We start from the raw sequence: 42,722 nt of genomic DNA on the forward strand, positions 1-42,722 counted from the left end.
GATGGAAGCAGAAGGCGTGACTTTCCGCACCGGTGTTCTGGTCGGCAAGGATTTCCCGTCGAACGTGAACAACTGGGCCAAGAAAACCATTTCTCCAGACGAGCTGAAGGCGGAATTTGACGCTGTAGTGATTGCCGGCGGCGCTGAGCAGCCGCGCGATTTGCCGGTGCCAGGGCGCGAACTGAAGGGCGTGCATTTCGCCATGGATTTCCTGCCGCAGCAAAACAAGGTCAACGCCGGCGACAAGGTCAAGGATCAGATCCTGGCTGGCGGCAAGCACGTGGTGGTGATCGGCGGCGGCGATACCGGTTCCGATTGCGTCGGCACTTCCAATCGCCAGGGCGCGGTATCGATCCAGCAGTTCGAGCTGATGCCGCAACCGCCGGAACTGGAAAACAAGCCGCTGGTATGGCCGTACTGGCCAACCAAGTTGCGCACCTCGTCTTCGCATGAAGAAGGTTGCGACCGTGACTGGGCAGTGGCAACCAAGCGCCTGGAAGGCAAGAACGGCAAAGTCGAGAAGTTGATTGCAGCCCGCGTCGAGTGGAAAGACGGCAAGATGCAGGAAGTGCCGAATTCGGAATTCGAAATGAAGGCTGACCTGGTGTTCCTGGCCATGGGCTTCGTCTCGCCGGTGGCGCAGGTGCTGGAGGCGTTTGGCGTCGACAAGGATGCGCGCGGCAATGCCAAGGCCACTACCGACGGTGACGGCTGCTACCAGACTTCGGTCGATAAAGTGTTTGCAGCTGGCGACATGCGTCGCGGCCAGTCGCTGGTGGTATGGGCGATCCGCGAAGGCCGTCAATGCGCGCGCGCAGTCGATGAATTCCTGATGGGGGCGTCGGTTTTGCCGCGCTAGTAAATCAGCTGCGATAAACTGCAATATCAACCGCGTTTCACCAGCGGTTTTGCAACATCCGGAGAAAGAGCATGTCAGTGGCAACGCGGGCGTGCTCTTTTTTCTGCGCCGGCCGTTTTGCACATGCATTCAGGCAATAGCCAAATTGTTGTAATAGCGGCACATATCAGTTTGTCTACTATTGGCGGGCTCTGAACGATTGTCGCATTTGCACTACAATACCCCCTTTGATTTATTCGGTGAGCAGTGTGGCAAATATCGTCGAGATTCGTGATCTGCAATTTGGCTATGGTGAGAGGTCGATTTTATCGGGTCTCAACATGGACTTTGCACGTGGCAAGGTGATCGCCGTCATGGGCGGCTCCGGCTCCGGCAAGACCACTATATTGCGGCTGATCGGCGGCCAGTTGCGGCCGCAGGCAGGTAGTGTCAAGGTCGACGGCGAAACGGTGCATGCACTGTCAACTTCAGCTTTGTATGCGCTGAGGCGCAAGATGGGCATGCTGTTTCAGAGCGGCGCTTTGTTTACCGACCTGACCGCATTTGAAAACGTCGCCTTCCCGTTGCGCGAACATACCGATTTGTCGCCAGATTTGTTAAACACGCTGGTGCTGCTGAAATTGAACGCGGTTGGCCTGCGCAATGCGGCGCAATTGAAGCCATCCGAGATTTCCGGCGGCATGGCAAGGCGGGTAGCGCTGGCGCGCGCGATAGCCCTGGATCCGTCGCTGATCATGTATGACGAACCGTTCGCCGGCCTGGATCCGATTTCCATGGGTGTGACGGCCAACCTGATCCGCAAGCTCAACGATGCGCTTGGTTCGACCAGTATCCTGGTGTCGCATGACGTCCATGAATCGTTTGGCATTGCCGACTATGTGTATTTCCTGTCGCAAGGGCAAATCGTGGCGCAAGGCACACCGGCTGAGATGTTGGCATCGACTCATCCGTACGTGAAACAATTCGTCAACGCTGAACCGGACGGTCCGGTGCCATTCCACTATCCTGGCAAATCGTTGTCCGAGGATCTGGGATTGAAGGGGCGCGTTTAATGCTTGATATGCTGGATGCTGCAACTAAATTTGTAACCAATTCTCTTGCCGCAACGGGGCGTACCTTGCGCGAGTCGATTACCGGCCTGGGTGCGGCCGCGCGGATGTTTTTTGCGATCTTGCGCGCCTCTACCAGCCTCTGGCGGCGCCCCCGGCTGATTACCGACCAGATCCATTTCATCGGTAATTACTCGCTGATCATTATTGGCGTATCGGGATTGTTTGTCGGCTTCGTGTTGGGTCTGCAGGGGTATTACACGCTCAATAAATATGGTTCCGAACAGGCGCTGGGTTTGCTGGTGGCGCTGTCGCTGGTACGTGAGCTGGGACCGGTAGTAACGGCGCTGCTGTTCGCCGGCCGCGCCGGTACTTCCCTGACTGCGGAAATCGGCTTGATGAAAGCGGGTGAGCAATTATCGGCAATGGAAATGATGGCGGTCGACCCTATGCAAAGGGTGGTGGCGCCGCGTTTCTGGGCCGGTGTGGTGGCAATGCCGATGCTGGCGGCCTTGTTCAGCGCGCTGGGCATATTCGGCGGCTACCTGGTCGGGGTCAGGCTGATCGGCGTCGATGAAGGCGCGTTCTGGTCGCAAATGCAGGGCGGGGTGGATGTTTGGCAAGATATCGCTAATGGCGTCTTGAAAAGTATTGTATTTGGCGTCGCAGCGACTTTTGTCGCAGTATGGCAAGGATATGAAGCAATGCCGACACCGGAAGGTGTTTCCAGGGCAACTACGCGCACCGTGGTGATTTCCTCGCTGGCGGTATTGGCGCTGGACTTCCTGCTGACAGCTTTGATGTTTAATTGATTAGCTGCGTTGATTGACTGCGTTGATTAGCTGCGTTGATCAGTCGCGTTGATTATTTGCGCTCAAAGTAGTCTGTAGCAGCGCGCGATCGCGGTGCGCTTTCGCGGAGCGCTTTACTTCTCGTTACTATTTTCTTGGGGATTATTCGCCTCAAGTGGTATTTTTAAGGTGATGAATCATGCAACAAAAAACCGTAGACGTATGGGTAGGCATATTTGTGTTGGTCGGGATACTGGCTTTGGGTTTTCTGGCGCTGAAAGCCGGTAACCTGAGCAGCTCTACGTTCAACAAGACTTATCCGGTATTGACTAAATTCGACAATATCGGCGGTTTGAAAGTGCGCGCTTCGGTCAGAAGCGCCGGAGTAGTGGTCGGGCGGGTGGCTGCGATTAATTTCGACGACAAGAATTTCCAGGCGGTGGTGACCTTGAATCTGGACCAGCGTTACCAGTTTCCAGAAGACAGTTCGGCTAAGATCCTGACCGCAGGCTTGCTGGGCGAGCAATATATCGGTATCGAACCAGGCGGCGCCACCAAGAACCTGGCTGCCGGCGACCGTATTAAATTAACACAATCTGCAATTGTGCTGGAGAACCTGATCAGCCAGTTCTTGTACAGCAAAGCTGCAGATGTAAAGGATACAGAACAATGAGAATCATGAACCGTCTGGGCTCGCTGGCCCTGGTTGCAACGCTGGCCGGCTGTGCCACCGCAAGCAATCCGCAAGACCCGCTGGAGGGCTTTAACCGTGCCATGTTCAGCTTTAACGATACACTTGACAAGGTTGCTCTGAAACCAGTGGCTACCGCTTACCGTTCCTGGCTGCCGAGCTTTGTCCAGACCGGGGTCAACAATTTCTTCGGTAACCTGGGTGATGTCTGGAGTTCGGTTAACGGCTTCTTGCAAGGAAATGTTGCAGACGGTACATCGGACGTGATGCGGGTTGCGGTTAACTCGACGCTCGGCCTGGGCGGTTTGCTGGATATCAGTTCGGAAGCGGGTTTGCAGAAGCACAACAAGGATTTCGGTCAGACCCTGGGCAAGTGGGGCGTCGGCTCCGGCCCTTATCTGGTGCTGCCGCTGTTCGGGCCATCGAATATTCGTGATGCTGCAGCGTTGCCGGTGGATATGTATGGCGACATATGGTCATACAAATATCCGGTGCGCTGGCGCAATACCGGTTCCGTGGTACGTTTGATCGACAAACGCGCAAATCTGCTGGATGCCGGCGATCTGCTGGAAGAGGCGGCCCTGGACAAGTATGAGTTCATGCGCGATGCGTATACACAGCGCCGTCAAAGCCAGATCCGCGGCAACGCTGACGACAACGACACCGGGAACAAGGCAGATAAGCCAGCCAAGACCAAGTCGACCGATGAATAACGCTTGACGATTGAGGAGTGGATTGTGGGCGCCGGTTGGAACCGACGCTTGAAATTGCCGTCTTAGGACCGATATATAACGCGTCTGAGCGTCCTCTCATCTTCTAACAACTACTTACTAAGATTGTTAAAACATATATGAAAATTTTTAAAAAATACCTGGCGCTGTCGTTGACTGTCGGCAGCCTGTTATTCACCGCAGCGGCACAGGCGCAAGAAGCACCTGACGCGCTGGTCAAGCGTATCAGCCAAGACGTGCTGGATACTGCCAAGAACGACAAAAACATCCAGAGCGGCAATCAGCAACGCATCCTGACGCTGGTCGAGGAAAAGATCATCCCGTATGTCGACTTTGAGCGCATGACTTCGCTGGCAGCCGGCCGTTATTGGCGTGATGCAACTGATGACCAGAAGAAACAACTGATCACCCAGTTCCGCAGCTTGCTGATCTATACCTATTCCGGTGCCCTGTCGCAGGTACGCGACCAGAAGATCGATTTCAAGCCGATGCGCGGCGATCCGGCCGATAGCGACGTCGAAGTGCGTTCCCAGGTGATCCAGCCGCGCGGCGAGCCGATCCAGCTGAATTACCGCATGGAAAAAGCTGGTACAAGCTGGAAAATTTATGATGTCAACGTGTTGGGGGCTTGGCTCGTTGAATCATACAAGGGTACGTTTGCCTCTGAAATCGGCAGAACCGGTATCGATGGCTTGATCAAGGTGCTGGCGGACAAGAACAAGCAGCGCGCTGCTCGCGGCCTCAAATAATCTGTTGATTGAATATCATGTTCAGACCTTCTCACTCGCTTACCGTCGGTAACGCCAAAGTCACTCTGGAAGAGGGCTTGCGCGCGATCGCCGGGGGCGAGACCGAGATTGACCTGAGTGAAGTGGTGGCGGTCGATTCGGCCGCCGTTGCTACTTTGCTGGCATGGCAATGTGCCGCCCTGAATCAAGGGCTGGCCCTGCATTTTTCCAGTTTGCCCGCCAATCTGGAAAGCCTGATCGACCTGTATGGCGTGACCGAATTGTTGTCACCTGCGACGGTGATTGTTGCCGCCAGTACACTGCATCATTGAGCTTTACCTCTCCCCTCCTTCTTGGTATGCCGGGTTTGTCGTTGTCGCCCGGCCCTCGCAGCAAAAATCCAATATAATCAAGGGTTACGCCACTTATCTGGATCCAGGATGGCTTCAGAGACGGAATCGGCAGCAGAATCGTCAACGAATCGTCAACATTGTTGCGGCGTCCCCAATTGAACAATATTTAGCAAGGCACCATGGCGGCCATTCAAATCACCAACGTCAAGAAACGTTACCAGTCTTTGCAGGCGCTGGGCGGCGTTTCCCTGACCATCGAAGAAGGCGAGTTCTTCGGTTTGCTAGGCCCTAACGGCGCCGGTAAAACCACCCTGATTTCGATCATTGCCGGCCTCAATCGGCCGGATTCCGGCAACGTCACGATCCACGGCCACGATGTCGTCAGCGACTATCGCGCTGCGCGCCGCAATCTTGGCGTAGTGCCGCAAGAGCTGGTGTTTGATCCGTTTTTCACGGTGCGCGAAACCTTGCGCATGCAGTCTGGCTATTACGGCCTGAAGAATAACGACAAATGGATCGACGAGGTGATGGAAAACCTCGACCTGACCAACAAGGCCGATACCAATATGCGCGCGCTGTCGGGCGGCATGAAGCGGCGCGTACTGGTAGCGCAAGCGCTGGTGCACAAGCCGCCGGTGATCGTGCTGGATGAGCCGACCGCCGGGGTCGACGTCGAACTGCGCCAGACTTTATGGCGCTTTATTTCACGTCTGAACCGCGAAGGCCACACCGTGGTCCTGACCACGCATTATCTGGAAGAAGCGCAGGAACAGTGCAACCGCATCGCCATGCTCAAGCTGGGGCAGGTGGTGGCGCTCGATACCACCTCCGCGCTGATCAAACGGATTGCCGGTTCGCAGTTGCTGATCCAGTTGTCCGGTGGCAGCCTGCCGCCGGCTTTGCAACACCTGGTGCTGCATGCAGACGGCGGCAAGTTCGCTTTGCGCGTCAATGAATATGGCGATGTCGAACCGATCCTCGCCTCCCTGCGCCAGTCCGGCGCCGTGATTGAAGACATGCAGCTGCAACAGGCTGACCTGGAGGATGTATTCCTGCAGATCATGGATAGCAAGGTCAGCGCCAACGGTTTCAACGTCTACGCAGACGAATACAACGCAGGCGGTGTCAAATGATGGTTGGTTTCCAAACGCTGTTTTACAAGGAAGTGCTGCGCTTCTGGAAAGTCGCGACGCAAACCGTCGGCGCGCCGATCCTGACCGCCTTGCTGTACCTGCTGATTTTCGGCCACACGCTGAAAGATCACGTCGAAGTTTATCCGGGCGTGCAGTACACGGCGTTCCTGATTCCCGGCCTGGTCATGATGAGTGTGTTGCAAAATGCCTTCGCCAATACCTCGTCATCGTTGACACAGTCGAAAATGACCGGCAATCTGGTGTTTGTCCTGTTGCCGCCGTTGTCGCACTGGGAATGGTATGGCGGCTATGTGCTGGCCTCGGTGGTGCGTGGCGTTGCGGTCGGTTTCGGCGTATTCGTGATCACGGCCTGGTTTGGCAATCTGTCCTTTGTGGCGCCATGGTGGATTGTGATTTTTGCCTTCCTTGGCGCAGCGCTGCTTGGCACCATGGGGTTGATCGCCGGCATCTGGGCGGACAAGTTCGATCAGCTGGCGGTGTTCCAGAATTTCCTGATCATGCCGCTGACCTTTCTCGCCGGCGTGTTTTATTCGATTAAGTCATTGCCGCCATTTTGGCAAGCCGTGTCGCATTTGAATCCGTTTTTTTATATGATCGATGGTTTCCGCTATGGCTTCTTCGGCCAGTCGGATATCAATCCGCTGATCAGCCTGGCGGTCATCTGCATCTCGCTGGCGCTGTTGTCGACTTTGGCGGTGCAGATGCTGAAACGCGGCTACAAGCTGCGCCATTGACCAAGATTAGCCAAGCCATTACGTTTCCGTTCGTTTCCATTTGTTCAGTTAGCCGGTAAAAAATATCATGTTCCCTACACCCGATCTCGTTAAAAGTTATATCGCCGCCGGCCTTGAATGTTCACATCTGGAAGTCGAGGGCGACGGTCAGCATTTCAAGGCGGTGATCGTGTCGGCGGCGTTTGCCGGCAAGCGCCCGATACAGCGTCATCAGATCGTCTACGCTGCGCTGGGCGATCGTATGCGCGAAGAGATTCATGCACTGTCGATGAAGACGCTGACACCAGAAGAATTTCAAGACAATAACTAGAAGTAGGGTGGGCAAGTTTTTTTGCCCACGCTGCAAGATGCAACTAATAAATTTCAGCGAGAAGTAATAATGGATAAATTATTGATACAAGGCGGTAACCGCCTTTCCGGCGATATCACCATTTCCGGCGCAAAAAATGCGGCGCTGCCTATCCTGTGCGCCGGTTTGCTGAGCTCGGACCAGCTGCATCTGAGCAACGTGCCCAACCTGCACGATGTGTCGACCATATTGAAACTGCTGCGCCAGATGGGATTGAAGGCGACCCAGGACGGCCATTTCGTGACGTTGCAAGGCGACGCCATCACCAATCTGGAAGCGCCGTACGAAATGGTGAAAACCATGCGCGCATCGATCCTGGTGCTGGGCCCGTTGCTGGCCCGCTTTGGCGAAGCGCGCGTGTCGTTGCCGGGCGGTTGCGGCATCGGTTCGCGCCCGGTCGACCAGCACATCAAAGGCTTGCAAGCGATGGGCGCGGAGATTTCGATCGAAGCCGGCTACATCCATGCCAAGGCCAAGAAACTGAAGGGTACGCGCGTCGTTACCGACATGATCACCGTCACCGGCACCGAAAACCTGCTGATGGCAGCGACCCTGGCCGACGGCGAGACCGTGCTGGAAAACGCTGCACGCGAACCCGAAGTCACCGATCTGGCTAACCTGCTGGTGGCGATGGGCGCGAAGATCGACGGCATCGGTACCGATCGCCTGACGATTCAAGGCGTGGACAAGTTGCACGGCGCCGAACATGCCGTGATTGCGGATCGTATCGAGACCGGCACCTTCCTGTGCGCGGTAGCGGCAACCGGCGGCGACGTCATGTTGAAGAACACCCGCAGCCACATCCTCGATGCCGTGCTCGATAAATTGCGTGAAGCGGGCGTGATCCTGACTTCCGGTGAAGACTGGATTCGGGTGCAGATGGCGGCGCGGCCTAAGGCAGTCAGTTTCCGCACTACCGAATACCCGGGCTTCCCGACCGACATGCAAGCGCAGTTCATGGCCATGAACAGCATTGCCGAAGGCACCAGCCATGTCACTGAAACGATCTTTGAAAATCGCTTCATGCACGTGCAGGAAATGAATCGCCTTGGCGCTGCCATCGATGTGCAGGGCAATACCGCCATTATCAAAGGCGTCGACAAGCTGGTCGGCGCACCGGTCATGGCGACCGACTTGCGCGCCTCGGCTTCGCTGGTGATCGCCGGTCTGGTGGCGCAGGGCGAAACCCTGATCGAGCGTGTTTATCATCTGGATCGCGGTTACGACCAGATGGAACGCAAGTTGTCGGCGGTCGGCGCGAATATCGAAAGAATCAAATGAGCCAGAAGTTAACCCTGGCCTTGTCCAAAGGCCGCATCTTTGAAGAAACCTTGCCGTTGCTGAAGGCAGCCGGCATCGAGGTCACCGAAGATCCGGAAACTTCGCGCAAGCTGATCTTGCCGACTAACGATCCGCAAGTGAACGTGATCATCGTGCGTGCTTCCGACGTGCCGACCTACGTGCAATACGGCGCCGCCGATTTCGGCGTGGCCGGCAAGGATGTGCTGCTGGAACATGGCGGCGAGGGCTTGTATCAACCGATCGACCTGGAAATCGCAAAATGCCGCATGTCGGTGGCGGTCTCGGCCGGCTTCGACTACGCCAGCGCGATTCGCCAGGGCGCACGGTTGCGGGTTGCCACCAAATACCTGCTGACCGCGCGCGAACACTTCGCGGCCAAAGGCATGCACGTCGACCTGATCAAATTGTACGGTTCGATGGAACTGGCGCCACTGGTCGGGCTGGCCGATGCGATTGTCGACCTGGTTAGCACCGGCGGCACTTTGCGCGCCAATAACCTGGTCGAAGTTGAACACATCATGGATATCTCATCGCGGCTGGTGGTCAACCAGGCGGCCCTGAAACTGAAGCGCGAACGGCTGCAACCAATCCTGGATGCATTCGAAAAAGCCTCGACGAACTAGACCCGGCTGTAAAGCCCGGCTGCGGCCTGGCGCTGCAACCGGCAAACCAGAAACAACGGACGCAACGGAAGCAACATGAGCATAGCAATCAGAAAACTCGATGCGGCGCAGCCGGATTTCCAGGCGCAGCTGACAGCCGTGCTGGCCTTTGAAGCTGGCGAAGATGAAGCCATCGATCAGGCCGCGGCGCGGATCCTGGCCGATGTCAAAGCGCGCGGCGACGCCGCCGTGCTGGAATACACCAATCGTTTCGATCGCCTCAGCGCCAACAGCGTGACGGCGCTGGAAATCGGCCGGCAGGAATTGCAGGATGCACTCGCGCAGCTGTCGCCAGAGCGCCGCAGCGCCTTGCAAACAGCGGCCGACCGTGTGCGTGCTTACCATGAGCGCCAGAAAACCGAATGCGGTTCGGATGGCTTCAGCTACACCGAAGCCGACGGCACCGTGCTGGGACAGAAAGTCACGCCGCTGGACCGCGTCGGCATCTACGTCCCAGGCGGCAAAGCTGCTTATCCTTCATCGGTGCTGATGAATGCGATTCCAGCCAAGGTCGCGGGCGTGCAGGAAATCATCATGGTGGTGCCGACTCCGGACGGCATCAAGAATCCGCTGGTGCTGGCGGCTGCAGCCATCGCCGGCGTCGATCGCGTATTCACCATCGGCGGAGCGCAAGCCGTGGCTGCGTTGGCCTACGGTACCGCCAGCATTCCGCAAGTCGACAAGATCGTCGGCCCCGGCAACGCCTATGTGGCAGCCGCCAAGCGCCGCGTGTTCGGCACCGTCGGCATCGACATGATCGCGGGGCCGTCGGAAATCCTGGTGATCTGCGACGGCACTACCGATCCCGACTGGATCGCCATGGATCTGTTCTCGCAAGCCGAACATGACGAATTGGCGCAATCGATATTGCTGTGTCCTGACGCCGACTATATCGCCGCGGTGGAAGCCAGTATCAACCGGCAATTGCCGTTGATGCCACGGCACGAAGTGATCCGCACCTCGCTGACCGATCGTGGCGCGCTGATCAAAGTGCGCGACATCGAACAAGCCTGCGAAATCGCCAACCACATCGCTGCCGAGCATCTGGAAATCTCGACCGAGAATCCGCAGCGCTGGGCTGACCGGATCCGCCATGCCGGCGCCATGTTCCTTGGCCGTTTTTCATCGGAAGCGCTGGGCGACTACTGTGCCGGACCGAATCACGTGTTGCCGACTTCGCGCACGGCGCGTTTCTCGTCGCCGCTCGGCGTCTATGATTTCCAGAAGCGTTCCAGCATGATTAACATCAGCGAGGCTGGTGCTCAGACACTAGGCAAAGTTGCGGCGGAACTGGCGTACGGCGAAGGGTTGCAGGCGCATGCGCGTTCCGCCGAGTATCGTTTGCAAAATCGTTTGAAAGACGGTTCGCAATGACAGCGGTCGGGGCGAGTCGGCTATGAGCAACGACTGGATCGACCGCATCTATGGCGAAGACGCGCTGCAAGGTTTGCAGCGTATCCCGGATGGTTCGGTCGATCTGTTGCTGGCCGATCCGCCCTACGGCCTGGGCAAGGATTACGGCAACGATTCCGACAAGCTCGATACGGCCGCCTATTTGCTCTGGACCGAAGAGTGGATCGATGCGGCGTTGCCAAAACTGAAACCGAACGGCAGCCTTTACATTTTCCTGACCTGGCGTTTTTCGCCAGAGATTTTCGTCATGCTGAAGCAGCGCATGATCATGAATAACGAAATCATCTGGGATCGGCGGGTACCATCGATGGGTGGCGGCACCCGGCGTTTTTCCTCGGTGCACGACACCATCGGATTCTTTGCCCGCGCCAAAGACTATTATTTCGACCTTGACGCTATCCGGATCCCCTACGACGCAGAAACCAAGAAAGCCCGTTCACGTTCGATTTTTGTCGGCGCCAAATGGCTGGAGCTGGGTTACAACCCGAAGGACGTATGGAGCGTTTCGCGCCTGCATCGCGAACATCGCGAGCGCGCCGACCATCCGACCCAGAAGCCGCTGGAAATCGTCGAACGGATGATCAAGGCTTCCTGTCCGCCGGGCGGGATTGTGCTGGATCCCTTCATGGGCAGCGGCACCACTGCGGTGGCGGCACGCCGTTGTGGCCGCCGGTTTGTCGGTTTTGAGTTGAATCCGGAGTATTGTGCGTTGATTGAACGGCGCCTGGCCCAGCTGGATAGTCAAAAAACCGACGAACGGCCGCTGGCTGAGCGTTTGGCTTGAATAGCAACACCGATAGAGATTATCAAAGCCGGGATTAGCGGGAAAACATGAAAATGTCGGTAAAATGGCGGTGCGGCTCAAAAGGCCGCACTGATCAAGCTTCACTAGTGACTAGCGGAGAAGCGACAACAATCTAGATCTTAAATCAGATCGTCGAATAATTTAGTACACTTACCTCCACGGCGCCTGTGCGCCATCACATAGCAAATTGGTCTCAAGCTCAACATGTCTACGCCTCGAACTGCATCGATCACGCGCAATACCAACGAGACGCAAATCCGCGTCTCCATCAATCTGGACGGCACCGGCCAGCAAAAGCTGAATACCGGCGTACCGTTCCTGGATCATATGCTGGATCAGATTGCACGGCATGGCTTGATCGACCTGGATATCGAAGCCAATGGCGATCTGCATATCGACGCCCATCACACGGTGGAAGATGTCGGCATTACTTTGGGGCAAGCATTTGCCAAGGCGATGGGCGACAAGAAGGGCATCCGCCGCTATGGCCACGCGTATGTGCCGCTGGATGAAGCGCTGTCGCGCGTGGTGATCGATTTTTCCGGCCGGCCCGGACTTGAATTCCACGTACCGTGGAAGCGCGCCATGATAGGCGGCTTCGACGTCGATCTTACCCATGAATTTTTCCAGGGTTTTGTCAATCATGCGCTGGTATCTTTGCATATCGACAACCTGCGTGGCGAAAATGCCCATCATCAATGCGAAACCGTTTTCAAGGCGTTTGGCCGCGCGTTGCGCATGGCTGCAGAGCTGGATCCGCGTTCCGCCGGCACCATTCCTTCTACTAAAGGCAGCCTTTAAATTTAATGCGGCTGGCGCAGAGCACAAAGGCTTGGGCAGAAACTTAACTACTCGGCTTAACTACTCAGCTTAACTACTCGGATGCTACCCGCTATTCTTTGCCGGACTTGAATCTTTATCATGAACAAAATCGTTGTAGTTGACTATGGCATGGGCAACCTGCGCTCAGTGGCGCAAGCCCTGCGTCAGGTGGCGCCAGAAGCTGAAGTCCTGATTTCCGGTACGATTACCGATATCCGGGCGGCCGACCGTCTGGTCTTGCCCGGCCAGGGGGCCATGCCGGATTGCATGCGCAGCTTGCGCGAATCCGGGCTGCAGGAGGTCTTGCTGGAGGCGGCACGCAGCAAGCCGCTGCTGGGCGTGTGTGTCGGTGAGCAAATGTTGTTCGACGTGAGCGAGGAAGGCAATACGCCGGGCCTCGGCTTATTGCCCGGCAAAGTAGTACGTTTCCGCCTGGACGGCCAGCTGCAAGACGACGGATCGCGTTTCAAGGTACCGCAAATGGGCTGGAATCGCGTTCGCCAGGCACAGCCTCATCCGTTGTGGAACGGCGTTGCCGACCAGGATTATTTTTATTTCGTGCATAGTTACTATGCGGTGCCGGCGGATGCTGCGCATACCTTCGGCGAGACCGAATACGGGGCGGCGTTTAGCTGCGCGGTCGGCCGTGATAATATTTTTGCGACACAGTTCCATCCGGAGAAAAGCGCCAGTGCAGGGTTGCAGTTGTACAAGAATTTTGTGCAATGGAAACCTTGAATTTTTCGAGCGAAACATTTTCCGGTAGCAATCCCGATATTGAATCAGATCCTTATTTAGATCCTTATTCGGCTTCTTATTTAGCTCTTTAACTGACCTTATCTCATACAATTGTAGCCATGCTGCTGATACCTGCCATCGACCTCAAAGACGGTCACTGCGTACGCCTGAAACAAGGCGATATGGACCAAGCCACAGTATTTTCCGACGATCCGGGCGAAATGGCCCGCCATTGGCTGACGCAGGGCGCACGTCGCCTGCATCTGGTCGACCTGAATGGCGCGTTTGCCGGCAAGCCTAAGAACGAACCAGCGGTCAAAGCCATCATCAAGGCGGTACGCGAATTCGCCGTGCTCAACGGCATCGAAGAAATCCCCGTGCAGCTGGGCGGTGGCATCCGTGACCTCGACACCATCGAACGCTATCTCGACGACGGCTTGAGCTACATCATCATCGGTACCGCAGCGGTCAAGAATCCGGGTTTCCTGCACGATGCCTGCAGCGCGTTTCCGGGCCAGATTATCGTCGGCCTCGATGCCAAGGATGGCAAGGTAGCCACCGATGGCTGGAGCAAGCTTTCCGGTCATGAAGTGATCGACCTGGCCAAGAAATTCGAAGATTACGGTTGTGCATCGATCGTGTATACCGACATCGGCCGCGACGGCATGATGGGCGGCGTCAACATCGAAGCCACCGTCAAGCTGGCGCAAAGCATGACGATCCCGGTGATCGCTTCCGGCGGCGTCCACAACGTCCACGATGTGGAAGCATTGTGCGCGGTGCAGGATGAAGGCATCGAAGCGGTGATTTGCGGCCGTTCGATTTATGAAGGCACGCTCGATTTGCGTTCGGCGCAAGAGCGGGCCGACGAGTTGAGCGATGACATGTTCATCGACGAAGACTTATCGGAGCAGCCCGACGCTGACCAGCCATGACGCTTGCCAAACGCATCATTCCTTGTCTTGACGTGACCAACGGCCGCGTGGTCAAGGGTGTCAATTTCCTTGAGTTGCGCGATGCCGGCGATCCGGTCGAAATCGCCCGCCGTTACGATGAGCAGGGTGCCGACGAACTTACCTTCCTCGACATCACCGCTTCTTCCGATAATCGTGATCTGATTTTGCCGATTATCGAAGCGGTTGCATCACAGGTATTTATTCCGCTGACCGTGGGCGGCGGCGTGCGCGCCGTGGAGGATGTGCGTCGTTTGCTGAATGCCGGCGCCGACAAGGTTGGCATCAATACTTCCGCAGTCACCAATCCGCAACTGGTGGCGGATGCCGCGGCCAAATACGGTTCGCAATGCATCGTGGTCGCCATCGACGCCAAGCAGGTCGCGCCGGGCAAATGGGAAGTGTTCACCCATGGCGGGCGCAAGGCCACCGGCCTTGACGCAATCGAGTGGGCGCAAAAGATGGAGCAACTGGGCGCGGGTGAAATTTTACTGACCAGCATGGACCGCGACGGCACCAAGGTCGGTTTCGATCTGGCCCTGACCAGCAGCGTCTCCAACGCCGTGACGATTCCGGTGATTGCCTCCGGTGGCGTCGGCGGCTTGCAAGACCTGGCCGACGGCATCAAGATCGGCCGCGCCGATGCCGTGCTGGCAGCAAGTATTTTCCATTATGGTCAACACACTGTGCAGGAAGCCAAGCAGTTCATGGCGGCACAGCAGATTCCGATGAGGCTAGCATGAGTAGCGTGAGTTGGTTAAACAAGGTGAGGTGGGATGAACACGGCCTGGTGCCGGTGATCGCCCAGGAACTCGGATCGAACGATGTGCTGATGTTTGCCTGGATGAATCGCGACGCTCTGGCAAAGACGGTGGCGCTGGGCGAGGCGGTTTACTGGAGCCGTTCGCGCAAGAAACTGTGGCACAAGGGTGAAGAATCCGGCCATGTGCAGAAAGTGCACGAAATCCGCCTCGATTGCGATGAGGATGTGGTGTTGCTGAAAGTGACCCAGGCCGGCGACATCGCCTGCCATACCGGTCGCCATTCCTGCTTCTTCCAGAAGCTTGAGAGCAGCAGCAATACCTGGGAAGCGGTCGAGCCGGTGTTGAAAGAGCCGGACGATATTTACAAGTAATGAAACAATGCTGCGTCGTCCCCGCGAAGGCGAGGATCCATTTTAGATGCAACATGGATTCTCCACCTTGGTGCCCGCCTTCGCGGGAATGACGAAATCACATTAATTGCACGTGGATATTTATACAATTTAAGCGGATCTGAAGCAATCATGAGTGAAACCCTACAGCGCCTGGCTGCGGTCATCGAATCGCGCAAACCGGCAAACGGCGGCGATCCTGAAACCTCGTACGTCGCGCGCCTGTTCGCCAAGGGCGACGATGCGATTCTGAAAAAAATCGGCGAGGAAGCTACCGAAACCGTGATGGCGGCCAAGGATGCGCGGGTAGACGGCGACGTTTCCCATGTGCTGTATGAATGCGCCGATTTGTGGTTCCACTCGATGATCATGCTGGCCCAGTTCAATCTGACGCCACAAGACGTGCTGCAGGAACTGGCGCGGCGCGAAGGCTTGTCCGGCATCGAAGAGAAAGCCAACCGCAAGCTGACGGCGCGCGAACAGCAAGAAACCGATCCGCGCAAGATCTGAGTCTTTCAAGAATCGTTTAAAACCCGGAGATAATTTGGAAAATTGTATTTTTTGCAAAATTGCAGCCAAGCAGATTCCCACGAAAGCGATCTATGAAGACGATGACCTGATCGCCTTCCATGACATTAATCCGGCCGCGCCAGTCCATTTCCTGATCGTGCCCAAGCAGCATATTCCAACTCTCGCCGATTGCACTGAGGCGCATGCTGCTTTGTTGGGTAAAATGGCGTTGTTGGCGCCGCGTCTGGCGCAAGAACAGGGCTGTGGTTATCAGCAGGACGGGCAGGGCGAGGCCAGCGGCGGCTACAAGACGATATTCAACGTCGGGCCAGACGGCGGCCAAGAGGTGTACCATTTGCATATGCACGTCATTGGCGGACCAAGGCCGTGGCGTGGCCAACGCTGAACCAGCTGAATCGGGGTTCAGCTGCAGCGGATGTGGCAAATGCGTTGTAGACGGTTGGCAGGGATTTAACGGTTAATTTGACTTAGCAGGATCGGGCGATTGTCCGACAAGGAGAAAAAAATGGGTTCGTTCAGCATTTGGCACTGGTTGATCGTGCTGGTTATCGTCATGTTGGTGTTTGGTACCAAAAAAATCGGCAATATGGGTTCCGACCTGGGCAAGGCAGTCAAAGGCTTCAAGGATGGCGTCAAGGGCGAGGAAGAAAAACAAGCTGCCGACAAAGCGGCGATTGACGTTGCAACCAAAGAAAAGGACAAGTCCGGCAACTGATCCATTGCGGCCGGCGCTAGTCTTAAGCGTTAAGCCGGCCTGAATGATGTTTGCCGCTCCTTCCCATGATCGATATTGGCCTTACTAAACTTGCTCTGATTGGCGTCGTTGCACTGGTTGTTATCGGGCCGGAAAAATTGCCGACCGTAGCGCGCATGGCGGGCTCTCTGTTCGGCCGCGCGCAACGCTACATCAATGAAGTCAAATCCGAAGTCAGTCGCGAGATGGAGCTGGATGAATTGCGCAAGATGCAGCAGGAAGTGCAGGAAGCGGCCAGCGATATCGAGCAAAGCATCTCCCGCAGCGTCTCGGATACCAGGCAGTCGCTGCATGACGCCTGGAACGATAGCAGTGTCAGTAGCAGTACTGCAGACAGTTTTAATGTCGGCCAGCTAGCCGTCAAGGCCAAGAGTTTTCGCAAGAAAAAACTGGCGCGTACCAGCGCCATTCCCGCCTGGTACAAACAACAAAGCGGCCAGAAGGCACGTGTCTTGTCCGGCGCCGCACGTGTTGCGAAATATCGCCCGGCCAGCCAAAACAAGGCTTCCGGTTCATTTTTTTCATGATTTCATGCGCAGCCCGCCGCATTCTGTACCCCGGGCTGCAGCTTGAGATCCGCAAATTCGCTTGTTTGCCACACACCGTGCTCCCATGACTGAAGAACAGAAAACCAGCGGTTTCGACAAAACCAGCGGTTTCGACAAAACCAGCGGTTTCGACAAAACCAGCGGTTTCGACAAAACCAGCGGTTTCGACAAAACCAGCGGTTTCGATAAAACCGGCGGCGTCGAAGAGACGTTCATTTCGCATCTGGTGGAATTGCGCAATCGCATCATGAAGGCGTCGATTGCGGTGATCGTGGTGTTCCTGTGCCTGATGCCTTGGGCCGCGCATATCTACGATTTACTGGCGGCGCCGATGCTGGCAGCTTTGCCGGCGGGCAGCAAGATGATTGCTACCGGCGTCATCACGCCGTTCCTTATCCCGGTCAAGGTAACCTTGCTGTTGGCCTTTGTGATTGCTCTGCCGTGGGTGCTGTACCAGCTGTGGGCGTTTATCGCGCCTGGCTTGTATACGCATGAAAAGAAGCTGATCGCGCCGCTGGTGATTTCATCGTCGGCATTGTTTATCACCGGTGTCGCGTTTTGTTATTACCTGGTATTCGGGGTGATCTTCCACTTCATCAACAATTTCGCGCCGAAATCGGTCTCGGTGGCGCCGGATATCGATAGCTATTTCGACTTTGTGATGACCATGTTTATCGCCTTCGGCATGACTTTTGAAGTGCCTATCGTGGTCATCGTACTGGTGCGCATGGGCCTGGTTTCAGTGGAAAAGCTGAAATCGATCCGTCCTTACATCATTGTCGGCGCCTTCGTGGTGGCGGCAATTGTGACGCCACCGGACATCATGAGCCAAATGCTGTTGGCCGTGCCTTTATGCCTGTTATTCGAGATTGGCTTGCTGGTGGCGCCGATGTTCGTCAAGGCGACGCAGGCACCGGCTGAATCGGAAGAGACTACCTGAATTCATGGAGCGGCCGCCTGGCCCGGCTTATTCGTTGACCTATTCGGCGATCGGGGTTTTGACCTGCCGCAGCCAGGTTACCAGCGGGTAGGCGTCTTTAAAACCCGCCACCAGTTCTCTCTCCAGCGCATCCGATAACATTTTCTTCAACGTCTGTTCTTTCCAGACGATGAAATTCTTCAGCTTGATATATTCGATGTGCGGCGAGTCCGCATCAAAACCTTTGGGCGGACGCGTCAGTTGCCCCTCGGTTTGCAAGTCGCCGTAAGTCTCCTTCAATCTCTTGTTCTTCAGCAGTTTGCCAAAGCCGCTGGCATCGGCGATGACTTGCAGGCGAATCGCCCGCAAGCGGTCTGCCGGTGGCATGTATTCGCCACCGGCGATGAGCAGGGTGCCGCCGGCGTCGATATGGAAGTAATAGGCAGGGCCGCCGCCCTGGCTCGGCTTTTTAAGGCCACTGGCGGTGATGGATGCCGAGAAATAGGTTTTGTACGGACTCTTGTCGTGCGAGAAGCGCATGTCGCGGTTAATCCGGAATAGCGCCTTCTTTGGATTGCAACCGGCAATCGCCGGATCGAATTTGCTGATCTCGGCGATCAGGCGCACTACCAGCTCCAGAAATTCCGCTCGCAAAATATCGTAGCGCGGCTTGTTCATGACGAACCAGGCCCGGTTGTTATTCTCCGACAGTTCGGCAAGGTATTGCGTCAGATCACGTACGTGCATTACGGATTTCCTTTGTGCGATTGTGCGATATTGAGCGCGGACAGCATCGCGCATTCATTTTGCTATTCTGCTACCCGTTTCATTGGCGGCCGCTTGCCGATAACGGCTTCCACCGTGGTTTCGTGAGCCTTGCGCAATACCGTCAATTTTGCTTTGCTGCCTGGCTGCAGCTGGGCAATCAGATTGGTCATGTCGTTGCTGTCGGTGATCGGCTTGCCGTCGATCGCTACCAGGATATCGCCCGGTTTCAAGCCCGCCTTGTCGCCCGGACCATTCTTGATCACGCCGGCGATAATGGCGCCGGTGCTTCTGTTCAAGCCGAAGCTTTCCGCCAGCTCCGGCGTGATGTCCTGAGGTTCGACGCCGATGAAGCCGCGCACCATATGGCCGGTATTGATGATCGATTCCATGACGGATTTTGCAGTAGTCATCGGCACAGCAAAGCCAATCCCGAGCGAGCCGCCGGTGCGTGAATAGATGGCGGTATTGATGCCGATCAGGTTGCCGTTGGTATCAATCAAGGCGCCGCCGGAATTGCCCGGATTGATCGCAGCGTCGGTCTGGATGAAATTTTCAAACTGATTGATGCCGAGATGGCTTCTGCCCAACGCCGAAATAATCCCCATGGTGACCGTCTGGCCGACGCCGAACGGATTGCCGATAGCCAGCACGACGTCGCCGACGCTGGCCTGGTCGGCCCGGCCCAGCGTGACCGCAGGCAGGTTGGGCAAATCGATCTTGATCACGGCCAGGTCGGTTTCCGGATCGGTGCCCACCACTTTGGCGGTAGCGGTGCGGCCGTCGGCCAGCGCCACTTCGATTTCATCGGCGGCTTCGACTACATGGTTATTGGTCAGGATATAACCCTGCGAACTGACAATGACGCCCGAGCCGAGACTGGACTGCTTCTCGTCAGCATCGTCGCCGCGATCGCCGAAGAACTTCCTGAGCAGCGGATCTTCCATCACTTCGGGGCTGACCGGCTTGGCGTCCTTGCTGGTGAAAACATTGACCACCGACGGCATCGCCCGCTGCGCGGCCTGGCGATAAGAGCCCGGCGCAGGCGTTCCCGGCGCAGCTTCTTGCAACGGCACCTTTGAGGTGGCGATGTGCAAGGGCGAGCTGGTCAGAGAGCCTTTTATCCATTCCGGCTTCAAGGTCGTTACAATGAACCAGATAGCTAAACCGACGGTGATGGTTTGCGCAAATAACAGCCAGAAGCGTCGCATAGTGAAGTCTTAAGTAGAGTAAAAATCGAAAGTAAAAATCGAAAGCAAAAATCGAAAATAAAAATCGGGAATCAAAAACCGGAAATCGGTATAAAGAATCGTGAGGCAAAAACCATGAATCAGAAATCGGTAAATCGCGACGAACTCGCAAAATATCTTGCCGAAGCATTAAATATTACACAGTTCCGTGATTATTGCCCAAATGGCTTGCAGGTGGAAGGACGGGCTGAAATCAAGCGATTGGTGAGCGGGGTTACCGCCAGCTATGCTTTGCTGGAAGCCGCCGTCGCCAATGACGCAGACGCGATCCTGGTGCATCACGGGTATTTCTGGCGCGGCGAGGATGCGCGTGTCATTGGTCCCAAGCACAAACGCCTGAAATTGCTGTTGACGCATGACATCAATTTGTTTGCCTTTCATTTGCCGCTCGATGCCCACCCGGATTTTGGCAACAATGTGCAATTGGCGCAGCAATTGGATCTGTTGCCGAATGGCCGCTTCGGCGACGATAACCTGGGCTGGCTGGGAAGCGTGAGCGATCCGCTGGTCCGGACCGTCGGCGATCTGGCAAACCTGATAGAGCGCCGGCTGCACCGCACACCGGTCCTGATCGGCGACCCGTCGCAGCAGTTGGGGCAGATTGCCTGGTGCACCGGCGCTGCACAGAATTTCCTGGGCGATGCAATTGCCGCCGGGGCCGGGGTATACATCAGCGGCGAGATTTCCGAGCCGACCGTGCATCTGGCGCGTGAAACCGGCGTGGCTTACCTGGCGGCCGGCCATCACGCGACCGAGCGCTACGGGGTGCAAGCCCTGGGGCGCCATCTGGCAGAGCGTTTCGGCTTGCAGCACCAATTCATCGATATCGACAATCCGGTGTAATCATGAGTAAAACAGTCGAAGCAGTGCGTATCGACAAATGGCTGTGGGCGGCGCGGTTTTTCAAGACCCGCACGCTGGCGAGCGACGCCGTCGATAACGGCAAGGTCAGGTTGAACGATGAGCGGACCAAGCCGGCCCACAACCTCAAAACCGGCGATATCCTGGCAATCGACAACGGCGCCAGCGTTTGGGAGGTGACAGTACTGCTTCTGAGCGATACCCGCAGCTCGGCGGCAATTGCGCAGACGCTTTATCGGGAAACCGAACAAAGCGTGGTGAAGCGCGCGACGTTGGCAGAAGACAGGAGATATTTCCGCGAACCGACCATGGAAATCAAAGGGCGGCCAACCAAGCGTGACCGCCGTCTGCTGGACAAGACGCAATCCTGAGAAATTACTATCTGGTAGTATTTTGACATCGCATCCCCGCAATTTTCGGGCTAGCTTGGAGCAGCCCGGAACGTTTGCAGCTACCAACTCTCGCAGTCGGGCTGCCTGAACAGGCGCCCGACGTATTTCGAGGGGGGGGCTCGGTAGAACTGCCCCTCTAAGTCGCTGTTTGACATTTCGATTCTGGTGCATAATAGTACGAGCGTTCGCATTCTTGTTGAAAACCGTGTTCAAGCAAGTTGACGCCGATTGTATTAAAGACCCATTAGCCAGACTCAACCAGACAGAGGTAGGACTATCGTGGCACATACTGACATGCCGCCGAAATTCATGCGTAAAGGCGAAATGACGCGCGCAGCGATTCTCGACGTCGCCATCACGCTGGCGAGCCGCGACGGCCTTGAAGGTCTGACGATCGGCTTGCTGGCTGAAAAAATGAACATGAGCAAGTCCGGCGTATTTGCCCATTTCGGCTCGCGCGAGGACCTGCAAATTGAAGTGGTGAAGCTTTACCATCGCCAGTTCGAACAGGAAGTATTCTATCCGAGTATCAAGGAAGCACGCGGCCTGCCACGCCTGGAAGCGATGTTTGCACGCTGGATCCGGCAGGTGACGATTGAAATTGCCTCTGGATGCATCTATATCAGCGGCGCGGTCGAGTACGACGATCGTCCCGGTGAAATCCGCGAACAACTGGTCACCATGGTGCGCACGTGGCAGGAAGCCTTGCACCGCTGCACATTGCAGGCAATCGAAGCCGGTCATCTGCGTGCCGATACCGACGCCGACCAGCTGGTCTATGAAATGTACGGCCTGATCCTGGGTTTGCATCACGACGCGCGTTTCCTGAAAAAGGCCGGCAGCGTGGAGCGCGCTCAAAAGGGCTTTGATCGTCTGATCGACAGCTATCGCGATCCGGCATCACTCCCGGCTTCAGCTGCAAAGAAATCCTCACAAACGAATCAAAAAATCGCTGCCAAAACGTCAGCTAGATCAATCCAGTAAATCCAATCATCAGGAGAGCACCATGGGTCAATACGTCGCGCCGCTGCGGGATATGCAATTCGTAATGCACGAGTTGCTGCATGTAGAAGATGAACTGAAACAATTGCCGAAGCATGCTGATATCGATGCCGATATCATCAATCAAGTGCTGGAAGAAGGCGGCAAGTTTACCTCTGAAGTCCTGTTCCCGTTGAACCATTCCGGCGATCGCGAAGGCTGTCATCACGACAAGGCCACGCATACCGTGACCACGCCTAAGGGCTTCAAGGAAGCCTACAAGCAATACGTTGAAGCCGGCTGGCCTGCATTGTCGTGCGATCCGGAATTCGGCGGCCAAGGCTTGCCACTGGTGATGAACAATTCATTCTATGAAATGATGAATTCGTCGAACCAGGCCTGGACCATGTACCCGGGTTTGTCGCACGGCGCTTACGAATGCCTGCACGCACACGGTACGCCAGAACAGCAAGCGCTGTACCTCCCCAAGCTGGTATCCGGCGAATGGACCGGCACCATGTGCCTGACTGAAGCCCATTGCGGTACCGATCTCGGCATGCTGCGCTCGAAGGCCGAGCCGCAAGACGACGGCTCCTACAAAATCACCGGCAGCAAGATCTTCATCTCGGCCGGCGAACATGACATGTCGGCCAACATCTTGCATCTGGTGCTGGCGCGTTTGCCAGGCGCGCCAGAAGGTTCGAAAGGCATTTCCCTGTTCCTGGTGCCGAAATTCTTGCCGAATGCAGATGGCTCGCTGGGTGCACGCAATCCGATCACCTGCGGCGCGATCGAAGAAAAAATGGGCATCCACGGCAATTCGACTTGCCAGATGAACCTGGACGGCGCCACCGGCTGGATCATCGGCGGCGCGCATAAAGGCTTGAACGCGATGTTCGTGTTCATGAACGCAGCCCGTCTCGGCGTCGGCATGCAGGGCCTGGGTTTGACAGAAGTCGCCTATCAAAACGCCTTGGTTTATGCCAAAGACCGCATCCAGATGCGCAGCCTGTCAGGCATCAAGGCGCCGGACAAGCCAGCTGATCCTATCATCGTTCATCCTGATGTACGCCGCATGCTGTTGACCGCAAAAGCGTATGCTGAAGGCGCGCGCGCATTCTGTTCGTACGTCGCGCTGCAGCTGGACAAGGAACTGAATCACCCGGACGAAGCAGTGCGCAAGGATGCGGCCGATGAAGTCGCCCTGTTGACGCCGGTGGTCAAGGCTTTCATTACCGACAACGCTTGGACGGCCACTTCCGAGTGCATGCAGGTGTATGGCGGCCACGGTTTCATCGCCGAATGGGGCATGGAGCAATATGTACGCGATGCCCGTATCAACATGATCTACGAAGGCACCAACACCATCCAGTCGCTGGATTTGCTGGGCCGTAAGGTGTTGATGGATAACGGCGCCAAGCTGAAGAAATTCGGCGCCAAGGTACAGGCTTTCATCGAAGAGAACGGCGCCGACGAAGCCATGTCGGAATTCATCACACCGCTGGCGGACCTGGGTGACAAGGTCAGCAAGCTGACCATGGAAATCGGCATGAAGGCTTTCCAGAATCCTGACGAAGCTGGCGCCGCGGCGGTTCCTTACCTGCGCGTAGTCGGCCATCTGGTCTACGCCTACTTCTTTGCGCAAATGGCAAAGATCGCACTCGCCAAGCAAGACTCAGGCGACAAGTTCTACGTTTCCAAGCTGGCGACTGCACGCTTCTATTTTGCCCGCCTGCTGCCGGAAACGGCAATGTTGATTCGTCAGGCACGTTCCGGTTCGGCCAGCTTGATGGCATTGGATGCTGACTTGTTTTAATTCGTACTGCGCGACGAATGCAAGATTTGTCGCGCAGAGTAGGGTGGGCAGGTTCTTTTGCCCACGTAGCACCAAGTCTGCTCCGTTTATTTCGGCAACGCGTGGGCACAGGTGCCCACCCTACGAGTACTTTACTCAACTAACCAGGAGACTACAGTGTCCAATTTCATCGTAAAAAAAGTCGCCGTTCTCGGCGCCGGCGTGATGGGTGCGCAAATCGCCGCCCACTGCCTGAACGCCAAAGTGCCGGTAGTATTGTTCGATTTGCCCGCCAAGGAAGGTCCGAAGAACGGCATCGTTCTGCGCGCTATCGAAAACCTGAAGAAACTCAGCCCGGCGCCGCTTGGCAACAAGGATGATGCAGCGCTGATCGAAGTCGCCAACTACGAAGACAACCTCGACGTACTCGCCGGCTGCGACCTGATCATCGAAGCGATTGCCGAACGCATGGACTGGAAGCATGACCTGTACAAGAAAGTCGCGCCGCATATTGCGCCGAACGCGATCTTCGCTTCCAACACTTCCGGCCTGTCGATCACCGCTCTGTCGGAAGGTTTCGACGCTGAATTGAAAGCGCGCTTCTGCGGCGTGCACTTCTTCAACCCGCCGCGCTACATGCACCTGGTTGAGCTGATCCCGACCGCGACTACCAAGCCAGAGATACTTGATCAGCTGGAGGGCTTCCTGGCGTCAACGCTGGGCAAAGGTGTGGTCCGAGCTAAAGATACGCCTAACTTCATCGCTAACCGCGTGGGTGTGTTCGGCATCTTGTCGACGGCTCACCAGGCTGAAAAATTCGGCCTGTCGGTTGACGTCGTCGACGACCTGACCGGCGCCAAGCTGGGCCGCGCCAAGTCGGGTACTTTCCGTACCGCCGACGTGGTTGGCCTGGACACCATGGGTCATGTGATCAAGACCATGCAGGACACCTTGAAGGATGATCCTTTCTACGGCGTGTACGCGACGCCGCCGCTGCTGGCCAAGCTGGTCGAGCAAGGCGCGCTGGGTCAAAAAACCGGCGCCGGCTTCTACAAGAAGGTTGGCAAGGACATCCTGCGCATCGATGCCGCCACGGGCGAATACGTTACCGGCGGCGGTAAGGCCGACGAGCTGGTGGCGCGCATCCTGAAAGACAAGGATCCGGTCAAGCGCATGAAGACACTGCGTGAATCGACCAATCCGCAAGCGCAATTCCTGTGGGCCATCTTCCGTGACGGTTTCCATTACATCGCAGTCCATATGGAATCGATCGCCGACAACGCGCGCGACATCGATTTCGCCATGCGCTGGGGCTTCGGCTGGAGCGTGGGCCCATTCGAAATCTGGCAATCTGCCGACTGGAAGCAGATCGCCGGCTGGGTCAAGGAAGATATCGATGCCGGCAAGGCGCTGTGCAATGCACCGCTGCCAGCCTGGGTATTCGATGGCCGTACCGGCGTGCATGCCGCCGACGGTTCTTACTCGCCAGCGAAGAAGGCGAATGTCGCCCGTTCCACTTTGCCGGTCTACGAGCGCCAGGTGTTCCGCGCACCGTTGCTGGGTGAAGGCGTGGCCGACGGCAAGACTGCCGGCACCACCGTATTCGAGGATGGCTCGGTACGCGCATGGCATCAAAACGATGATGTACTGGTCCTGTCGTTCAAGACCAAGATGCACGTCATCGGACCTGGCGTCATCGCCGGTTTGAACAAGGCGGTTGCCGAAGCAGAAAAGAATTACAAAGGCCTGGTGCTGTGGCACGCGGATGCTGCTGAAGGCGGCGCATTCTCTGCCGGCGCCGACTTGCAATCGATGTTGCCGTTGTTCATGTCGGGCGGCGCCAAGGCGATTGAACCGATGGTGGCTGAATTGCAGCAAGCATTCATGGGCCTCAAGTATGCGAGCGTGCCGGTGGTTGCAGCAGTGGCCGGCCTGGCGCTGGGCGGCGGTTGCGAATTGGCGCTGCACTCAGCTAAACGTGTCGCATCGATCGAATCGTATATCGGCCTGGTTGAAGTTGGTGTCGGCTTGATCCCTGCCGGCGGCGGTTTGAAGGAGGCAGCAGTACGTGCCGCCAACGACGCCAAGGGTAACGACATCCTGCAATTCCTGAAGACTTCTTTCATGAATGCGGCGACTGCGAATGTGTCGAAATCGGCCTTGCAAGCGCAGAGCATGGGCTATCTGAAAGCCACCGATGTGATCGTATTCAATGCGTACGAGCTGCTGCACGTGGCAAAGGTAGAGGCGCGCGCCATGTTCGACGCCGGTTATCGTCCACCGCTGAAGGCGCAGATCCCGGTCGTAGGCCGCGACGGCATCGCCACCATCCTGGCGCAGCTGGTCAACATGCGTGACGGCGGTTTCATCTCGGCACATGACTACAAACTGGGTCACATGATTGCCAACATCGTTTGCGGCGGTGAAGTCAACGAAGGCAGCATCGTGAATGAACAATGGTTGCTGGACCTGGAGCGCAAAGCGTTCGTCGAACTGCTGAACAACCCTAAAACGCAAGAGCGGATCATGGGGATGATGCAGACCGGTAAACCAGTACGCAACTAACGAGGAAGATCAAAATGACTAAGCAATTTCAAGAAGCGTATATCGTTTCCGCTACCCGTACGCCAATCGGCAAGGCGCCGCGCGGCATGTTCAAGAACACCCGTCCGGACGACCTGCTGGTGCGCGTCATGCAATCCGCCATGGCGCAGGTGCCAGGTCTCGATCCTAAACTGGTGCAGGACGCGATCATCGGCTGTTCTTTCCCTGAAGGCGCGCAAGGCCTGAACATGGCGCGTAACGCCGTGCTGCTGGCCGGCTTGCCGAATACCATCGGCGGCGTCACCGTTAACCGCTACTGCGCATCCGGTATCACCGCGATCGCCATGGCCGCCGACCGTATCCGTGTCGGCGAGGCAGACGTCATGATCGCCGGCGGCGCCGAATCGATGTCGATGGTACCGATGATGGGTTTCCATCCTTCGGTCAACATGAACGCGTTCAAGGATGAAAACGTCGGCATGGCCTACGGCATGGGGCTGACAGCAGAAAAAGTGGCCCAGCAATGGAAAGTTTCGCGTGAGGCGCAGGATGCGTTCTCGGTAGAGTCGCACCGTCGTGCCATCGCCGGCCAGCTGGCTGGTGAATTCAAGGACGAAACCACATCCGTCGACATCATCGAGCGCTTCCCCAATCTGGCCACCGGCGAGATCGACCTGAAGACCCGCAGCGTTGATCGTGATGAAGGCGCACGTGCCGAATCGTCGATGGAAACACTGGGCAAACTGAAGGCAGTATTCGCCGCCAAAGGTACCGTCACCGCGGGCAACAGCTCGCAAATGTCGGACGGCGCCGGCGCCTTGATTCTGGTCAGCGAAAAAATCCTCAAGGAATTCAACCTGACTCCGCTGGCACGCTTCGTGTCGTTCGCAGTACGCGGCGTACCGCCGGAAATCATGGGCATCGGCCCTAAGGAAGCGATTCCTGCAGCGCTGCGCGCGGCCGGCCTGACCCAGGACCAGCTGGACTGGATCGAGCTGAATGAAGCATTCGCAGCGCAGGCGCTGGCAGTGATTCAGGATCTTGGCCTGGATCCATCCAAAGTCAACCCGTTGGGAGGCGCGATTGCATTGGGTCACCCGCTCGGTGCGACCGGTGCGATCCGTGCTGCAACCGCGATTCACGGCATCCGTCGCCGCAACCAGAAATACGGCATGGTCACCATGTGCGTTGGTGCGGGCATGGGCGCTGCGGGTATTTTCGAGCGCATGTAATTGTTTGAATCAAGCAGATTGTCATAAGCAATCGTAAAATACGAAAAAGCCGTGCAGCCATCCCCCGCACGGCTTTTTTGTCTTCTTTAATTTAATCGACGCGCCGCCTATTGAGTGCGCTGAACCGGAGCACCAGATGGATATATTGACTAGTAAAGAGAATGGCATCCTGACGATTGAATTCAATCGTTTAGAGAAGAAGAATGCGATCACCGCCGCGATGTATCAGACCATGGTCGATGCCTTGAAAGATGCGGAGACCGATAGCACGATCAGGGCGATTTTGTTTACCGGCAAACCGCAGATTTTTAGCGCCGGCAACGACCTTGAAGATTTCATGAAAAACCGGCCGACAGGCTTCGATAGCCCGGTGTTTCAATTCCTGTGGCAAATCAGTCATGCCAGCAAGCCGCTGGTGGCTGCGGTGGCGGGTGCTGCGGTTGGTATCGGCACCACCATGTTGATGCATTGCGATCTGGTGTATGCCGCCGACAATGCCCGTTTCTCGATGCCGTTCACGCAACTGGGTTTGTGTCCGGAAGCCGCTTCCAGCTTGATCTTGCCGCAAATCGCCGGATACCAGCGCGCAGCTGAAAAACTGTTGCTGGGCGAGGCGTTTTCGGCAGAAGAAGCAAATGCCATGGGCCTGGTCAACAAGATATTGCCGGCGGAAGAATTGCTGGCGTTTGCACAAGCGCAGGCGGCCAAGCTGGTGGCTTTGCCGGCAGCGTCGATCCGCCTTACCAAAAGTCTGATGAAGGGCGACCAGACCGCTACTGTAGAAGCGCGGATGCAGCGCGAGATCGAACATTTCGGTGCGATGTTGACTGCCCCGGAAGCGGCAGAGGCATTCGCGGCTTTCTTCGCAAAACGAAAGCCGGATTTCAGTAAATTTGCATGACCGGTAAATCCTGATGCACTAAGGTCACGCCGGTTCCGCCAAACGACTACGCAATGCATCGAAGCTGGCGCTCCATTCAGTACGCCATTGCTGACGCGTCTGTTCGTCGATCCACGCGCCGTCCAGACCGTTCAGCATGAATTCCCGCAGCTGATCGAGGCCGAAACCGAAGTGCAGCATCATCATGTGCCATGCCTCCGTAGGTGTCACCTTGTGTAGCGTCGGGTCATCGGTGTTGGGATGAATCTTGAGTCCCTGCTGATACATGAACCGGATCGGATGTTCGCTGGCCCAGCGCTCGGGCGGCAGCGTGCGCAGATAGTAGGAATTGGTCGGCACCACCGTAAACAAGATACCTTTTTCGGCGCAGCGCTGCACGAATGCCGGGTTCTCCAGCACCGTGTAGCCGTGGTCGATACGGTCGACGCCCAACAGGTCGACTGCAGTCTCGACATTGGTCCAGGGCATGCCGAATTCACCGGCGTGCGCCGTTGTTTTCAGGCCCGCCTCACGCGCCATCCGATACGCTTTCCAGAACAGTTCCGGCGGATGTTCCGGCTCGCGGTAATCGATGCCGATGCCGACCACTTCCGGCACCCGATGCGCCAAGACCCACTCCACCATTTCTACCGCTTCCGCCGGATCGGCCTCGCGGTCGATACTCGGGATCAGCCGCGACGTTATGCCGAAATCGGCTTGCGCTGCATGGATCGCATGCACGATTGCCGCCTGCGCCTGCGCATATGGAATCCGCGAGGTCTTCACCGTGCCGGTCGGATTCCAGAAAAATTCGCTGTATTGTACGCCGTGGCTGCTGGCGTCTTCGAGGTATTCGTAAGTGATTCGATACAGGTCTTCCGCACTCGTCAGCAGATGTGCATCTAACGCACGCAACACCCGCAGTACGCCAACCGGCTTTTCGCCGCGGGTATAGAACGCATCGATTTCGGCACGCTCCACCGGCGCCTGCGTCTTGTTTGCCAGGTCTACGAACGTGTCGTAACGCACGGTGCCAAGCAAGTGACAATGAAGTTCCGCCTTTGGCATTAAACGGAGAAACTCGGTGAGTTCCAACCTGCTCTCGACGAAATCTGCTTGCCCCGGTAAAACCATGTTGCTGCCTCCTGTGATGCGCATGAACTATTCTGCTTGATTCTGGTTTGATTATTTCCACAGCCAGAATAGAACCGCTTCAATCATAAATCAAATTTTATTAATCTATAGTTCGATCATTTTATTTTATTCTAATCGCTGGCGACGATCGAGCTTACCCTGTTACGCGACCCGTAAAAGTGCCGCACGCAAAGCACTGAAGCATTGCGCGACAGTCGGGCTGCGCGGCGCGTGGTGCGTGCGCATCAGAGCGATCGAACGTGCCACTCGCGGCTTCACCAGCGAACGGGTGACTAGCGCCGGATCGTACAAGGTTTCCGTATATAGCCTGGGTAAGATCGCCAGCGCCAGGCCGGCGCGCACCAGTCCGTACAACGGTTCGGTGTGTTCTATCCGATAGGCCGGCTCCAGTGTCAATCCATGCGCGGCAATCGTCGCGCTGACCAGGTCGCTGACGCTCCCGCGCTGGAACACCGCGATCTCCCGTCCGGCTAGCAATTGCCATGGCACCGTGGCGTGGTGGCTGAGCGGATCGTCGGCGGGCAGCAGCAATACCATTTCGTCTTCCCATAGCGTATGGTGCTCGAAGGGTGTTTTTCCCTTTGGAGCGACGCCGATCCCGAGATCAACTTCGCCCCGCTCGATCGCATTCAACAGGTCGCTATTGGGCAGATCGATCAATTCGATACGCAATGGGGCATGCGCCTGCCGTATTGCTGCCAGCGTCGGCAGCAGTCGCGTTGCGGCAGATGGAATCAGGCCTACTCTTACTGTGTGGGCTTGCGTGGTGAAACTGCTGGCCATGTCGGTAAATGCACTGCGTGCAGTGTTGAGCAGGTGTTCGGCCAGCGGCAGTATCGCGGCACCGGCTTCGGTCAGTGTAACGCGATGGCTGGACCGGTCGAACAAAGCGCCGCCAAACTGTTTCTCCATCTGCCGGATCGCGGCACTCAGTGCAGGTTGTGTGACGGACAGCTGCAATGCGGTTTCGGTGAAGCTGCGGCTATACGCAAGCGTGACGAAATACAACATTTGCCGTAATGACAATGCTGGTAATGGCGCTATCCGGGAAGTGTTTCTCGGTGCGGGATGGTCGGATGGAATGGTAGTCATCGGCTGTCATGCATTAAATAAAATTATAGAACTATAGATTAATAAAATTGGATTTATAGAGAGCGCAGTTTTATTCTAGACAATGACAGCAAGTATTGCGAGGAATTGCGAGGAACATGTGTTGTCTGCGCCGACTGTCAGCGTTTGGCGCGGCCTCGGCGGCCAGACGCGGTCACCGGGCAGCTATCAGGTGATTGCACGCGAGCTGCAGATATCTATTCCGACCTACGCGATCAGAACGACTAACAATTATTTCGTGAAGACAAGCAATCATGGAGACAACTAACATGAAAACAACCGCACGGGCAGTGAAGCCGCCTGCGGCCCGCCGTCGCTGGTTCGATCGACAGTTTGCGCTCACCGAGCGCAGCACCACGGTCCGTACCGAAATCATCGCGGGAATCACCTCGTTTCTGGCTTGTGCCTATCTGCTGATCGTGATTCCCAGCCTGCTCTCGACCGGCGGCATGGATCGTGGCGCGACTACAACCGCAACCATTATCGTGTTCGTGCTGGCTACCGTGCTGATGGCTTTCTACGGTAACTTGCCCTTCATCGTCGGCCCCGGACTCGGCGGTTCGGCGATTGTCGGCGTCACGCTGGCCGCGAGCGAACACGTTGCATGGCAGATCGGGATCGGCATTGCCTTCTGGTCCGGCGTGCTGTTCATGGTGCTGACCGTGTTCAAGTTGCGCGAAGTCGTGACCCGCACGGTGCCGCTGCAAATCAAGCTCGGGCTGACCGCATCGATCGGCCTGTTCATCACGATGCTCGGTTTCCGCAATGCCGGCCTGGTGGTCGCCAATGCGAAGACCAATGCCTTCATGCTCGGCAATTTCACCGCGCCTGGCGCCTGCGTTGCATTGATCGGTTTTGCGGTTGCGGTGTTTCTGCAAGCGCGCAAGATTCCCGGAGCGATTCTTTGGGCGATCCTGATCGCCACCGGCGCCGGTATCCCGCTCGGCGTGACCAAGCTGCCGCAGACGCTATTCGCGATGCCGCACTCGATCGAGCCGATCTTTTTCAAGCTCAACCTGATCGATTCACTCAGCCTCTCGTTCCTGCCGTATCTGTTCGCATTCTTCGCTTCCGAATTCTTTTCGACGATGGGCACCACGCTGGCGGTCGGCGACAAAGCCGGGATGCTCGACGAGCACGGCAATATGGAGCAGATCAACAAACCGTTTGTGGTCGATTCGATTTCCGCCACTGTCGGCGCGTTGTTCGGGATTCCGGCGCTGACTGCTCTGGTCGAGTCGGCGGCCGGCGTCGAGGCTGGTGGCCGCACCGGTTTGACCGCGCTCGCTGCGGCGCTGATGTTCCTCCTGATGCTGTTGTTTACGCCGATCGCGCTGATGATCCCGAAGGAGGCTACCGCGCCCGCCTTGTTGTTGATCGGTTTGTCGATGTTCTCTGGTTTGCGCCGGGTCGACATGGATAATTTCACCGAAGGCTTGCCGGTGATGCTGATGGTACTTCTCACGCTAATCTCGAACAGCTTCGGGACCGGGATTGCCGGCGGCCTGCTGTGCTACGTGATCATCAAGTTGCTCGCGGGGCGCGCCAAGGATGTGCCGATAGGCCTCTATGTTCTGGCGTTGCCCCTGGCCTATTACTTCTGGACGGTGGTTTCGAAACATTGATTTTTCAATTATTGAAAACGATAAATACAGCGACAGGCACAGCGACCGCCACATATAAGATCGCGCGCCTGCAGCCATCGACGTAAGAGGAGATATCACAACGAAATTATTTTCGACGACTAGTCCGTTCGACCTTCGCGTCACATAACACCACGCGCTGAACGCACTGCGTGGGATCCCCCTTTCCATCTGAATCACTCTGGGTTGCATGACTCCGGGAGGGCTTTTTTTGTCCTCGTTTTCGGGTGAGTGCATTCAGTAACAGAAATGCTTGAAGCAAAAAAATAAGGCAACCAACGATTGCCACGGATGATTTATCGGTTAACTATAGGAGATGTAACAATGAAAAAAATAATGATCGCTGTATCCCTGCTCGCTGTCGGCGCGGGTGTCGCTCATGCGCAAAGCAACGTGACAATTTATGGTGTGGCCGATTCTTATCTGGATTTCGGCAATAACGGCAAACAAAACGTCAGCCGCCTTCAAAGCGGCGGCATCAACGGCTCTCGCCTTGGCTTCAAGGGTAGCGAAGACCTCGGCGGAGGATTGAGGGCGATCTATACGCTGGAAATGGGGATTAATCTCGATGACGGCACTTCGGGGCAGGGCGGCGTGGCATTTGGCCGCCAGTCCTGGGTTGGACTGGATGGAAGATGGGGAGCGCTGACCATCGGTCGCCAATACTCGCCATTGTTCGTGACGACGCTGAAATACGGTATGGGCGGTGGCTTGGGCTGGGGTAATGCGTCCAATTACTTCACCGATTTTTCGGTTGCTACGCGGCTGAATAACTCAATCAACTATGTCTCTCCCAATCTGTCTGGCTTCACGTTGAGAAGCATGTATGCGTTGGGTGAAAACCCGAATGCAGGGCAGCGTAAAGTCGGTAATATCGCCAGCATTTCCGGCCAGTATGACAACGGTCCGCTGTCGGCCAGCCTGGTGTATTTGACCCGCAACACGACCACCAGCAATACCGACAAATGGGCGACGCTTGGAGTCTCCTATGATTTTGGCGTGGTGAAAGCAGGTTTGCTATATCAGGCGCGGCGCGACGATGCTAATCTCGCGCGCAACAATTACTTTGAAATCAGCGCCACCAAACCGCTCGGCAACGGTTCGCTGCTGGTCAGCTATGGCGGATTCCAGAACAAGCTGATCCGCAATGCCGATGCCAAAGCGCTGAGCCTGCGTTATGACTACTATCTGTCGAAGCGCACCACCGTCTACACCGGTATCGCGAAAATTCGCAACGATGCCAAAGCCACCTTCGGTATAGATGGCGCCACCGGTTCGGCGCTGGTAGTCGCCAATGGCAACGATCCGCGTTCGATCATTTTCGGCATCAAGCACGCGTTCTGATCAACTGGAAATTTACGCGTAAAAAACCCGACAACAGGTCGGGTTTTTTATTATCTTGGGAATCACGCGAAAGCTACGACAAACTACATTTTCTTTTGCGTGTCTTGCGCCGCGTCTTTTACCTTTTCGCCACCGGTTTTTACGTCCTGGCCCATGCCGGCAATCGTATTGCAAGCTGATAGTGCGCCTAGCACGCCAAACATTGCCGCAATTACCATTATCTTCTTCAGCATCGTGTGCTCCTTTAGGTGAGGGTAAGGCAACAATCTTATCACTAGAATTCCGCCGGGCGAAAAAGTAAATTAATGCGCTTGCCATAACAATAAGAGGCCGCTCACCCCGTCCCACAGGATCTGCACGCCGATACAGAGCAAGATGAACGAAGTCATGCGCTGCATCACGGTGGTGCCGGTGTCGCCTAGCAGGCGTATCAATACGCCTGCAAAACGGTTGCAGAGATAGACGATCAGTGCCGCTATTGCGAGGCCGGCGACGGCGGCGACCAGAGACAGCGGCAGCGGCACGTTCGGCACGCGTACGCCGGCGCCCAGGGTGATGGCGACCGAGATCGAACCGGGGCCGACGGTGAGCGGGAACGCCAAAGGATAAAAAGCTTTCTTCGAGGCGAGCGCCTCAGTCCAGAGCGATTCAGGTACGGCTTCTGCCATCGGCATTTCATCGGAGTTCAGCATTTTCCAGGCGGTGGCCACCACCAGCAGGCCACCGGCGACTTTCACCACGGGCAGCGACAGCCCGAAAAAAGCCAGTACGTGGGTGCCGATGAACATGCCGCCCATCAGCAGCAGGAAGGAATTGATAGCTACTCCGCGCGCCAGTGCGTTGCGGGTGGCGTCGGATGCGGTGATGGTCAGCGCGTGGAAAATCGGCGCGCCGCCGGGCGGGTTCATGATCGGTAATAACGCCGCCAGCACGAACAGCACGGTCTTCAGGAAGCTCAGTAAGTGGAATTCCATGTGCGCATGTCGTCAGTAGTCATCGGTGGCCCGATTCTAGACTGACGGCATGGCGGCGGCAAGCAATGCCGCGCATAATGGGGAAGATGCAGGAAGGAACTTACCAGCCGAAGCGTTCGCAGGCGCGGCGGTAGACCAGGCCGGACAGAGCGATATCTTCGACGCCGACGCCAATCGCCTTGTAGATCACCAGATCGTCTGGCTGGCGTTGGTAAGTGCTGCTGCCGTCGACAATCTGTCCCAGTTCCCATACCCGGTCCCAGGCGAAAGTGCCCGGTTGGCACAGCAACAGATCGCCGGCTTCCTGCTGTGCTTGCGGTTTCCATTCAACTACCAGGGCGTTGGCGCGGGCAATCGCGCGATCGTCGAGTTCACGCAGGTTGCCTTTGCTGGCGCCGACCGCCGCAACGAAAGCGCCCGCTTTCAGCAAATCGCCGGAAAACAATGGTTCGGCCGAACGAGTTACCGTCACCACCACATCGCCGGCCTGTGCCGCCTCATCGATATTCACGGCGCGCGCCGGAATCCCGGTTTGCTGCGTGATCTGTTCCGCAAACTGTTGTTGGCCGCTGCGGCCCGCAATCAGGATCTCCCTGAATTTGCGCACCGCCAGCAAAGCCGGCACATGTGAATGCGCCTGAACTCCGGTGCCGATTACCGCCAGCGTGGCAACGTCCTGGTTGGTCAGGTGATCGGCGGCGACCGCCGTGGCTGCAGCGGTACGCAAGCCGGTCATGGTGTCGGATTCAATGGCCGCCAGCGGGCGTCCATCTTCGGTCGAAAACAGCACGGTGACAAAATGAAATTTGCCGTTGATCGTGGTGTAGATCTTGTAACCGGCGATGCCGGCGGCAGGCAGCAATGCGCCCATGCTGGACATCATGACAGGGCCGGCGCTGGTGCGGATTCTCGCCTGTTGCGCGCCCTGTCCGATGCCGGCGAAGGCCTGGCGCATGGCGGCTATGGCGTCGCCGGTATTGATCAGCTCGGCGACTTGCTGGTTGGTGATGAGTTTCATGGTTTCATTCCTTTCGGTTTTCGCGGGTATCCGTGGGTTTCCATTGTTAAGCGTTGAATGAAAAAGGGCTGGCATCGATGGACGTGGCCTGGCCGTTGATCAATTGCGTCAACAAGGTTGCGCTGCCATGGGCCAGGGTCCAGCCGAGACTGCCATGGCCGACATTCAGATACAGGTTCTTGACCGGCGCCGCGCCAATCAGCGGCACGCCGCTTGGCGTAGCGGGGCGGAAGCCGCTCCATGGCGACAAGCTGGCGCTGTCTGTCAGATCGCCGCAACCAGGGAATAACTCACTGACGCCGCGCTTCAATTCATCGATTGCCGCGTCCGGTATGCTGCGATCCATGCCGACCAATTCTACGCGCCCGGCAACCCGCAGGCGATCGCCCAGCCGTGCGTAAACGATCTTCTTGGACAGATCGGTGATGGATACCTGCGGCGCTGCGGCTTGATTGGCGCTGCCGACTAACGGCACCGTGATGCTGTAGCCCTTGAGCGGGTAGAGCGGCAATGAGAAGCCGGCGCGCCGTGCGAAATCGGCGCTGGCCGGACCTAGCGCCAGAACGAAAGCATCGGCGTCGATTTGTTCCTGGCCGGCATGCACTGCGATCAAGGCGCCGTTACGCATCTCCAGTTTATGGATACGTTGCGAATGGGCGAAGCGGAAGCCGGGCTGTTGCGCCATGGTATTCACCAGTTGCCTGCAAAACAGTGCGCAATCGCCTGCTTCCTCGCTCGGCGTATACACGCCGCCAGCCCAGTCGCGCTTGGCATTGGCCAGCGCCGGTTCAATTTCCATGCAGCGTGCGGCGTCGATGATTTCCTGCTGGCAGCCATGTTCGGCCTGAAACGCAATTTGCTTGCGGGCGCTGTCCAAACCCTTGGCATCGCCGTACATCACCAGCTTGCCAGCGCTGCGATGCTGGAAGTCTAGCGGTACGGCTTGCGTCAGTTGCTGCAATTGTTCGCGGCTGAAGAATGCCAGCCGTAACAGATCGATGGTGGTTTGCCTGACGCGTTTGGTATTGCAGGCGGCCAGGAATTTGAGCAGCCAGCGCCATTGCGCGGGATCCATTTTCGGCCGCAAGGTCAGCGGCGAGTCGGCGCTGAACAAGTATTCCGGCCAATGACTCCAGACCGACGGATCGGCCAGCGGCGCGACATACGAATAACTCAGTTGTGCGCCATTGCCCAGGCTGGTCTCGCTGCCCGGCAACGCCGCAGCGTCAACCAGTGTGACTTGATGGCCTGCTTCCAGCAGCCGATAGGTGGAAGTGACGCCGATAACGCCAGCACCTAATACGCAAATGTGCATTTGTTCTGTCCTGTTGCGGAAAAATGATGTTGCTTGCCGATGTGGCCGATCCGGCCGGCGTTGTGATTTTGCGCTGCAAAAAGCTTCGAATACTATACGTATGCTCGGATGTTCTGTCTCATGCTATTTTGGCATCATCGGCCAGGTTCGAGGCTCTGCCACCATGAAAAACCGCGGGTTGATGCCCTCATTGCGGTAGAATGCCGCCTGAAGTAAGCCAGACAGCCGCTGGCCGACGTTGCAATGCGTTGGCGGGAGGAAGGTCCGGACTCCATAGAGCAGGGTGACGGTTAACGGCCGTCCGCCGTGAGGCGAGGAATAGGGCCACAGAGACGAGCGTATTAAGTTACGGTGAAACGCGGTAACCTCCACTCGGAGCAATTCCAAATAGGCACGCGTTGATGTTGCTCGCGGAGCGTGCGGGTAGGAAGCTTGAGCGCTGGAGTAATCCAGCGCCTAGAGGAATGGTTGTCATAACGCAAAGGCGCAAGCTTGAGCGTCGTAACAGAATCCGGCCTATCGGCTTACTTCATTTTCTTTCGGCGGGCTTTCTGCGCTCGTACGGTTGTACCTGGCGAATGTTGTGTCGCCATCCGCATTGCCGTCCCATCGCCATCCCATTTTTTTGCATGCTGTCGTAATCCTTGAATCCAGTTTTCGGGCAATCGCGTATATGACTGTGCAGGCTCCGAAAATTCACTCTTCAAGGAATTATCATGCGCAAACTTAGCTATGCTTTAACTTTGTCCGCTGCTCTGATCGCCGCCAGCGCGGTCCACGCAGAAGATACCGTGATGGTCGGCGGACAAAACATGTACCCCAGCAAGGACATCGTCGACAACGCTGTCAATTCAGCGGATCACACCACCCTGGTAGCCGCAGTAAAAGCCGCCGGCCTGGTGGACACACTGAAAGGTAAGGGCCCATTCACCGTATTTGCTCCAACCAATGCCGCTTTCGCCAAACTGCCGCCCGGCACGGTGGAAACTCTGGTCAAGCCGGAAAACAAGGCAACTCTGACCAAAATCCTGACTTATCACGTGGTGCCAGGCCGATATGGCTATGCCAAGCTTGAAAGCGCCATCAAGCAAGGCCATGGCAAGGCAGAATTGCCAACCGCCAGTGGCGGCATGTTGACCTTTACGCAAAATGGCCCACGGAATATTGCCGTCACAGACGATGGCGGCCACGTTGCTAATATCAGTACCTATGACGTGAATCAGTCGAATGGCGTGATCAATGTGATTGATACCGTGTTGCTGCCTAAGTAGTAGGCGGCACAATCGGGGTTGCCGCAAGCGGGTGCCGCAAGCGGGAGCCGGTAAGGACAAGCCGTTCGGTAGCAATGAGTCGGGGCAACGTCATTCAATGACGTTGCCCTTTTTTCGTCCAAATGGATTGGGTGACGTTTACGTTAACGTCAATTATTGCTATTCTGCGGAGATAGATGTTGCCGGCAGCAGTAATCGATAGCAGTAACCGATAGCATTAATACAAGACTACCCATTAGCATTGGAGACAAACCACCATGGATTTCGAATTATCAGAAGATCAACGTGCATTTCAGCAGACTGCGCGTGATTTTGCCGCCGGAGAGTTGGCGCCGCATGCAGCTAAATGGGATGCCGAAGGCATCTTCCCTACCGATGTGATCGCCAAGGCGGGCGAGTTGGGTTTCTGTGGTTTGTATACGCCGGAAGAAGTGGGTGGTCTGGGTTTGTCGCGGTTGGATGCCACCATCGTATTCGAGGAACTGGCGCGCGGCTGCACTTCGACCACGGCCTATCTGACAATTCACAATATGGTGAGCTGGATGATCGCCAACTGGGCCACGCCGGCGGTACGCGCAGGCTGGTGCGAGAAACTGGCGAGCGGTCAAAAACTTGGTTCCTACTGCCTGACCGAACCAGGCTCGGGCTCGGATGCGGCATCGTTGAAAACGACCGCGCAATTGGTTAACGGTGAGCACGGCGAGTACGTGATCAACGGCTCCAAGGCGTTTATCTCAGGTGCCGGCGCGACCGACGTGCTGGTCCTGATGGCGCGCACGGGCGCTGGTGGCGCACATGGGGTCTCGGCATTCGTGGTGCCGTCTGATACGCCAGGGATCAGCTACGGCCGCAAGGAAGAAAAGATGGGCTGGAATAGCCAGCCGACGCGCACCATCAGTTTCGATAATGTACGGATTCCTGCCGATCACCTGCTGGGGCAAGAGGGAGAAGGCTTCCGTCTGGCCATGCGCGGCCTGGATGGCGGTCGTATTAATATCGCCACCTGCTCGGTCGGCACCGCCCAGGCGGCGTTGGATGCTGCGCATGCGTACATGGGCCAGCGCCGTCAATTCAACCGGCCGCTGTCGGATTTCCAGGCACTGCAATTCAAGCTGGCCGATATGCAGACAGAGCTGGTTGCCGCGCGCCAGATGGTGCGGCTGGCGGCTTGTAAACTCGATGCTAAAGATCCGAATGCCACGACATACTGCGCGATGGCGAAACGCTTCGCTACCGACATCGGCTTCCAGATCTGTAACGAAGCGCTGCAAATCCACGGCGGTTATGGTTACATTCGCGAGTACCCGCTGGAACGCCATTTCCGCGATGTCCGCGTACATCAGATCCTGGAAGGCACCAATGAAATCATGCGGGTGATCATTGCCCGCCAGTTGTTGAGCAACGCATCCAATGAGGACATCCGATGAACAACGTTACTAACGTTACCGACACCTACACCAACCTGCGGCTGGAAATCATCGGCCATACTGCCGTCGTCACGATGGCCAATCCGCCGGCCAATACCTGGACCGGCGACGCCTTGCGCGATTTGACGCAGCTGGTGCAAACGCTGAATCAGGATAAAAATATCTATAGCCTGGTGCTGACCGGCGATGGTGAAAAATTCTTTTGTGCAGGCGCTGACCTGAAACTGTTTGCCGACGGCGACAAGGTCATGGCGCGCGAAATGGCGCGTCGTTTTGGCGAGGCTTTCGAAGCCTTGTCCGGCTTCCGTGGCGTCTCTATTGCCGCCATTAACGGTTATGCCATGGGTGGTGGCCTGGAGTGCGCGCTGGCCTGCGATCTGCGCATTGCCGAGGAACACGCGCAGATGGCCTTGCCGGAAGCTGCAGTGGGTTTGTTGCCTTGCGCCGGCGGCACCCAGAATCTGCCGTGGCTGGTTGGCGAAGGTTGGGCCAAGCGTATGATCTTGTGTGGCGAACGGGTCAATGCCGAAACGGCATTACGCATCGGTTTGGTCGAGGAGTTGGTAAAAAAAGGCGAAGCCAGGCAACGCGCCCTGGCGCTGGCCGAACAAGTCGCCAGGCAAAGTCCGTCTAGCGTCACCGCCTGCAAGAAGTTGATTCAAGGCGCACGCAGCAATCCATTGGCGAACTTGCTGCCGGTGGAGCGCGAATTGTTTCTTGATCTGTTTGACACCCAGGATCAAAAGGAAGGCGTGAATGCCTTCTTGCAAAAACGTCCCGCTGTCTGGAGCAACCAATGAAAGACGACGCAAAGATGGCAGACGTAAATTTAACCGCAGCTGCAGCGCCAGCCTTGTTTGAAGAACTGACTACCGATAACGGCAAGCGCATCGGCATCGCCACGTTGAATGTGGAAAAGACGCTGAATGCGATATCGCTGGAAATGGTGGATTTGCTGGATCGGCAATTGCGCGCGTGGGCCGCCGATCCGCAACTGGCGATGGTGGTGTTGCAGGCGGCCGGCGAAAAAGCTTTTTGCGCCGGTGGCGATTTGCAGGGTTTGTACCGCACCATGCTGGATCAGCACGCCACCGGCCGGGAAGATGATATTCGGGGCAATACCTACGCGTGCGATTTTTTCGAGCGCGAATATCGGCTGGATTATCTGATCCACACCTATCCCAAGCCGATCCTGGCCTGGGGGCACGGCATCGTGATGGGCGGCGGGATCGGCTTGATGGCAGGCGCCAGCCATCGCGTGGTGACCGAGAAATCACGGTTAGCCATGCCTGAGATCACGATCGGCCTGTATCCGGATGTCGGCGGCACCTGGTTCCTGAACCGCATGCCGGGCCAGATCGGTTTGTTCCTGGCGTTGAGCGGCGCCTCGATTGGTGCTGCCGACGCCATTTTTGCCCGGCTGGCCGATCATCAAATCAGCCATGCGCAAAAACAGCCGGTGCTGGCGGCATTGTTAACCCAGCCTTGGGATGGCCGGCAGGACGATGTCCTGTTAAGCCGGGTATTGCAACATGCCGAGCGCCAGGCCGCGGAGACGTGGGTGGCGGGGCCGACACCGTTGCATCAGCATTTTGAATTGATTAACCAGCTGTGCGGTGCGCCGACCTTGGCCGAGGTTGTGAACAATATCGTCGAATTGAAAACGGAAGATCCGTGGCTGCAAAAAGGAATCGCGACGCTGGTAGCGGGCAGTCCTGCATCTGCCTGGTTGTCGCATGCGTTGCAAAAGCGGGCGCGGCATATGTCGTTGGCGGAAGTGTTCCGGCTGGAATATGTGGTTTCCCTGCATTGCGCCGCCCGTGCCGATTTCGCAGAGGGCATCCGGGCGCTGATTATCGACAAGGATCGCCAGCCGCACTGGCAGCCTGCAACTTTGGCGGCTGTTACCAACGATTGGGGCAACGGCTTTTTTGATAATCCATGGTCAGAGACGGATCATCCGTTGGCCGATCTGATCTAATTTCCAGCCGAGAGCCAATATGCAGCGACGCAACATTCTGTGGACAATGTTTTCGTCAATCGGTGCGGCGGCAGTCCTCGCCGGAGTCGCGTCACGTGCAAAGGCGGCAAGCGTGGATAAGGCCAAGGTCGCGTATCACTTGAGCGACCTTGATAAGGTCGGCTTTGTACTTGGCAATATTCAGAACCATTACGATGGCATGGGCGGCCCGGACAAGGTGAAAATCAATCTGGTCATACATGGCCCGGCGCTCAAAGCGTTTCATTCCGCGCAGGCAAGCCCGGAATTCAGCCAGCATGTCGCCCAGCTGGCAAAGACGGGGCTGGAGATGGATGCCTGCATCAATACGATGAAAGCGCAGAACGTCTCGTTAAAAGAGCTGCTGCCGGATTTTAAGGTTGCCGATAAAGGCGCAGTTGTGTTGCTCGCCGATTTGCAGTCACAAGGTTATGTCTATTTAAGGCCTTGATGGCTGTCTCTTTAAGTATTTGCAAACCTCAATCTGAAATATCGGCGGGTTGGGAAAAATAAATCGACTCTGACCCGAATGCCGTTAAGTTAAGCCCCGAACGGTATTCTTTAGATGGACCAATGCGGTCACTGCGTCATCCCCGCGAACGCGCACTGCTGTCCGGAATAATTTGATTGACAATGTTGGGAAGGGTTGCAGGTATTGGTCTAAGGGGGTATACCCCTGTTTGCCAACTTAAAAACCAAACCTGCAACATGTTCAGCATAACGACTT

At 56.6% G+C, this 42,722-nt stretch carries 46 protein-coding genes and 1 other RNA gene (1 of these 47 only partly in view); 39 read left to right on the forward strand and 8 right to left on the reverse strand.

Annotated features, from left to right (window positions below; genetic code table 11):
- From KHU29_RS08245 to tatC, 24 genes are all read left to right on the forward strand, one after another.
- Window positions 1–859, forward strand: partial view of a glutamate synthase subunit beta gene (locus KHU29_RS08245; protein WP_211452324.1) — the 3' portion only. 605 nt of this gene lie to the left of the window's left edge; only the last 859 of its 1,464 coding nucleotides appear in the window; the start codon falls outside the window, past its left edge; the stop codon is at window positions 857–859.
- 248 nt (window positions 860–1,107) lie between these two features.
- A complete protein-coding gene (locus tag KHU29_RS08250) occupies window positions 1,108–1,911 on the forward strand; it encodes an ABC transporter ATP-binding protein (RefSeq protein ID WP_211452325.1) in 804 nt (267 codons plus the stop codon).
- Between the two features lie 8 nt (window positions 1,912–1,919).
- Window positions 1,920–2,720, forward strand: a complete 801-nt coding sequence (gene mlaE, locus KHU29_RS08255; protein ID WP_211452372.1) for a lipid asymmetry maintenance ABC transporter permease subunit MlaE — start codon at window positions 1,920–1,922, stop codon at window positions 2,718–2,720.
- Window positions 2,721–2,898: 178 nt separating this feature from the next.
- Entirely contained in the window at window positions 2,899–3,372 is a 474-nt protein-coding gene (gene mlaD / locus KHU29_RS08260) for an outer membrane lipid asymmetry maintenance protein MlaD (protein WP_211452326.1), read from the forward strand.
- Window positions 3,369–4,103, forward strand: a complete 735-nt coding sequence (locus KHU29_RS08265) for an MlaA family lipoprotein (RefSeq protein WP_211452327.1) — start codon at window positions 3,369–3,371, stop codon at window positions 4,101–4,103. Before mlaD ends, KHU29_RS08265 begins: the two co-directional genes overlap by 4 nt.
- Before the next feature lie 137 nt (window positions 4,104–4,240).
- Entirely contained in the window at window positions 4,241–4,870 is a 630-nt protein-coding gene (locus tag KHU29_RS08270) for an MlaC/ttg2D family ABC transporter substrate-binding protein (RefSeq protein ID WP_211452328.1), read from the forward strand.
- Between the two features lie 17 nt (window positions 4,871–4,887).
- On the forward strand, window positions 4,888–5,181 hold the full coding sequence (locus tag KHU29_RS08275) for an STAS domain-containing protein (RefSeq protein ID WP_211452329.1): 294 nt from the start codon (window positions 4,888–4,890) through the stop codon (window positions 5,179–5,181).
- Window positions 5,182–5,381: 200 nt separating this feature from the next.
- Complete coding sequence (locus KHU29_RS08280; RefSeq protein ID WP_211452330.1) at window positions 5,382–6,335, forward strand: ABC transporter ATP-binding protein; 954 nt, start codon at window positions 5,382–5,384, stop codon at window positions 6,333–6,335.
- Window positions 6,335–7,090: an ABC transporter permease gene (locus KHU29_RS08285; RefSeq protein WP_211452373.1), complete on the forward strand. Its 756-nt coding sequence runs from the start codon at window positions 6,335–6,337 to the stop codon at window positions 7,088–7,090. Before KHU29_RS08280 ends, KHU29_RS08285 begins: the two co-directional genes overlap by 1 nt.
- 67 nt (window positions 7,091–7,157) lie before the next feature.
- Complete coding sequence (locus KHU29_RS08290) at window positions 7,158–7,400, forward strand: BolA family protein (RefSeq protein WP_211452331.1); 243 nt, start codon at window positions 7,158–7,160, stop codon at window positions 7,398–7,400.
- A gap of 69 nt (window positions 7,401–7,469) precedes the next feature.
- Window positions 7,470–8,720, forward strand: coding sequence for a UDP-N-acetylglucosamine 1-carboxyvinyltransferase (gene murA, locus KHU29_RS08295; RefSeq protein WP_211452332.1), 1,251 nt, complete (start codon window positions 7,470–7,472; stop codon window positions 8,718–8,720).
- Window positions 8,717–9,364, forward strand: coding sequence for an ATP phosphoribosyltransferase (gene hisG, locus KHU29_RS08300; protein ID WP_211452333.1), 648 nt, complete (start codon window positions 8,717–8,719; stop codon window positions 9,362–9,364). Before murA ends, hisG begins: the two co-directional genes overlap by 4 nt.
- A gap of 75 nt (window positions 9,365–9,439) precedes the next feature.
- Complete coding sequence (gene hisD, locus KHU29_RS08305) at window positions 9,440–10,777, forward strand: histidinol dehydrogenase (RefSeq protein WP_211452334.1); 1,338 nt, start codon at window positions 9,440–9,442, stop codon at window positions 10,775–10,777.
- 22 nt (window positions 10,778–10,799) lie between these two features.
- Complete coding sequence (locus tag KHU29_RS08310; protein ID WP_211452335.1) at window positions 10,800–11,600, forward strand: DNA-methyltransferase; 801 nt, start codon at window positions 10,800–10,802, stop codon at window positions 11,598–11,600.
- Between the two features lie 225 nt (window positions 11,601–11,825).
- Window positions 11,826–12,422: an imidazoleglycerol-phosphate dehydratase HisB gene (gene hisB / locus KHU29_RS08315; protein ID WP_211452336.1), complete on the forward strand. Its 597-nt coding sequence runs from the start codon at window positions 11,826–11,828 to the stop codon at window positions 12,420–12,422.
- A gap of 120 nt (window positions 12,423–12,542) precedes the next feature.
- Window positions 12,543–13,181, forward strand: coding sequence for an imidazole glycerol phosphate synthase subunit HisH (hisH, locus tag KHU29_RS08320; protein ID WP_211452337.1), 639 nt, complete (start codon window positions 12,543–12,545; stop codon window positions 13,179–13,181).
- A gap of 119 nt (window positions 13,182–13,300) precedes the next feature.
- Window positions 13,301–14,116, forward strand: coding sequence for a 1-(5-phosphoribosyl)-5-[(5-phosphoribosylamino)methylideneamino]imidazole-4-carboxamide isomerase (gene hisA, locus KHU29_RS08325; protein WP_211452338.1), 816 nt, complete (start codon window positions 13,301–13,303; stop codon window positions 14,114–14,116).
- Window positions 14,113–14,877 carry an imidazole glycerol phosphate synthase subunit HisF gene (hisF, locus tag KHU29_RS08330; protein ID WP_092356093.1) on the forward strand — a complete coding sequence of 255 codons (765 nt, stop codon included), beginning with the start codon at window positions 14,113–14,115 and terminating at the stop codon, window positions 14,875–14,877. The genes hisA and hisF overlap by 4 nt, the downstream gene beginning before the upstream one ends.
- A complete protein-coding gene (gene hisI, locus KHU29_RS08335) occupies window positions 14,874–15,269 on the forward strand; it encodes a phosphoribosyl-AMP cyclohydrolase (RefSeq protein ID WP_092414185.1) in 396 nt (131 codons plus the stop codon). Before hisF ends, hisI begins: the two co-directional genes overlap by 4 nt.
- 150 nt (window positions 15,270–15,419) lie before the next feature.
- On the forward strand, window positions 15,420–15,797 hold the full coding sequence (locus tag KHU29_RS08340) for a phosphoribosyl-ATP diphosphatase (RefSeq protein ID WP_211452339.1): 378 nt from the start codon (window positions 15,420–15,422) through the stop codon (window positions 15,795–15,797).
- Window positions 15,798–15,831: 34 nt separating this feature from the next.
- Window positions 15,832–16,203, forward strand: coding sequence for a histidine triad nucleotide-binding protein (locus KHU29_RS08345; RefSeq protein WP_211452340.1), 372 nt, complete (start codon window positions 15,832–15,834; stop codon window positions 16,201–16,203).
- Window positions 16,204–16,323: 120 nt separating this feature from the next.
- Window positions 16,324–16,533 (forward strand): Sec-independent protein translocase subunit TatA, encoded by a 210-nt coding sequence (gene tatA, locus KHU29_RS08350; protein WP_211452341.1) that lies wholly within the window; start codon window positions 16,324–16,326, stop codon window positions 16,531–16,533.
- Window positions 16,534–16,598: 65 nt separating this feature from the next.
- The gene (gene tatB / locus KHU29_RS08355; RefSeq protein WP_211452342.1) at window positions 16,599–17,099 is read left to right on the forward strand and encodes a Sec-independent protein translocase protein TatB; all 501 of its coding nucleotides are present in this window, start codon (window positions 16,599–16,601) and stop codon (window positions 17,097–17,099) included.
- 85 nt (window positions 17,100–17,184) lie between these two features.
- Entirely contained in the window at window positions 17,185–18,060 is an 876-nt protein-coding gene (tatC, locus tag KHU29_RS08360) for a twin-arginine translocase subunit TatC (protein ID WP_343216040.1), read from the forward strand.
- A 39-nt stretch (window positions 18,061–18,099) separates the two neighbouring features.
- Here the strand turns inward: tatC and KHU29_RS08365 are convergent, their stop codons facing one another.
- Together KHU29_RS08365 and KHU29_RS08370 are read right to left on the reverse strand one after the other, a co-directional pair.
- The gene (locus KHU29_RS08365; RefSeq protein ID WP_211452343.1) at window positions 18,100–18,786 is read right to left on the reverse strand and encodes a DUF2461 domain-containing protein; all 687 of its coding nucleotides are present in this window, start codon (window positions 18,784–18,786) and stop codon (window positions 18,100–18,102) included.
- A 62-nt stretch (window positions 18,787–18,848) separates the two neighbouring features.
- Window positions 18,849–20,015, reverse strand: coding sequence for a Do family serine endopeptidase (locus tag KHU29_RS08370; protein ID WP_211452344.1), 1,167 nt, complete (start codon window positions 20,013–20,015; stop codon window positions 18,849–18,851).
- A gap of 114 nt (window positions 20,016–20,129) precedes the next feature.
- Here KHU29_RS08370 and KHU29_RS08375 point away from each other — a divergent pair, with 114 nt between their 5' ends.
- The 7 genes from KHU29_RS08375 to KHU29_RS08405 all read left to right on the forward strand — a co-directional run bounded on the left by KHU29_RS08375 (window position 20,130) and on the right by KHU29_RS08405 (window position 28,760).
- The gene (locus KHU29_RS08375; protein WP_211452345.1) at window positions 20,130–20,897 is read left to right on the forward strand and encodes a Nif3-like dinuclear metal center hexameric protein; all 768 of its coding nucleotides are present in this window, start codon (window positions 20,130–20,132) and stop codon (window positions 20,895–20,897) included.
- A 2-nt stretch (window positions 20,898–20,899) separates the two neighbouring features.
- The gene (locus KHU29_RS08380; RefSeq protein WP_211452346.1) at window positions 20,900–21,286 is read left to right on the forward strand and encodes an RNA-binding S4 domain-containing protein; all 387 of its coding nucleotides are present in this window, start codon (window positions 20,900–20,902) and stop codon (window positions 21,284–21,286) included.
- Window positions 21,287–21,616: 330 nt separating this feature from the next.
- Complete coding sequence (locus tag KHU29_RS08385) at window positions 21,617–22,291, forward strand: TetR/AcrR family transcriptional regulator (protein WP_211452375.1); 675 nt, start codon at window positions 21,617–21,619, stop codon at window positions 22,289–22,291.
- A 22-nt stretch (window positions 22,292–22,313) separates the two neighbouring features.
- Window positions 22,314–24,104 carry an acyl-CoA dehydrogenase C-terminal domain-containing protein gene (locus KHU29_RS08390; RefSeq protein ID WP_211452347.1) on the forward strand — a complete coding sequence of 597 codons (1,791 nt, stop codon included), beginning with the start codon at window positions 22,314–22,316 and terminating at the stop codon, window positions 24,102–24,104.
- 156 nt (window positions 24,105–24,260) lie between these two features.
- Window positions 24,261–26,648, forward strand: coding sequence for a 3-hydroxyacyl-CoA dehydrogenase/enoyl-CoA hydratase family protein (locus KHU29_RS08395; RefSeq protein ID WP_211452348.1), 2,388 nt, complete (start codon window positions 24,261–24,263; stop codon window positions 26,646–26,648).
- 14 nt (window positions 26,649–26,662) lie between these two features.
- Entirely contained in the window at window positions 26,663–27,859 is a 1,197-nt protein-coding gene (locus KHU29_RS08400) for an acetyl-CoA C-acyltransferase (RefSeq protein WP_211452349.1), read from the forward strand.
- Between the two features lie 136 nt (window positions 27,860–27,995).
- Entirely contained in the window at window positions 27,996–28,760 is a 765-nt protein-coding gene (locus KHU29_RS08405; RefSeq protein WP_211452350.1) for an enoyl-CoA hydratase, read from the forward strand.
- A gap of 24 nt (window positions 28,761–28,784) precedes the next feature.
- On the opposite strand, the gene add is transcribed toward KHU29_RS08405, so the two are convergent.
- Window positions 28,785–29,873 (reverse strand): adenosine deaminase, encoded by a 1,089-nt coding sequence (add, locus tag KHU29_RS08410; protein ID WP_211452376.1) that lies wholly within the window; start codon window positions 29,871–29,873, stop codon window positions 28,785–28,787.
- Between the two features lie 162 nt (window positions 29,874–30,035).
- Complete coding sequence (locus tag KHU29_RS08415) at window positions 30,036–30,986, reverse strand: LysR family transcriptional regulator (protein WP_211452351.1); 951 nt, start codon at window positions 30,984–30,986, stop codon at window positions 30,036–30,038.
- A 287-nt stretch (window positions 30,987–31,273) separates the two neighbouring features.
- On the opposite strand from KHU29_RS08415, the gene KHU29_RS08420 reads away from it, so the two are divergent.
- Both KHU29_RS08420 and KHU29_RS08425 read left to right on the forward strand, forming a co-directional pair.
- Window positions 31,274–32,629 (forward strand): NCS2 family permease, encoded by a 1,356-nt coding sequence (locus KHU29_RS08420; protein ID WP_211452352.1) that lies wholly within the window; start codon window positions 31,274–31,276, stop codon window positions 32,627–32,629.
- Window positions 32,630–32,971: 342 nt separating this feature from the next.
- The gene (locus KHU29_RS08425; protein ID WP_211452353.1) at window positions 32,972–33,991 is read left to right on the forward strand and encodes a porin; all 1,020 of its coding nucleotides are present in this window, start codon (window positions 32,972–32,974) and stop codon (window positions 33,989–33,991) included.
- A gap of 83 nt (window positions 33,992–34,074) precedes the next feature.
- Here KHU29_RS08425 and KHU29_RS08430 read toward each other — a convergent pair whose 3' ends face one another.
- The 4 genes from KHU29_RS08430 to KHU29_RS08445 form a co-directional block, all read right to left on the reverse strand.
- Window positions 34,075–34,224 (reverse strand): entericidin A/B family lipoprotein, encoded by a 150-nt coding sequence (locus KHU29_RS08430; protein WP_211452354.1) that lies wholly within the window; start codon window positions 34,222–34,224, stop codon window positions 34,075–34,077.
- Between the two features lie 69 nt (window positions 34,225–34,293).
- On the reverse strand, window positions 34,294–34,965 hold the full coding sequence (locus KHU29_RS08435; protein WP_211452355.1) for a MarC family protein: 672 nt from the start codon (window positions 34,963–34,965) through the stop codon (window positions 34,294–34,296).
- A gap of 100 nt (window positions 34,966–35,065) precedes the next feature.
- Entirely contained in the window at window positions 35,066–35,983 is a 918-nt protein-coding gene (locus KHU29_RS08440; RefSeq protein WP_211452356.1) for an ornithine cyclodeaminase family protein, read from the reverse strand.
- A 46-nt stretch (window positions 35,984–36,029) separates the two neighbouring features.
- On the reverse strand, window positions 36,030–37,298 hold the full coding sequence (locus tag KHU29_RS08445) for a D-amino acid dehydrogenase (RefSeq protein WP_211452357.1): 1,269 nt from the start codon (window positions 37,296–37,298) through the stop codon (window positions 36,030–36,032).
- Between the two features lie 209 nt (window positions 37,299–37,507).
- Here KHU29_RS08445 and rnpB point away from each other — a divergent pair.
- From rnpB to KHU29_RS08475, 6 genes are all read left to right on the forward strand, one after another.
- Window positions 37,508–37,833, forward strand: an RNA gene (gene rnpB / locus KHU29_RS08450) — RNase P RNA component class A.
- A gap of 181 nt (window positions 37,834–38,014) precedes the next feature.
- Window positions 38,015–38,569, forward strand: coding sequence for a fasciclin domain-containing protein (locus KHU29_RS08455; RefSeq protein ID WP_211452358.1), 555 nt, complete (start codon window positions 38,015–38,017; stop codon window positions 38,567–38,569).
- Between the two features lie 257 nt (window positions 38,570–38,826).
- Complete coding sequence (locus tag KHU29_RS08460; protein WP_211452359.1) at window positions 38,827–39,996, forward strand: acyl-CoA dehydrogenase family protein; 1,170 nt, start codon at window positions 38,827–38,829, stop codon at window positions 39,994–39,996.
- Window positions 39,993–40,796, forward strand: coding sequence for an enoyl-CoA hydratase (locus KHU29_RS08465; RefSeq protein WP_211452360.1), 804 nt, complete (start codon window positions 39,993–39,995; stop codon window positions 40,794–40,796). Before KHU29_RS08460 ends, KHU29_RS08465 begins: the two co-directional genes overlap by 4 nt.
- Window positions 40,793–41,977, forward strand: coding sequence for an enoyl-CoA hydratase/isomerase family protein (locus KHU29_RS08470; protein WP_246541692.1), 1,185 nt, complete (start codon window positions 40,793–40,795; stop codon window positions 41,975–41,977). Before KHU29_RS08465 ends, KHU29_RS08470 begins: the two co-directional genes overlap by 4 nt.
- 19 nt (window positions 41,978–41,996) lie before the next feature.
- Window positions 41,997–42,446, forward strand: a complete 450-nt coding sequence (locus KHU29_RS08475; protein ID WP_211452361.1) for a DsrE family protein — start codon at window positions 41,997–41,999, stop codon at window positions 42,444–42,446.
- The last annotated feature ends 276 nt before the right edge of the window (window positions 42,447–42,722 follow it).

This window comes from Collimonas antrihumi (assembly GCF_018304965.1).
GTDB lineage: Bacteria > Pseudomonadota > Gammaproteobacteria > Burkholderiales > Burkholderiaceae_D > Collimonas > Collimonas antrihumi.

Bases quoted from the DNA above. Each gene is read 5' to 3' on its own strand.
- KHU29_RS08365 (WP_211452343.1), bottom strand. From the start codon at position 18,786: ATGCACGTACGTGATCTGACGCAATACCTTGCCGAACTGTCGGAGAAT.
- hisF (WP_092356093.1), top strand. From the start codon at position 14,113: ATGACGCTTGCCAAACGCATCATTCCTTGTCTTGACGTGACCAACGGC.
- KHU29_RS08390 (WP_211452347.1), top strand. From the start codon at position 22,314: ATGGGTCAATACGTCGCGCCGCTGCGGGATATGCAATTCGTAATGCAC.
- tatC (WP_343216040.1), top strand. From the start codon at position 17,185: ATGACTGAAGAACAGAAAACCAGCGGTTTCGACAAAACCAGCGGTTTC.
- KHU29_RS08430 (WP_211452354.1), bottom strand. From the start codon at position 34,224: ATGCTGAAGAAGATAATGGTAATTGCGGCAATGTTTGGCGTGCTAGGC.
- KHU29_RS08465 (WP_211452360.1), top strand. From the start codon at position 39,993: ATGAACAACGTTACTAACGTTACCGACACCTACACCAACCTGCGGCTG.
- KHU29_RS08375 (WP_211452345.1), top strand. From the start codon at position 20,130: ATGAATCAGAAATCGGTAAATCGCGACGAACTCGCAAAATATCTTGCC.
- KHU29_RS08415 (WP_211452351.1), bottom strand. From the start codon at position 30,986: ATGACTACCATTCCATCCGACCATCCCGCACCGAGAAACACTTCCCGG.
- hisD (WP_211452334.1), top strand. From the start codon at position 9,440: ATGAGCATAGCAATCAGAAAACTCGATGCGGCGCAGCCGGATTTCCAG.
- hisA (WP_211452338.1), top strand. From the start codon at position 13,301: ATGCTGCTGATACCTGCCATCGACCTCAAAGACGGTCACTGCGTACGC.
- KHU29_RS08470 (WP_246541692.1), top strand. From the start codon at position 40,793: ATGAAAGACGACGCAAAGATGGCAGACGTAAATTTAACCGCAGCTGCA.
- KHU29_RS08290 (WP_211452331.1), top strand. From the start codon at position 7,158: ATGTTCCCTACACCCGATCTCGTTAAAAGTTATATCGCCGCCGGCCTT.
- KHU29_RS08440 (WP_211452356.1), bottom strand. From the start codon at position 35,983: ATGAAACTCATCACCAACCAGCAAGTCGCCGAGCTGATCAATACCGGC.
- KHU29_RS08455 (WP_211452358.1), top strand. From the start codon at position 38,015: ATGCGCAAACTTAGCTATGCTTTAACTTTGTCCGCTGCTCTGATCGCC.
- hisH (WP_211452337.1), top strand. From the start codon at position 12,543: ATGAACAAAATCGTTGTAGTTGACTATGGCATGGGCAACCTGCGCTCA.
- mlaD (WP_211452326.1), top strand. From the start codon at position 2,899: ATGCAACAAAAAACCGTAGACGTATGGGTAGGCATATTTGTGTTGGTC.
- mlaE (WP_211452372.1), top strand. From the start codon at position 1,920: ATGCTGGATGCTGCAACTAAATTTGTAACCAATTCTCTTGCCGCAACG.
- KHU29_RS08275 (WP_211452329.1), top strand. From the start codon at position 4,888: ATGTTCAGACCTTCTCACTCGCTTACCGTCGGTAACGCCAAAGTCACT.
- hisB (WP_211452336.1), top strand. From the start codon at position 11,826: ATGTCTACGCCTCGAACTGCATCGATCACGCGCAATACCAACGAGACG.
- KHU29_RS08445 (WP_211452357.1), bottom strand. From the start codon at position 37,298: ATGCACATTTGCGTATTAGGTGCTGGCGTTATCGGCGTCACTTCCACC.
- KHU29_RS08370 (WP_211452344.1), bottom strand. From the start codon at position 20,015: ATGCGACGCTTCTGGCTGTTATTTGCGCAAACCATCACCGTCGGTTTA.
- tatB (WP_211452342.1), top strand. From the start codon at position 16,599: ATGATCGATATTGGCCTTACTAAACTTGCTCTGATTGGCGTCGTTGCA.
- KHU29_RS08400 (WP_211452349.1), top strand. From the start codon at position 26,663: ATGACTAAGCAATTTCAAGAAGCGTATATCGTTTCCGCTACCCGTACG.
- murA (WP_211452332.1), top strand. From the start codon at position 7,470: ATGGATAAATTATTGATACAAGGCGGTAACCGCCTTTCCGGCGATATC.
- KHU29_RS08310 (WP_211452335.1), top strand. From the start codon at position 10,800: ATGAGCAACGACTGGATCGACCGCATCTATGGCGAAGACGCGCTGCAA.
- KHU29_RS08405 (WP_211452350.1), top strand. From the start codon at position 27,996: ATGGATATATTGACTAGTAAAGAGAATGGCATCCTGACGATTGAATTC.
- KHU29_RS08475 (WP_211452361.1), top strand. From the start codon at position 41,997: ATGCAGCGACGCAACATTCTGTGGACAATGTTTTCGTCAATCGGTGCG.
- KHU29_RS08425 (WP_211452353.1), top strand. From the start codon at position 32,972: ATGAAAAAAATAATGATCGCTGTATCCCTGCTCGCTGTCGGCGCGGGT.
- KHU29_RS08280 (WP_211452330.1), top strand. From the start codon at position 5,382: ATGGCGGCCATTCAAATCACCAACGTCAAGAAACGTTACCAGTCTTTG.
- add (WP_211452376.1), bottom strand. From the start codon at position 29,873: ATGGTTTTACCGGGGCAAGCAGATTTCGTCGAGAGCAGGTTGGAACTC.
- hisG (WP_211452333.1), top strand. From the start codon at position 8,717: ATGAGCCAGAAGTTAACCCTGGCCTTGTCCAAAGGCCGCATCTTTGAA.
- KHU29_RS08460 (WP_211452359.1), top strand. From the start codon at position 38,827: ATGGATTTCGAATTATCAGAAGATCAACGTGCATTTCAGCAGACTGCG.
- KHU29_RS08435 (WP_211452355.1), bottom strand. From the start codon at position 34,965: ATGGAATTCCACTTACTGAGCTTCCTGAAGACCGTGCTGTTCGTGCTG.
- KHU29_RS08385 (WP_211452375.1), top strand. From the start codon at position 21,617: ATGCGTAAAGGCGAAATGACGCGCGCAGCGATTCTCGACGTCGCCATC.
- KHU29_RS08380 (WP_211452346.1), top strand. From the start codon at position 20,900: ATGAGTAAAACAGTCGAAGCAGTGCGTATCGACAAATGGCTGTGGGCG.
- KHU29_RS08265 (WP_211452327.1), top strand. From the start codon at position 3,369: ATGAGAATCATGAACCGTCTGGGCTCGCTGGCCCTGGTTGCAACGCTG.
- hisI (WP_092414185.1), top strand. From the start codon at position 14,874: ATGAGTAGCGTGAGTTGGTTAAACAAGGTGAGGTGGGATGAACACGGC.
- KHU29_RS08340 (WP_211452339.1), top strand. From the start codon at position 15,420: ATGAGTGAAACCCTACAGCGCCTGGCTGCGGTCATCGAATCGCGCAAA.
- KHU29_RS08285 (WP_211452373.1), top strand. From the start codon at position 6,335: ATGGTTGGTTTCCAAACGCTGTTTTACAAGGAAGTGCTGCGCTTCTGG.
- KHU29_RS08270 (WP_211452328.1), top strand. From the start codon at position 4,241: ATGAAAATTTTTAAAAAATACCTGGCGCTGTCGTTGACTGTCGGCAGC.
- tatA (WP_211452341.1), top strand. From the start codon at position 16,324: ATGGGTTCGTTCAGCATTTGGCACTGGTTGATCGTGCTGGTTATCGTC.
- KHU29_RS08420 (WP_211452352.1), top strand. From the start codon at position 31,274: ATGAAAACAACCGCACGGGCAGTGAAGCCGCCTGCGGCCCGCCGTCGC.